Origin of the sequence: Flavobacterium sp. FlaQc-28 (assembly GCF_044007415.1) — a bacterium.
GTDB lineage: Bacteria > Bacteroidota > Bacteroidia > Flavobacteriales > Flavobacteriaceae > Flavobacterium.
This window is the reverse complement of record NZ_JBIPCM010000004.1, coordinates 346,028-403,698: the sequence shown is the minus strand read 5'-3', so window position 1 is coordinate 403,698 and position 57,671 is coordinate 346,028. Positions and strand designations below refer to the sequence as shown.

General features: G+C 32.6%; 48 protein-coding genes and 1 other RNA gene (2 of these 49 running past the window's edge). 19 read left to right on the top strand and 30 right to left on the bottom strand.

Annotated elements, in window-relative coordinates; genetic code table 11:
- From ACHRVL_RS13675 to pyrR, 4 genes are all read right to left on the bottom strand, one after another.
- On the bottom strand, positions 1 to 887 hold the 5' portion of the coding sequence (locus tag ACHRVL_RS13675) for a ribonuclease Z (protein ID WP_395413637.1). It extends 19 nt beyond the left edge of the window; only the first 887 of its 906 coding nucleotides appear in the window; its start codon is at positions 885 to 887; its stop codon lies beyond the left edge, outside the window.
- Positions 888 to 990: 103 nt separating this feature from the next.
- Positions 991 to 1,323: a ribonuclease Z gene (locus tag ACHRVL_RS13670; RefSeq protein ID WP_395413635.1), complete on the bottom strand. Its 333-nt coding sequence runs from the start codon at positions 1,321 to 1,323 to the stop codon at positions 991 to 993.
- 105 nt (positions 1,324 to 1,428) lie between these two features.
- Positions 1,429 to 2,355 carry an aspartate carbamoyltransferase catalytic subunit gene (locus ACHRVL_RS13665; RefSeq protein WP_029273654.1) on the bottom strand — a complete coding sequence of 309 codons (927 nt, stop codon included), beginning with the start codon at positions 2,353 to 2,355 and terminating at the stop codon, positions 1,429 to 1,431.
- 155 nt (positions 2,356 to 2,510) lie between these two features.
- The gene (gene pyrR / locus ACHRVL_RS13660) at positions 2,511 to 3,050 is read right to left on the bottom strand and encodes a bifunctional pyr operon transcriptional regulator/uracil phosphoribosyltransferase PyrR (RefSeq protein WP_089052841.1); all 540 of its coding nucleotides are present in this window, start codon (positions 3,048 to 3,050) and stop codon (positions 2,511 to 2,513) included.
- Positions 3,051 to 3,304: 254 nt separating this feature from the next.
- Here pyrR and ACHRVL_RS13655 point away from each other — a divergent pair, with 254 nt between their 5' ends.
- The 4 genes from ACHRVL_RS13655 to ACHRVL_RS13640 all read left to right on the top strand — a co-directional run bounded on the left by ACHRVL_RS13655 (position 3,305) and on the right by ACHRVL_RS13640 (position 5,786).
- Complete coding sequence (locus ACHRVL_RS13655; protein ID WP_395413633.1) at positions 3,305 to 3,979, top strand: hypothetical protein; 675 nt, start codon at positions 3,305 to 3,307, stop codon at positions 3,977 to 3,979.
- 352 nt (positions 3,980 to 4,331) lie between these two features.
- Positions 4,332 to 4,964: a class I SAM-dependent methyltransferase gene (locus tag ACHRVL_RS13650; protein ID WP_395413631.1), complete on the top strand. Its 633-nt coding sequence runs from the start codon at positions 4,332 to 4,334 to the stop codon at positions 4,962 to 4,964.
- A 21-nt stretch (positions 4,965 to 4,985) separates the two neighbouring features.
- Positions 4,986 to 5,384 carry a VOC family protein gene (locus ACHRVL_RS13645; RefSeq protein ID WP_395413629.1) on the top strand — a complete coding sequence of 133 codons (399 nt, stop codon included), beginning with the start codon at positions 4,986 to 4,988 and terminating at the stop codon, positions 5,382 to 5,384.
- A 9-nt stretch (positions 5,385 to 5,393) separates the two neighbouring features.
- Entirely contained in the window at positions 5,394 to 5,786 is a 393-nt protein-coding gene (locus ACHRVL_RS13640) for a hypothetical protein (RefSeq protein ID WP_395413626.1), read from the top strand.
- A gap of 37 nt (positions 5,787 to 5,823) precedes the next feature.
- Here the strand turns inward: ACHRVL_RS13640 and ACHRVL_RS13635 are convergent, their stop codons facing one another.
- Complete coding sequence (locus tag ACHRVL_RS13635) at positions 5,824 to 7,011, bottom strand: glycoside hydrolase family 27 protein (RefSeq protein WP_395413624.1); 1,188 nt, start codon at positions 7,009 to 7,011, stop codon at positions 5,824 to 5,826.
- Positions 7,012 to 7,309: 298 nt separating this feature from the next.
- On the opposite strand from ACHRVL_RS13635, the gene ACHRVL_RS13630 reads away from it, so the two are divergent.
- Positions 7,310 to 7,483, top strand: a complete 174-nt coding sequence (locus tag ACHRVL_RS13630) for a hypothetical protein (protein ID WP_165765080.1) — start codon at positions 7,310 to 7,312, stop codon at positions 7,481 to 7,483.
- Between the two features lie 40 nt (positions 7,484 to 7,523).
- Here the strand turns inward: ACHRVL_RS13630 and ACHRVL_RS13625 are convergent, their stop codons facing one another.
- From ACHRVL_RS13625 to ACHRVL_RS13610, 4 genes are all read right to left on the bottom strand, one after another.
- A complete protein-coding gene (locus tag ACHRVL_RS13625) occupies positions 7,524 to 8,597 on the bottom strand; it encodes an energy transducer TonB (protein ID WP_395413622.1) in 1,074 nt (357 codons plus the stop codon).
- A gap of 151 nt (positions 8,598 to 8,748) precedes the next feature.
- Entirely contained in the window at positions 8,749 to 10,368 is a 1,620-nt protein-coding gene (locus ACHRVL_RS13620) for an ABC-F family ATP-binding cassette domain-containing protein (protein WP_089052836.1), read from the bottom strand.
- 304 nt (positions 10,369 to 10,672) lie between these two features.
- Positions 10,673 to 11,446, bottom strand: coding sequence for a TlpA family protein disulfide reductase (locus ACHRVL_RS13615; protein ID WP_395413619.1), 774 nt, complete (start codon positions 11,444 to 11,446; stop codon positions 10,673 to 10,675).
- An 89-nt stretch (positions 11,447 to 11,535) separates the two neighbouring features.
- Positions 11,536 to 12,234, bottom strand: a complete 699-nt coding sequence (locus ACHRVL_RS13610; RefSeq protein WP_395413616.1) for a DUF3592 domain-containing protein — start codon at positions 12,232 to 12,234, stop codon at positions 11,536 to 11,538.
- A 242-nt stretch (positions 12,235 to 12,476) separates the two neighbouring features.
- Here ACHRVL_RS13610 and ACHRVL_RS13605 point away from each other — a divergent pair, with 242 nt between their 5' ends.
- Genes ACHRVL_RS13605 through ACHRVL_RS13590 form a run of 4 tightly spaced genes read left to right on the top strand, consistent with a single transcriptional unit; the run spans position 12,477 to position 15,041 of the window.
- Positions 12,477 to 13,232, top strand: coding sequence for a prolipoprotein diacylglyceryl transferase (locus ACHRVL_RS13605; protein ID WP_395413614.1), 756 nt, complete (start codon positions 12,477 to 12,479; stop codon positions 13,230 to 13,232).
- A 16-nt stretch (positions 13,233 to 13,248) separates the two neighbouring features.
- Positions 13,249 to 14,637, top strand: coding sequence for a radical SAM protein (locus tag ACHRVL_RS13600; RefSeq protein WP_395413612.1), 1,389 nt, complete (start codon positions 13,249 to 13,251; stop codon positions 14,635 to 14,637).
- 19 nt (positions 14,638 to 14,656) lie between these two features.
- Complete coding sequence (locus ACHRVL_RS13595; RefSeq protein ID WP_395413610.1) at positions 14,657 to 14,830, top strand: hypothetical protein; 174 nt, start codon at positions 14,657 to 14,659, stop codon at positions 14,828 to 14,830.
- A 13-nt stretch (positions 14,831 to 14,843) separates the two neighbouring features.
- Complete coding sequence (locus tag ACHRVL_RS13590) at positions 14,844 to 15,041, top strand: hypothetical protein (protein WP_123872308.1); 198 nt, start codon at positions 14,844 to 14,846, stop codon at positions 15,039 to 15,041.
- Positions 15,042 to 15,335: 294 nt separating this feature from the next.
- On the opposite strand, the gene ACHRVL_RS13585 is transcribed toward ACHRVL_RS13590, so the two are convergent.
- The 6 genes from ACHRVL_RS13585 to ACHRVL_RS13560 all read right to left on the bottom strand — a co-directional run bounded on the left by ACHRVL_RS13585 (position 15,336) and on the right by ACHRVL_RS13560 (position 29,363).
- Entirely contained in the window at positions 15,336 to 17,402 is a 2,067-nt protein-coding gene (locus tag ACHRVL_RS13585) for a beta-N-acetylhexosaminidase (RefSeq protein WP_395413607.1), read from the bottom strand.
- Between the two features lie 153 nt (positions 17,403 to 17,555).
- Positions 17,556 to 19,493 (bottom strand): glucosamine-6-phosphate deaminase, encoded by a 1,938-nt coding sequence (gene nagB / locus ACHRVL_RS13580; protein WP_395413605.1) that lies wholly within the window; start codon positions 19,491 to 19,493, stop codon positions 17,556 to 17,558.
- Positions 19,494 to 19,601: 108 nt separating this feature from the next.
- Complete coding sequence (locus tag ACHRVL_RS13575; RefSeq protein WP_395413603.1) at positions 19,602 to 21,179, bottom strand: RagB/SusD family nutrient uptake outer membrane protein; 1,578 nt, start codon at positions 21,177 to 21,179, stop codon at positions 19,602 to 19,604.
- 11 nt (positions 21,180 to 21,190) lie between these two features.
- A complete protein-coding gene (locus ACHRVL_RS13570; protein ID WP_395413600.1) occupies positions 21,191 to 24,238 on the bottom strand; it encodes a SusC/RagA family TonB-linked outer membrane protein in 3,048 nt (1,015 codons plus the stop codon).
- A 400-nt stretch (positions 24,239 to 24,638) separates the two neighbouring features.
- The gene (locus ACHRVL_RS13565; RefSeq protein ID WP_395413598.1) at positions 24,639 to 26,162 is read right to left on the bottom strand and encodes a SusD/RagB family nutrient-binding outer membrane lipoprotein; all 1,524 of its coding nucleotides are present in this window, start codon (positions 26,160 to 26,162) and stop codon (positions 24,639 to 24,641) included.
- A 12-nt stretch (positions 26,163 to 26,174) separates the two neighbouring features.
- Entirely contained in the window at positions 26,175 to 29,363 is a 3,189-nt protein-coding gene (locus ACHRVL_RS13560) for a SusC/RagA family TonB-linked outer membrane protein (RefSeq protein ID WP_395413595.1), read from the bottom strand.
- 269 nt (positions 29,364 to 29,632) lie between these two features.
- On the opposite strand from ACHRVL_RS13560, the gene ACHRVL_RS13555 reads away from it, so the two are divergent.
- The 3 genes from ACHRVL_RS13555 (at position 29,633) to ACHRVL_RS13545 (ending at position 33,014) form a co-directional block, all read left to right on the top strand.
- On the top strand, positions 29,633 to 30,685 hold the full coding sequence (locus ACHRVL_RS13555; RefSeq protein WP_089052823.1) for a sensor histidine kinase: 1,053 nt from the start codon (positions 29,633 to 29,635) through the stop codon (positions 30,683 to 30,685).
- Complete coding sequence (locus ACHRVL_RS13550) at positions 30,675 to 31,376, top strand: LytTR family DNA-binding domain-containing protein (protein ID WP_089052822.1); 702 nt, start codon at positions 30,675 to 30,677, stop codon at positions 31,374 to 31,376. Before ACHRVL_RS13555 ends, ACHRVL_RS13550 begins: the two co-directional genes overlap by 11 nt.
- A gap of 168 nt (positions 31,377 to 31,544) precedes the next feature.
- Positions 31,545 to 33,014 (top strand): MFS transporter, encoded by a 1,470-nt coding sequence (locus tag ACHRVL_RS13545; protein WP_129024824.1) that lies wholly within the window; start codon positions 31,545 to 31,547, stop codon positions 33,012 to 33,014.
- Positions 33,015 to 33,132: 118 nt separating this feature from the next.
- Here the strand turns inward: ACHRVL_RS13545 and ACHRVL_RS13540 are convergent, their stop codons facing one another.
- From ACHRVL_RS13540 to ffs, 4 genes are all read right to left on the bottom strand, one after another.
- Positions 33,133 to 33,630: a hypothetical protein gene (locus tag ACHRVL_RS13540; protein WP_395413592.1), complete on the bottom strand. Its 498-nt coding sequence runs from the start codon at positions 33,628 to 33,630 to the stop codon at positions 33,133 to 33,135.
- A gap of 92 nt (positions 33,631 to 33,722) precedes the next feature.
- Entirely contained in the window at positions 33,723 to 34,379 is a 657-nt protein-coding gene (gene fsa / locus ACHRVL_RS13535) for a fructose-6-phosphate aldolase (protein WP_089052819.1), read from the bottom strand.
- Between the two features lie 132 nt (positions 34,380 to 34,511).
- Positions 34,512 to 35,315: an SDR family oxidoreductase gene (locus ACHRVL_RS13530; RefSeq protein ID WP_395413590.1), complete on the bottom strand. Its 804-nt coding sequence runs from the start codon at positions 35,313 to 35,315 to the stop codon at positions 34,512 to 34,514.
- Positions 35,316 to 35,505: 190 nt separating this feature from the next.
- Positions 35,506 to 35,603: signal recognition particle sRNA small type (gene ffs, locus ACHRVL_RS13525), an RNA gene on the bottom strand.
- A gap of 88 nt (positions 35,604 to 35,691) precedes the next feature.
- On the opposite strand from ffs, the gene ACHRVL_RS13520 reads away from it, so the two are divergent.
- A complete protein-coding gene (locus ACHRVL_RS13520) occupies positions 35,692 to 36,741 on the top strand; it encodes a glutaminyl-peptide cyclotransferase (protein ID WP_395413588.1) in 1,050 nt (349 codons plus the stop codon).
- A gap of 92 nt (positions 36,742 to 36,833) precedes the next feature.
- Positions 36,834 to 38,069, top strand: coding sequence for an imidazolonepropionase (hutI, locus tag ACHRVL_RS13515; protein WP_395413585.1), 1,236 nt, complete (start codon positions 36,834 to 36,836; stop codon positions 38,067 to 38,069).
- A 99-nt stretch (positions 38,070 to 38,168) separates the two neighbouring features.
- On the opposite strand, the gene ACHRVL_RS13510 is transcribed toward hutI, so the two are convergent.
- The gene (locus ACHRVL_RS13510; protein ID WP_089052815.1) at positions 38,169 to 39,047 is read right to left on the bottom strand and encodes a hypothetical protein; all 879 of its coding nucleotides are present in this window, start codon (positions 39,045 to 39,047) and stop codon (positions 38,169 to 38,171) included.
- Between the two features lie 97 nt (positions 39,048 to 39,144).
- On the opposite strand from ACHRVL_RS13510, the gene ACHRVL_RS13505 reads away from it, so the two are divergent.
- Positions 39,145 to 40,191, top strand: coding sequence for a formimidoylglutamase (locus ACHRVL_RS13505; protein WP_395413582.1), 1,047 nt, complete (start codon positions 39,145 to 39,147; stop codon positions 40,189 to 40,191).
- A gap of 123 nt (positions 40,192 to 40,314) precedes the next feature.
- Entirely contained in the window at positions 40,315 to 41,562 is a 1,248-nt protein-coding gene (locus tag ACHRVL_RS13500) for a DEAD/DEAH box helicase (RefSeq protein WP_089052813.1), read from the top strand.
- On the opposite strand, the gene ACHRVL_RS13495 is transcribed toward ACHRVL_RS13500, so the two are convergent.
- The 3 genes from ACHRVL_RS13495 to aroC form a co-directional block, all read right to left on the bottom strand.
- Positions 41,559 to 43,745, bottom strand: a complete 2,187-nt coding sequence (locus tag ACHRVL_RS13495; protein ID WP_395413579.1) for a response regulator — start codon at positions 43,743 to 43,745, stop codon at positions 41,559 to 41,561. The genes ACHRVL_RS13500 and ACHRVL_RS13495 overlap by 4 nt on opposite strands.
- Positions 43,746 to 43,863: 118 nt before the next feature.
- Entirely contained in the window at positions 43,864 to 45,144 is a 1,281-nt protein-coding gene (locus tag ACHRVL_RS13490) for a dicarboxylate/amino acid:cation symporter (RefSeq protein ID WP_395413577.1), read from the bottom strand.
- Positions 45,145 to 45,196: 52 nt separating this feature from the next.
- Entirely contained in the window at positions 45,197 to 46,255 is a 1,059-nt protein-coding gene (gene aroC, locus ACHRVL_RS13485) for a chorismate synthase (protein WP_029273121.1), read from the bottom strand.
- A 187-nt stretch (positions 46,256 to 46,442) separates the two neighbouring features.
- Between aroC and ACHRVL_RS13480 the strand changes: the two genes are divergently transcribed.
- Together ACHRVL_RS13480 and ACHRVL_RS13475 are read left to right on the top strand one after the other, a co-directional pair.
- Positions 46,443 to 47,264, top strand: a complete 822-nt coding sequence (locus tag ACHRVL_RS13480; RefSeq protein ID WP_395413574.1) for a UDP-2,3-diacylglucosamine diphosphatase — start codon at positions 46,443 to 46,445, stop codon at positions 47,262 to 47,264.
- A 146-nt stretch (positions 47,265 to 47,410) separates the two neighbouring features.
- Positions 47,411 to 47,908, top strand: a complete 498-nt coding sequence (locus ACHRVL_RS13475; protein ID WP_395413571.1) for a hypothetical protein — start codon at positions 47,411 to 47,413, stop codon at positions 47,906 to 47,908.
- Between the two features lie 121 nt (positions 47,909 to 48,029).
- Here the strand turns inward: ACHRVL_RS13475 and ACHRVL_RS13470 are convergent, their stop codons facing one another.
- From ACHRVL_RS13470 to ACHRVL_RS13440, 7 genes are all read right to left on the bottom strand, one after another.
- The gene (locus tag ACHRVL_RS13470; RefSeq protein WP_395413570.1) at positions 48,030 to 48,452 is read right to left on the bottom strand and encodes a protease complex subunit PrcB family protein; all 423 of its coding nucleotides are present in this window, start codon (positions 48,450 to 48,452) and stop codon (positions 48,030 to 48,032) included.
- A 25-nt stretch (positions 48,453 to 48,477) separates the two neighbouring features.
- On the bottom strand, positions 48,478 to 49,614 hold the full coding sequence (gene bshA, locus ACHRVL_RS13465) for an N-acetyl-alpha-D-glucosaminyl L-malate synthase BshA (RefSeq protein WP_395413568.1): 1,137 nt from the start codon (positions 49,612 to 49,614) through the stop codon (positions 48,478 to 48,480).
- A 432-nt stretch (positions 49,615 to 50,046) separates the two neighbouring features.
- The gene (locus ACHRVL_RS13460; RefSeq protein ID WP_089052805.1) at positions 50,047 to 50,529 is read right to left on the bottom strand and encodes an ABC transporter ATPase; all 483 of its coding nucleotides are present in this window, start codon (positions 50,527 to 50,529) and stop codon (positions 50,047 to 50,049) included.
- 85 nt (positions 50,530 to 50,614) lie between these two features.
- Positions 50,615 to 51,406, bottom strand: coding sequence for a (Fe-S)-binding protein (locus ACHRVL_RS13455; protein WP_089052852.1), 792 nt, complete (start codon positions 51,404 to 51,406; stop codon positions 50,615 to 50,617).
- A 104-nt stretch (positions 51,407 to 51,510) separates the two neighbouring features.
- Positions 51,511 to 52,848: a (Fe-S)-binding protein gene (locus tag ACHRVL_RS13450; protein ID WP_089052804.1), complete on the bottom strand. Its 1,338-nt coding sequence runs from the start codon at positions 52,846 to 52,848 to the stop codon at positions 51,511 to 51,513.
- 5 nt (positions 52,849 to 52,853) lie between these two features.
- Positions 52,854 to 53,819 (bottom strand): MlaD family protein, encoded by a 966-nt coding sequence (locus ACHRVL_RS13445; protein ID WP_395413565.1) that lies wholly within the window; start codon positions 53,817 to 53,819, stop codon positions 52,854 to 52,856.
- 50 nt (positions 53,820 to 53,869) lie between these two features.
- A complete protein-coding gene (locus tag ACHRVL_RS13440) occupies positions 53,870 to 54,997 on the bottom strand; it encodes an N-acetylmuramoyl-L-alanine amidase (RefSeq protein WP_395413563.1) in 1,128 nt (375 codons plus the stop codon).
- A gap of 49 nt (positions 54,998 to 55,046) precedes the next feature.
- On the opposite strand from ACHRVL_RS13440, the gene ACHRVL_RS13435 reads away from it, so the two are divergent.
- On the top strand, positions 55,047 to 57,671 hold the 5' portion of the coding sequence (locus ACHRVL_RS13435; protein WP_395413560.1) for a putative LPS assembly protein LptD. Its footprint extends 114 nt past the window's final position; 2,625 of the gene's 2,739 nt are visible here — the first part of the coding sequence; it begins with the start codon at positions 55,047 to 55,049; its stop codon lies off the right edge, out of view.

The window sequence follows — 57,671 nt, the reverse complement described above, 5'->3', positions numbered from 1 at the left end:
CCGTCATCTCCTAAAAGAACATTAGGAAAAACGGATTCCGCCTCTTGTTTAAAACGTTCAATTCCGTCGTATCGTGTAGAATAATGCCCTAAAACCAATTGTTTTACATTTGCCTTTAATGCAATTTGTGCCGCTTCTTTTGCAGTTGAATGAAGTGTTTTTAATGCCAAAGGAGCTTCAGATTCTAAAAAAGTAGATTCATGATATAAAACATCAACATTCTCAATAATAGGAATTATATCTTCGTTATAAACGGTATCAGAACAAAACGCATAGCTCATTGACGGAATTGGGTCAAACGATAATTTTTCGTTTCCTATTATAGTTCCGTCATCTAGCTTAACATCTCCTCCGTTTTTTATCTTTTGATAATAAGCAACATGGATATTATAGGTCTGAACTGCTTCTATATTTAATTTTCTTTCTCCCGGTTTCTCCTGAAACAAGAATCCATTAGTATAAACACGGTGTTTAAGCGGAATAGTTTTAACGATAACTTTAGCGTCTTCAAAAATTATTTCACTTTTCTTCGACTCCAATTCATGAAAAAATAAGCTATAAGTAGTCCAAGATTCTGTCAGCTTCAATTGAAGAAGAATTAATTCTCTAATTCCTTTTGGTCCGTAAATATGTAAATCGGTCGTTCTTCCTAAAAGAGAAAAAGTTGAGATCGTTCCAATTAATCCATAAAGATGATCTCCGTGAAGATGAGAAATAAAGATGTGATTAATTTTCGAGAATTTAATCTTGTTTTTTCGAAGCTGTACCTGAGTTCCTTCCCCGCAATCAATCAAAAATAAACGATTCTTGATTTCTAAAACCTGCGAAGTTGGGTTAGTAAGTGTTCTAGGAGTTGCGGCATAACAGCCAAGTATAGTTAACTTCAATTTAATGTTTATTCGTTTATTTCGTGAATCGTTTAATCGCGTTAAATTATAATCAAAAACTTATCGATTAAACAGTTAAACAAATCAACGATTAACCAATTCTTTAAAATCCTAAGTCTCTTTCAATTTCTTCCATTTCGATAATATCGTGCGCTTCTAAAAGCGAAGGCACAACCACTAATTTATCTGAAACAGCATTAAAATCAAGATCAGAAACTACAATTACAAATGATTTTTTTGCTTTTTTCTGAGATTTAGCAAGTGGTAAAAAAAGTTTCAAATCATTTTCTGAAAGTTCAGAGTCTGATAACAGATCGATTATAACATTATGCTTTTCAAAGGTTTTAAATTGCTGCGTTACTTTTTCTACAAAGCCATTAAAATCACCTTGTGTATTTTTTACTGTAACGGTATGTCCTTTTTGATCTACTTTCATTTTACTAAGGTACGAAGTTTTTTAATTTGTTTCAGGTTTCAAGTTTCAGGTTGTAAAACTGAACATTCCAACAACGTGAAACCTGAAACTTGAAACTAAATATTATTATTGAATTTTAGAAGCCAAAAGATAAATAACCGCCATTCTAATTGCAACACCATTTTCAACCTGATTCAAGATAACAGAATGGTCAGAATCTGCTACTTCAGATGTAATCTCTACTCCCCTATTGATTGGTCCCGGGTGCATGATTACGATTTCTTTTCCAAGCGAATCCAAAAGCGGTTTATCAACTCCGTATTGCTGTGCGTACTCACGTGTTGATGGGAAAAAATTCACATCCATACGTTCGTTTTGTACACGAAGCATATTCGCTACGTCGCACCATTCTAAAGCTTTACGCAAATTTGGTTCAACTGTAACACCAAGAGATTCAATATATCTTGGAATCAATGTTTTGGGTCCGCAAACTTTAACTTCTGCGCCTTGCATTTGCAAAGCATATATGTTGGATAAGGCAACTCTCGAATGCAGAATATCACCTACAATAACCACTTTTTTTCCAGCAACATCTCCCAGTTTTTCTCTGATAGAATAACTATCTAATAAAGCTTGAGTTGGATGCTCGTGTGCACCATCTCCAGCATTTACAATACTCGCTTTGACATTTTTAGATAAAAAATAAGCCGCTCCGGGATTAGAGTGGCGCATTACAACCATATCTACTTTCATCGAAAGGATATTATTTACAGTATCAATTAGAGTTTCTCCTTTTTTAACAGATGATTGAGCTGCAGAAAAACTGATGACATCAGCAGATAAACGTTTCTGCGCTAATTCAAAAGAGAGTTTGGTTCTGGTACTGTTTTCGAAGAAAATATTGGCAATGGTAATATCTCGTAATGAAGGAACTTTTTTAATTGGTCGATTAATGACTTCTTTAAAATGATCTGCCGTTTCAAAAATCAGGTTAATATCATTCTCGTTGATATATTTTATTCCTAATAAATGATTTACGCTTAATTCTTTCATGTTTAATGTTTAACTGTTTATTTGTTTAATCGTTTAATCGTTGTCTTTGCGATTAAACAGTTAACCGATTTAACGGTTTAACTTTTTTTAATTTCTTTAATCGTTTAATCTTTAGATTTTTCCGATTAAACAATTAACCGGTTAACCGATTAAACTTAATTCGTCACTAAGTGAACAACATCTTCACCATCATTTTCTTTCCAGCTTACTATCACTTTTTCGCCATTAATAGCATCTACCTGACGGCCTCTATAATCAGGTTGAATTGGTAAATGACGACTAAAACGTCTGTCAATTAAAACTAGTAATTCAATTTCTGAAGGCCTTCCAAAAGATTGAATTGCTGTTAAGGCAGAACGAATGCTTCGTCCAGTAAACAAAACGTCATCAATAAAAATGACTTTTTTATTTTCGACTATAAAATTGATTTGGGTTTTATTGGCTTCGAGTGGTTTATCAGTACGACGGAAATCATCTCTAAAAAAAGTGATATCCAGATATCCCAAAGAAATTTCAGGAACCTTATATTCGTTTTCTAATATTTGTTTTAAACGTTCCGCTAAAAAAACACCTCTTGGCTGAATTCCCACTAAAATAGTCTCTGAGAAATCAAGATGTTTTTCGATTAACTGACAAGCCAAACGATGGAGTATGATAGTAACTTCTTTTGAATTAAGTAATACTTTTTGGCTCATAAGTAATTGTAATGTTTGGTTGGGCAAATATACGAAATCAGAATTTATTTGTTGGGATGTTAAGGTGGGAAATATCATTTTTTGTAATGAATGAGATTTCAACTATACAATCAAATCTAAATAAACCATTATATTCCTTATTTCTGAAAACATAATCTTCTTTTTGAAAAATATTTTGTTTTAAAAACATATTTTAGCAAAGAAAAATAGAAAACGAAAAAAGAATAAAACTATAAGTAATTTTAAAATTTAATATGAAAAAAATCTTCTTTGTTTTAGTACAAATTCTACTAGTAAACCAAATAAATGCTCAGAAATTATCATCAGACTGGCAAAAAATGAGATTAAAAGGAACAATAAATAAAATCGTTGAAATACACGAAAGCTGCCCATCTGTAATGATGGAAGGAGGCACATTTTATTGCCCAAAAGACACTACTAGTTATGATTTTAATCAAAAGGGATATTTAACAAAATCTAGTTCTGAAGATAATAATAGAAAAAAATCAACTTTAAATGGATTGGAATATATTACTACTTATGAAAATGTTGAAGGTGTACAAAAGAAAAGCGCTGAAGATGTTTACAATGCAAAAAAACAATTAATCAAACAATCTATTTACTATGTTCATACTGCAAAAGAACAGATATTAAATCAATGGGAGTATTTTTACGATAATAATGGAAATAAAATCAAGGAAAAAACTACAGAATGGTGGAATGGAAATATAACCGTTAACTTAAGTGATTTTAATAAATATGGAGATACCACAAAAAGACAAACTTTGAGAAATGATAAAATTGTTAATGAAGAAGAGTTTGATTATAACTATACCAATGATAAATATGGCAACTGGATAAGTAAAACTTCATCGAGTGGTAATCATAGTGAAACCTGGACAAGAAAAATCTCTTATTATAAAAAATAAGGTTTATCTAAAAAAACAGAACAAGTTCAAAGTCGGGAGATTTAAAACTGTACGGCTTCACAAAGCATAATTTAAAATAAATTTAAAAAGAGTAAAAAAACATGAAAGCAAAAGTCATCTCAATTCCAGTTCTTAATCAAGAAACGGCTTTGCAATTTTACACTGAAAAATTAGGTTTTGTTAAAAAACACGATGTCCCTTTAGACGGAGATATATAGATGGCTGACGGTTGTTTCTAAAGAGGAACCAAATGGCGTTGAAATTTTATAAGAACCATCATCCAATCATTTTGAACCCGTTCTGCTAAGTCTGCTGACTTCGCAGCAAAAACAATAGAACAGAACTAAAATCAATGGATAAATACCAAGAAACTTTTGAGACTTGGAATAAAATTGCAAATCTCTATGAAGATAAGTTTATGAGTTTAAGTTTGTATAACGATACTTATGACTTCTTTTGCAACACCCTAACACAAGAACAAATAAACGTATTTGAAATTGGTTGTGGACCAGGAAACATTACAAAATATTTACGATCCAAAAATCCCAACCTAAAAATTACAGGTATTGACATTGCTCCAAAAATGATCGAATTAGCTAAAGCTAATAATCCTTCAGCCAACTTTGAAGTAATGGATACAAGAGAACTTAGTTCCTTAGATCAAAAATTTGATGCAATTATGTGCGGCTTTTGTTTGCCTTATTTATCCGAAGAAGATTGTTCTAAACTGATAATTGACTCTGCGAAAATACTTTTAAACAATGGGATTTTATATTTAAGTTTTGTTCCCGGAAAACCTTCCAAATCAGGTTTTATTTCGGGAAGTACTGGTGATCGCACTTATTTTTATTATCATACTTTAGAAGATATAAAAAATCAGCTTTTTATAAATAACTTTGAAATCATTAAATTATTCGAAGTCAAATATCCAAAAGGTGAAGATGTGGAAATTCATACTATAATAATTGCTAAGAAAAATGGATAAGCAATTTAAAACCCTAAAATCATGAAAGCAAAAGTCATCTTAATTCCAGTTCTTAATCAAGAAACGGCTTTGCAATTTTACACTGAAAAATTAGGTTTTGTTAAAAAACACGATGTCCCTTTGGGCGGAGATAATAGATGGCTGACGGTTGTTTCTAAAGAGGAACCAAATGGCGTTGAAATTCTGTTGGAACCATCACCCAATCATTTTGAGCCTGCTAAAACGTATCAAAAAGCGCTTTTTGATTCAGGAATTCCGTGCACGCAATTTAATGTGGACAATCTTGAGGAAGAATACAATCGTCTTGTAAATTTAGGCGTTGAATTCAAAACAAATCCAACAGAAATGGGAAATATAAAAATTGCCGTTTTAAACGATACTTGCGGTAATTATATTCAGCTTATTGAGATGTTATCCTAAATCATAAAAATGACAAAAAGTGTGCAACAGTTTATAACAAAACCAAGAAACATCTTTCTGCTGGATGGTTTTGGTGCTTTACTTACTGCTGTATTATTATTTTTTGTACTTAGAAATTTCAATGCTTTTTTTGGTTTATCAAAAACCATTTTAGAATATCTTTCTTTATTAGCATTGACTTTTTCAATTTATTCTATTCTCTGTTACTTTTTAATTAATACTAATTGGAAATCATTTCTAAAAACAATCTGCATTGCCAACATTCTATATTGTATTTTGACTTTTGGAATTGTTGTATACAACTGTAAAAGTATTTCTATTTTTGGTATGGCTTATTTTTTAGGAGAAATTATTATAATATTTGGACTTATATTTCTCGAGATAAAAACGATTAGAAAATAATAGTTTTTTCTCTTTTTCAAAAGAAATACGGGCTGTTTTATTCCGTACGCAAAACTACTATACCATGTTTAGGTATAACAAAGCTGACCTTCTTTCCTATTGCTCCTATCTTTTTACCGGACCATAAATCACGAATTTTCGCTGATTTCTCAAGATTTACTAAATCTGATTTTAAAACAAATTGGTTTGCTTCATCTCCGCGATTCAAAATAGCAATCGCTTTTCCATCTTTACCTTTTTCTCCCAGCAGTTTTTCCCAAACCTCAATATTTCCCTCTTTAAATATTCGTCTTGCTTGATAAAATCCTTTATCTTGATTTAAAGCAATTACTTCTTTATTGGTAAGAATACCAACAGTTTCTTTTGACATAGTTCTTAAATCATTGCCTGCCAATAGTGGAGAATTCAACATGCACCACATCGAAAAATGACTTTTATCTTCTTCATAAGTCATGCCTCTGCCAACCTGCAACATATCCATATCGTTATAATGCCCAGGAGATGAATATTTATACAAATCAACATTCAAATCTATAATCTTAAGTATAGATGAAAATTTATCATCAATATCATAGGAAATTCTCCAAGAATCCGCTTTACCGATTGCCCATTCACCAGGAAATTTCCATCGACAAACATTAAGAACAATTGCTTCATTCTTAGCTTTTACAGCCTTTAAAATTTTTAAGTATTCTGTTTTTTCATCGAGATTCATTTTCTCGCCGCCACACCAGTCCACTTTTAAAAAATCACAGCCCCAGTCTTCAAAAAAAGTTTTAGTATCTGCATCAAGATATCCATACATACCAACTCCAATACCTTTTTGATCATTATCATAAATAGAACCGCAAGTATTTCTTCCTGCATCGCTGTATATTCCTGCTTTAAGTTTTTTGCTGTGAATATAAGTCACCAAAGACTTCATTCCCGAAGGAAACTTTTGCTTATCAACAAAAAGATTACCTACTGAATCTCTTCCTCCAAAATAACCATCATCTATATTAACATATCTATAACCGGCATCGTATAATCCTGAAGCAATCATAGCATCAGCCTGTTCTCGAATCATTTTTTCATCGATATGCACTCTGAAATTATTCCAGCTGCTCCAACCCATTATTGGCGGTTTAGCTTCTTGAGCAAAAAGCAGCCCATTGATAAAAAAGACGAAAATTAGTTTGCTTATTATTTTTTTTGAGGCAGTCTTCATTTTGAATGATTTCATAATTGTTACGATATAAAAAGCCAGTTGAATTACTTTTAAAAATAGTATATTTCAGTTTAATAAATTAAAATAGTTCGAAATAAAAGTAATTTTAAAATACACAAACTCCAATATAAATACATTTATTGAAAATCTACAGTTATAAATAGAATACTCCTTTAGAAGCAGCGAACAAATACATTTTTTGGTATTAAAGAACTTAAAACATCAAATCCTAAAACATTTTCAAAAAATTCTATAACACATTTTCCTGATTCGTGAGGTAATTTTAATTTATAAAATTATAAAACTCAGAATCATGCAAAATAAAATACTAAGAATGTTAATGGTATTTGTAATACTGTTTTCATTTACAAGCTGCGAAGTTATTGGAGACATTTTTAAAGCTGGAATGGGATTTGGAATTTTCATCGTAATCTTTATTATTGCGATTATCATTTTCATTTTCGCAAAACTTTTTGGCAATAAATAGACATAAAAAAATCCCGTTATTCTCATAACGGGATTTTTGCTTATTTAATTGGAACTTTTAACACATAAACACATCTTACTTTTTTACCTCCTATCTTGGCTGGATTCCATTTTGGTGATAGTTTCAAAACCCGAATCGCTTCTGCTCCTGTTGCATATCCAATATCTTTAAAACAGCGAAAAGCTGACAAAGAACCGTCTTTTTCAACAATAAAATCTAAATATATTGTTCCTTGAAGCCCTTCTTGATTGGGCTTCACAAAATTTTTGTAGAAGAATTTATAGTACGAATCTATTCCTGCTGGATAGCTTGGTTTTAACTCAACTTCTTCTAATTTATATATTTTTTCATTATTAATTTTAGCACTTACATTGACCGTTTTTGAATTAGATGTCTTTTTATTTTTTATCAAAACGCCTGCTTCTGTATATTCTTTCAATTCTCCTTCAATAGATTGACTGTCTATGAATCTAGAACTTTTCAATTTTCCATTTGGATAATATTTCTTTTCTATTTTATAGCTTGTATTTTTCGGATGAATCAACTGGGCTTCTGTTATATCTCCGTTTGAATTCCAAATCTTATATTCATCAAAAATGATAATTTCAGAAACAAGTTTCTTATTTTCATAATTTGACGTTTTTATTTCTTTTTTATCCCAATTATAATCGATTTGTTCGACTAGTAAACCCAAAGAATTATACTTCTTTCTATTGAAAAATTGATGTCCGCTTTTGGCATCCTTTCCAACATTTAAACCCTCTATAGTTTTTCCATTAGAATCAAGCGCAGTCATACTTATTAGCGCGCCATTACTTAGTAATGTTTGTATTGCCAAAACTCCATTTGAATTATATTCTTTAAAAGTTCCATCGACATTTCCTTTTTCGTTAATGTAAAACTGCATTTTTCTCCCATCCATATTCATTTCATAAAACCCGTTTTTAAGTTTAGTTTTATTTACATTTTCTATACTTATAAAATTATTCGACAAGAAGCCATTGTTTAAATATGAAATGGACGACGAATTAATTTTTTTATACTCTTGCGCTATGCCTACATGGAATGTAGCCATCAATAATAGTACTTTTATGTATTTTTTTATATTCTTCATTATTCCGTTGCTTCTCTTTTAAAAACATTTTTTTTCAAATATAATAATTTATTATTGAATGAAAATTCATACAATAAATTATTGAGGCAAAAAAAATCCCAAATTCAAATTAAATAAGAATTTGGGGTTTTTAATATTATATTATAACAGATTAAAGATTATACATCTTTTTTCTTTGCTCTTGAATTTTTTCATCATCAAGATATTCGTCAAATGTCATGTAACGATCAATTACTCCGTTTGGTGTAATTTCAACTATTCTATTACCAACAGTTTGTGCAAATTCGTGGTCATGAGTTGTAAAAATCACTGAGCCTTTAAAGTTTTTCAATGAATTGTTAAAAGCCGTAATCGATTCCAAATCTAAGTGATTTGTTGGTTCGTCCAGCATTAAAATATTTGCACGTTCCATCATCATTCTAGAAAGCATACAACGTACTTTTTCTCCTCCAGATAAAACTCGGCTTGTTTTTAAAGCTTCTTCTCCAGAGAAAATCATTTTCCCTAAGAAACCTCTAATAAACACTTCATCACGCTCTTCTTCTGTTTTAGCATATTGACGTAACCAATCTACCAAAGTCAAATCGTTTTCGAAGAAATCGTGGTTTTCAGCTGGTAAATAAGCTTGATTTGTTGTAATTCCCCAGTCAAAAGTTCCAGAATCTGCTTTTTGTTCATTGTTTAAAATTTCATAAAAAGCAGTTGTTGCACGTGAATCTTTAGAGAAAAGAACGATTTTATCGCCTTTTGCCATATTCAAATCAACATCTTTAAATAAAACTTCTCCGTCTACAGAAGCAGATAAGTTTTCTACATTCAAAATCTGATCTCCAGCTTCACGATCTTGATCGAAAATAATTGCAGGATAACGACGGCTTGAAGGTTTGATTTCTGAAATATTCAATTTCGAAATCATTTTTTTACGAGAAGTTGCTTGTTTCGATTTCGCAACGTTTGCACTAAAACGACGAATAAATTCTTCAAGTTCTTGTTTCTTCTCTTCTGCTTTTTTGTTTTGCTGTGCACGTTGTTTTGCCGCTAATTGGCTAGACTCGTACCAGAAAGTATAGTTTCCTGAATAGTGATTGATTTTCCCGAAATCAATATCAGAAATATGTGTACAAACGGCATCTAAAAAGTGACGGTCGTGAGATACAACGATTACAGTATTTTCGTAGTTTGCTAAGAAATTTTCTAACCAAGCGATTGTTTCAAAATCCAAGTCGTTGGTAGGCTCATCCATAATCAATACATCAGGATTCCCGAAAAGTGCCTGCGCCAAAAGCACACGAACTTTCATTTTTCCTTCCATATCACTCATTAAAGTATAATGATGCTCTTCGTTAATTCCTAAGTTAGACAACATTGATGCTGCATCAGAATCTGCGTTCCATCCGTTCATTTCTTCAAACTGAACTTGAAGTTCCCCTATTCTATCAGCATTTTTATCGTTGTAGTCTAAATAAAGTTCATCCATTTCTTTTTTAACAGCATACAAAACTTTATTTCCCATTAAAACGGTTTCCAAAACAGTATGCTCATCGAACATGTTGTGATTTTGGTTTAAAACCGACATACGTTTTCCTGGTTCTAAATGAATGTGCCCGGAAGTTGGGTCCATATCGCCCGAAATAATTTTAAGAAATGTAGATTTTCCAGCACCATTGGCTCCAATAACGCCGTAAATATTTCCGTGAGTGAATGTGGTATTTACTTCGTCAAACAAAATTCGTTTGCCAAATTGAACTGATAAATTATTGACTGTTAACATGAATGTCTTTTTAATTAATTTGGTGCAAAAGTACGGAAAAAGGTTCAGAGTTGCAAAGATGCAAAGCGACTAAGTTTTTTTATTCTGGAGAGGGTTTCTCGCAGTCCCGACAGCGATCGGAAGCAAAGACGCAAAGTTTTATTTTTTCATAGATTATTACACGCAATCTTGTCATTTCGACTGAAAGGAGAAATCGCACTAGTTAATCGAAAAAGATTGGAAACATGCTTTGCGGAATTTCTTTTGTGATTTCTCCTTTCAGTCGAAATGACAAAAATGAGATTCCTTTGCAAAATTAATCCGATTACAACTTACTTTCTTTTGCCAGCGCAACTTCCAAACTTTCAAAATTTGGGAGTACTTTAGCAATCATTCCTTCTTTATTGAGAATAAAATGTGTTGGAAATGAATTGAGTTGTAAAGCTTCATTCATATATACTTTCATATCAGGAATTACAGCATACGAAAGAGGTTTTCTGATTAAGAATGCTTTTAATTGTTCTGCGGAATCTTCCGCAAGACTTATAAAAACAATATCATTTCGGTCTTTGTATTCTTCAACTAATTTATTGACTTGCGGAAACTCTCTGATGCAAGGCGTGCAGTGAATGTACCAGCATTTTATTACTATAATTTTTCCTTTCATAGATTCGTTTGTAACTAGATTTCCGTCTAGATCTTTAAACGAGAATTTAGGAAAAGCAGTCCTTTCCATCTGATAGTTTTTAAGAGCATCAAAACCTATTTGGTTAATTGTCGCTTTTATGCTTGTATCTGATTTTGGCAGAATTTTAAACAGCTTATAATTATAAACTGATTCTTCTGATTTTAATCGAATTGGAATATAATCTCCATTTGCTAATTGTTCTAAAAAGTTTTCTTTTGAAATTTCTTTAGATTGTAAATCAAGCGCTGTAAAATCTCTCGAAAGCATGATTTTTTTACTTTGATAAACGGACCAATCATTAAATGTTTTTTGAATTTGAATTGGATCAACTTCTGGTGTTCCATTTTTAATTTGGCTATAGCCAAAGGTAAAAACTAAAAATGCTGCTATAAAAAAAATTGATTTCGGCATGGGATTTTAATACAATATTTAAGTCTCAAAAATACTAAAATTGCCATTAAATATTAGGAACAGATTTATAAGGTTTCTAGAATATCTATTTAATTTTTAAGATTAGGTAAAAAAGAAATATCCATATAATATTTCTTTGGATTACTCGGATCGATCATTACTTTTATTATATTATCTTTTATAAACTCCGTTGGGTCAAACCAAATACTATCGCTTTCAAAAACATACATTTCGTTTGTTTGAGGATTAAGCCACTGACTGGATATTTGAAACGGATTTCTTCCATTTACAGCCATACCGTAATTTAAGTGCACTTGAACAAATTTTGTTTCAATACGTTTGCCATTATCTCGAAGATACTGCGTTTTTCTTTGCTTTAAAATACCGAATAGAATAATTCCGAAACCAATTAAAAAGAAAACTGTTCCTAAAATCCCAAAAATTAAAGGTCCGATCCATAATGAGGCAAATCCTTTAATACTGGCGTCTTTTGGGTCTGCAGGATCGTATAAAACTTCAACACTTTCGCCTTCACTATAACTTGGAGGATTACTGCTGACTGCTGATGTGAATTCTATTTTATTTCCTGCTTTTGTCGTAAAGCTAACCAATGGTGCATAAGTTGTAGAATTATCAGATCTTTTACTGATTAACTCTACAACAGTTCCTTGTACAGTTTCGGCTTTTTTCAAAAAGGTTTGTCTATCCTGATAAAAATAAAAAGCTCCTGCAAGCATAAGTGCTCCTATAGTTAGAAATACATATTTAATTATGGCTATTGTTTTCATATTTTATTCTATAAAATAAGGTTATGACTAAATTATATCAGCATTAAAAATACCATATTAGATCAAATTTTCTGTTTATTAAAAAGGCTGTAAATGTAATAATTTCATTACTAAACAAAACTGTTCCTCAGTTAAAAAACATATCACAAATCAGACTAATTTGTTGCAGTTTCTCAAAAGAAAAAAATTACAAAAACAATCCAATTAATTTAACTAAATTAGCAAAAAAATCTGACTAAAAAATGACGTTTCCATTTCAATTTAAGCTCTTTAACGAAACCTTTTATTGGCACGCTTTATTTGAAACATTAGCCTTTTTTATTGGAATCAGAACCTATTACTTTTTGAAAAAAAGAACAGTAGATCCTATTTCAGATATTAATCGTCTTATTATTTTAATTGGCGCAATGGTTGGTGCATTAATAGGCTCTAGAGTTATTGCAATGCTTGAAAATCCTGCTGAAATTACCAATCAGACTTTTCTAACTTTTTTTCAGAACAAAACTGTTGCTGGAGGATTTTTAGGCGGATTGCTTGGAGTAGAACTTTTCAAAAAAATAATTGGTGTTAAAATCTCTTCAGGTGATCTATATGTAATTCCGATAATTGTGGCTTTATTTATTGGACGTATTGGATGTTTCTCAATGGGTATTGCCGAACCTACTTACGGCATCGAAACTAGTTTTATTACCGGAATGGATCTGGGTGATGGGTTGTACAGACATCCTGTAGCTTTATATGAAATGTTTTTCATGCTTTTACTTTTTATCTTTTTTCAAAAAATAAAAAACAGAAATCTTGTTAGTGGTGACCGATTTAAACTATTCATGGTGCTATACTTTTTATTTCGTTTTTTAATTGAATTTATAAAACCATATAATCCTTTATTTCTTCATTTAAGCAGTATTCAATGGAGCTCCATTTTTATTTTTATTTACTACTCGAAATTTATTAATCGGGTTTTTAGTCGCTTAAGCAAAACTTTACTTTTACAATAACTATACTTTTATCCTAATGAAAACCCGCGATTATATATTCTACGATTATACCAAAAGTTTATGCCCAACTTGCTTAGATCTTGTTGATACTAAAATTGTATTTCAGGACAATAAAGTCATGATGCTGAAACATTGCAAAACACACGGCGAATTGAAATCGATGATTGCTGATGATGTTGATTATTACAAGCAGATTCGTAATTATAATAAACAATCTGAAATGCCCCTAAAGTTCAATACAAAAGTACACTATGGCTGTCCATATGATTGCGGATTGTGTACAGACCATGAACAACACTCTTGTTTAACGATTGTTGAAGTTACAGATCGCTGTAATCTAGCCTGCCCTACTTGTTATGCAAATTCGGCTCCAAACTATGGAAGACATCGCACTTTAGAAGAAATTGAAAAAATGTTTGACACTGTTGTCGCTAATGAAGGGGAACCAGATGTTGTTCAAATTTCTGGAGGTGAACCAACTGTGCATCCTGAATTTTTTAAAATTCTTGACATTGCTAAAAGCAAACCTATCAAGCATTTGATGCTAAATACGAATGGAATAAGAATTGCAAAAGACATTAAATTTGTTGAGACATTAGCCAGTTATATGCCTGATTTCGAAATCTACTTACAATTTGACAGCTTTAAACCTGAAGTATTAGAAAAACTTCGCGGAGAGGATTTAACTGAAGTTCGTAAAAAAGCAATCGAACATTTAAATCAATTTAACATTTCGACTACTTTGGTAATTACACTTCAAAAAGGAGAAAATGATGATGAAATTGGTCAGATAATTGAATACGCTTTGCAGCAAAAATGTGTTCGAGGTGTTACTTTTCAACCTACACAAGTTGCAGGTCGAAATGATAATTATGATGATCTTTCAGGCCGTATCACTTTAACTGAAGTACGCAGGAAAATTTATGAGCAATATCCTCTATTTACACCACAAGATTTAATTCCGGTTCCTTGTAATCCAGATGCTTTATGTATGGCTTATGCTTTAAAAATTGATGGAGAAGTTTTTCCGATGACTCACTTAATAAATCCAGAAGATTTACTAAACAACTCCAAAAACACTATTGTTTTTGAACATGATGAAAAACTAAAAACGCACATGCTGAATCTATTCAGCACTGGAATTTCTGTTGATTGTGCTGAAACCGAAATGAATGAATTAATGTGCTGCTTGCCAAGAGTGCAATCAGACACTTTAAACTATAATAATTTGTTCCGAATTTTGATAATGAATTTTATGGACGCGCATGATTTTGATGTTCGTGCTGTTAAAAAATCTTGTGTTCACATTGTAAGCGATAAGATGAAAATCATCCCTTTTGAAACCATGAATTTATTTTACAGAGATCATAAAATTGATAAGATTCGAGAAAAACTGAATGTTTAATTTACAAACTTTTTAAAATATGGAAGGATTACTATTTCTTGGGTTCATCCTCGCTGTGATGTTCTTAGTTGGATTGATTGGTTTAATTTCTGGAAAAGAAAACAAAAAATTCTTTTTAACAATTATGTTGATTCCAATAATCATTGTTGTAATAGGATTTGGCACCTGTGCCATAATTGTAAGTCAGCTTTAATTTAAAGTACATTATGAATAATCCTTTAGTAGCAATTGGCGGTATGGCAGCCTTTATAAGTGTAATTGCTTTTCTTGCTGGAATTTTACGTCTGATTTTTATCTCACGCGATAGAAAAACTTCATTGAAGATTATATTGTTCGCCATTATTGGTTTTGTAATTGGTTTTGGCACCTGTGCAGCAAACTTCAAACTGGGAAACATGCATTAATAAAAAAACCTGGTAATAAAATTACCAGGTTTTATAATGTTCGCATTTGGGTGAAAACCAAATAACAAATCACCCAAATTTGATCATTATTCTGAAATAAAATTTAGATTAAAAAATAAATAACCAAACTCAATTTTAACCGTTCCAATATTCTATTTCTGTTTATCGTAAAAGAGCTGTCTTCAGTAGATTTTTGCCCTAATTATCTCTGTCAGAAAACCTGACAGAGATAACAAAAATTACTAAATAATTCAGGCAACACAACTTACTAAGTACTAACTCAAACCAAACTCATTATATTAATTTTTTAAGACTTTCATAAACTGATAATTCAACATCAGCATGATCTTTACTATTGCATTGTTCAATTAAATTTTTAAGCTCATCAGCTTTTAATTGCGACTTATTATCTAACACAAGTACTAATTCTTTCGAGGCATCGCTTAAGCTTTTTGCCAAAGGTAAAAACGGCTGTACTAAAGGCGCATTTGCACTCAAATCCGTTAATTCTTTATGAAGCGCGATCCATCTGGTAAAGAATGCCGTTACTTTAGCTTTATTTTCTGGTGTCTTATTTGCTAAGTATTGACTTACTGCATCGTTAAAAGCTAATGAATCTTTTGCATCTGGTCCGCAAGCATCTGCAAAAAGTGTAAACGGAGAGTACATTTGATATTCTGTTCCTCCTTTGTTTCTTTTATATCCTTTTAATGGTTCACAAACATTCGAAAATTCTTCCAGCGCTTCTATATTTTGATTATTTGAAATATTTCTTAAAATAACCGCTTTGTTACGAATGTGTGTTAAGCCAAGTTCTTCTAATCTGAAAGAGACTACATCAAGACGTTTTCTCATACTAGTCATATCAGTAATATCTTCAGCAGACCAAAGTCTTTCTGCAATTGCCGCAGTTCTTGGCCAAAGTCTAGAATCGATCGTTGTAGGAGTTACAAGTTCTGTCCACATTGTTGCTTCTCCACCTAAAACTCTTGCTTTTTCTTCTGCTGATAAAACTGCACCTTTTGGCATCGGATCATTTAAGTAATGGCTTTCTATTGGGTACAATAAATCGACATAATATCCATTTGACATTACAGTCTTATACCCTTTTTTAACGGCATCAATCAACGACTGACCTGCAACAACACCTTCGTTTGGTCCTCTCCACGCATGAATAATAGCATCTTTTGACATGTTTTTTGTCAAAATCTCTTCCCAGCCCATTAATTGCTTACCGTGTTTTTTAAGCATCGGAACTAACTGCATGGTGAAATAAGTTTGCAATTCATGATTGGTTGTTAACTTATTTTTCTTTTTAAATTCTTGAATTTTTGGATTCTCATCCCAATCTTTTCCTTCGTTCTCATCTCCTCCGATATGAAAATAAGCTCCTGGAAATAATGGACAAACCTCATCAAAAAGTTCGCTTAATATTTGATATGTTTTAGGATTTGAAGGATCTAATGTTGGCGAAAAAATACCAGCATTTCTTTCAATTCCATAGGTAGCGATTGCTGTACCTTGAATATTTTTTTCAGAAGTTCCACCTGTCAATGTAATCACTTTACTGCCTATTTCTGGATATGCTGTAAGTATTGCAGATGCATGACCTGGAACATCTATTTCTGGAACTATCAAAATACCACGCTCATCAGCATATTTTACGATATTTTTAATTTCCTCTTGTGTGTAATACATTCCATCCGAAGCTAATTCTATTAGTTTTGGATGTTTTTTCATTTCGATTCTCCAACCCTGATCGTCAACTAAATGCCAATGAAACACATTCATTTTCATTGCTGCCAATCCATCTAGATTTCTTTTGATTACATCAACTGGCTGAAAGTGTCTTGAAGCATCTATCATTAAACCTCTCCATGTAAATCTTGGAAAATCTGAAATTTTTGATACTGGAAAATAAAATGAACTACTGTTATTTTGCAGCATTTGTAACAACGTTTCAAGTCCGTGTAAAGCACCTAAATCGCGTGTTGCGTTTATCGTAATTTTATTTTGTTTAATATCTAAGTGATAACTTTCATCTTCATATAAACCAATTTTACCACTTTTAGTACAATTAATCTGCAGTTCGGCATTTGGAACTTCATTTAATTTTGTGATAAAACCCTGCTGAAAAAAAATTCCTGTTCTACCATCTAAGCGACGTAAAAAACGAGTTACTCCACCAAAAATTCTTGGATTAGGGTTTCCGGTTATGTTTACTTTAAAGTTTTTGTTTAAAGCAAAATTCCCGTCGTTTAATACAACACTCTGAGGCCAAGGCATAAGATTTAACTGCTCTTTCTGAATTTGAGCGCTAGAGGTTACACCTGCTAATAGTAGGACAAATAAATATTTCATTTTTACTGTTTTTGAAAAGATGTTATCCTAAGACAACATTAATAAATAGATAAAAGAAACAAAACTCAGACAGAATCTTATTGAACCTCACTAATCGCTGCGAAATCAATCTGAATTTTGTAATTTGATTCGTTCTAACCGAATCTAAAATTTTTAGTAATCAAAACGTTTAAAGGCTTCGATTGCTTCATATTCTGCCAATCCTAATTCATCGTATAGAATAGCGGTATTTTTATTTCTGTCTTCGGCTCTAACCCAAAACTCTCTTGAATCATTTCCTTGAAACATTACACGGTCTTTTTGAGATTGGTGATACAAAATAGCATGACGTTTTAGCAATACTTCTGATGGAGAAAGGGGAACAGCCATATCGATTTCATTAATGTCCCATTCTTGCCAAGCTCCTCTGTAAAGCCACAACCAGCAATCATCCATATATTTTTCAGGTTTTAATTCACCCATTGCGGCAAAAATCGCATTCAAACAAACTTCATGCGTTCCGTGTGGATCTGCTAAATCTCCTGCTGCAAATACTTGATGTGGTTTTATTCTGGCAATGATTTCTTTTACAATAGCAATATCTTCAGCTCCTAACGGATTTTTCTTTACTTGTCCTGTTTCGTAAAACGGAAGATCTAAGAAATGAGTGTTTTCGTCTTTTAGCCCAATGTATCTTGTTGCGGCATACGATTCTCTTCTTCGTATTAATCCTTTTAGCTTTCGAACTTCTAGAGAATCAATTTGATTTTCAGATTTATTATTCAGAAAATCAATTACAGATTTGAAATTAATTTTAGTAGCAGCATCTGTAATAAAATCGCTGGAAACCTCAGCAAATTTCAATGCTTCATCATCTGTAACTGCAATATTTCCAGAGGTTTGATATACAACATGTACATCGTGACCTTGTTTTATCAATTTTGAAAAAGTTCCTCCCATAGAAATCACATCATCATCTGGATGCGGACTAAAAAGAATTACTCGTTTTTTTGCAGGATTTGCTCTTTCAGGACGATGTGAATCATCTGTATTAGGTTTTCCTCCCGGCCATCCTGTAATGGTATGCTGTAAAACATTAAACATGTTAATGTTCAAATCATAAGCAGAACCTTCTTGTGCCAATAGATCAGACATTCCGTTATTATTGTAATCTCTGTCTGTTAATTTCAAGATTGACTGTTTTGTTTTTTGGCACAACCAAACAATCGCTTTGCTTTTTAATTCCTGATTCCAAATACATTCTCCAACCAGCCAAGGAGTTTTAAAACGTGTCAATTCTGATGCAGCTGACTGATCTAAAACAAAAGTTGCATTAGGATGATTTTGTAAAAATGTAGCTGGAACTTCTGAGCTGATATCGCCTTGAGTAGTTCTTTTGATGATATCGGCTTTGTTTTGTCCCCAAGCCATAAGTACGATTCTTTTTGATCGCATAATAGTCGAAACTCCCATGGTAATGGCTCTTTTTGGCACATTATCAATTCCATTAAAATCTGATGAGGCATCAACTCTTGTAATATGATCCAGAGTAATAATTCTGGTGCCAGAATTAATATGCGAACCCGGTTCGTTGAAACCTACGTGGCCTGTACGACCAATTCCTAATAATTGAAAATCAAGACCTCCTGCATTTTTAATATTCATTTCATAATCGATACAGTATTGATTTAATTCATCAATTGCAACTGTACCGTCTGGAATATTTACATTCTCAGGGTTGATATCAATATGATTAAAAAGATGCTGATGCATGAAATAATGATAGCTTTGATTGTTCTCTTTACTCATTGGATAATATTCATCCAAATTAAAAGTAACTACATTGCTAAAACTTAAGCCTTCTTCTTTGTGCATTCTCACTAATTCCTCATACACTTTTATAGGAGAAGAACCTGTGGCTAAACCCAATACGCAGGTTTTATTTTTTTCCTGCTTAGATCTAATTAACTGCGCAATTTCCTGCGCTACAATTACAGAAGCTTCTGCAGAATTTTTGAAGATTTCGTTATGGATTTTCTCAAATCTTGTTTCTTCAAATTTTCCGGCGCTTTTATAGCTGATATCAGGTTTTATTTCTAAAGCACTTTTCATTTATTTTCTTTTTTTTTTGTATTTACAATTTTGGTTTTTGAAATGGTATAGACAACTTTCACTGCCTATACCATTCACTAACCAAACTTAAATTCTTATACTCTGTTTTTAGAAGTTAGCACCAGTAGTATCCCACCAAGTTCTAGTTCCTCCATTATCTGGACCTCCAAGTTTTGCAACACCAGTTTTAACTCCTTCTGGGTTTCCATCTCTTTCACTTTGAACAAAGTTTATTCTTCTTACACCAAATTGAGTAGTAACTACACCAGCACTTTGATTATTAAGAATTGGTAATAATTTAGGGTAACCTGTTCTACGGTGATCAGACCAAGCTTCTTGTCCGTCAGGGAAGTTAGCAATCCATTTTTGAGTAATAATTTTTTGAAGTTTCACTTCGTTACTTGCAGTATTATCCCAAGCAACAGTAACTTTATTTACCGCTAAACCACTATTGAATGGTGCAACTGGATCTACATAATCTTTTGCTGTATTCACATTATTAGCGATATATTCAGCAGCGCCTCCTGTAGCAAGCTGATCAAAAGATGCAGCAATACCTGCTTTATATAATGATTCAGCATCACCGCCCATGTTCCAGCCTCTTAAAGCACCTTCGGCTCTTAAGAAATACACTTCGGCAGCATTCATCCAAACTACTTGTTTGTCATCTTTTATTACTTTTCCGAAATTTGAAAATTTCATGTGTAATGTTTTATCTCCAAGTATTCCTCCTGTACGGATTCCTTTGTACTGATCAGGAAATTGTTCTGATGTTGCAAAGTAAACTTTCATTCTAGGATCATTATAACCTCCCATGATAGACTCCATATCTGCAGACATACGGCTGTCATTGTACTCATAAGCAGCTACTCTTAAAGGGTGTTGTGAAACATCTTTAGTTACCATAAAAGTATCAGTTGCAGCTGTCATTACACCAAATTTTTGGCTCATTGCTTTTTCAGCTTCTGCTTTAGCTAATGTTGGATTTACTTTTACAATACGCATTGCTAATCTTAAACGTAATGAATTGGCATATCTTACCCATTTTTCATAGCTTCCTGCATATGTTGAACGGTCTGTATTTACAAAAGAGCTTGGTTCTTTTGCGTCAATTCTTCTCGTTAATTCATTTACTGCAAAATCTAAGTCTTTAAACATTGCTGTATAAACATCTTGTTGAGAATCGTATGCGATTGTCGAATTAGTAGTTCCTAATTGAGAGTAAACAATTGGTCCCCAAGCATCGGCTACTTTATGTAAAGTTTCTACTTTAATAATTGTTGCAAGTGCATAAAACTGATCGTACTTTCCTTTAGATTCTTTTTCAACTTTCAAGAAATTTGCCATTACTAATGAATAAGCAGCTTCCCATCCTGCTCCATTCCATTTATCAGTAAGAGCGTAAGAAAGATTATTTGCTCCATCAAAACCTGGCGCTGTTGAATAACCTCCCCAAGTATTTGCTGACAAATCAATGGCAATTTGATATCTCCAACCTGGAGTATTTACCATTACATTCTCGAACATATTTTTAAAAGGACCTAAGATATGGTTAAAGTCCTGTGTTACTTCCTCTTGAGTAAAAGCATCAGGATTACTATTAATCTCATCGAAATTATCTGTACAACCAACTAAGGCTAAAAGACCGAAACAGATTAATGATTTTTTTATATTGTTTGTTTTCATGATATTTTAAATTAGAAAGTTACATTTAAATTAAGACCAATACTTCTTGTTGATGGCAAACCATAAATATCAACTCCTTGTAAACCTTGACCTGTACTTAAAGCAATGTTTGGATCAAAAGGTGCATCTTTATAAAAGAAGAATAAATTTCTTGCGATTAATGATAAAGTTGCTGTATTAACAAATGGCAATGTTTTTTTACTGAAAGTATAGCCAAGTGAAACCTCTCTTAAACTTACGTTTGTAGCATCATATACGTACTCAGCTGTAGCTCCGTTAAGTCCGCCAACTGCTTCGTAATATTTTTGAGCATCCATTGAAGTAACTTTAGTACCATTAGGCATAACTGCATTTACAGGAACACCACCAGCATTTCTTGCATCTCCACTTCTTTTTGATACTCCATAAAAATCATTCATAGATTCTGTAATACTCATTACATCACCTCCAAAACGTCCATCAATTAAGAAATTAGCTGTAAAAGCACCAAACTTAAATGTATTTGACCAACCTAGCATGAAATCAGGATTTGCATTACCAACTTCACGGAACGCTCCTTCAATTGCTAAGTTTCCTTTGTCATCTAAAACAATTTCTCCTTTATCGTTTTTAACGATACCTTTTCCTTCAATAACTCCAAATGGTCTTCCTTCTGTTAAAGCATATCTGTAGTTGATATTGTTTACAGGAGTTAAAGGAATTGTTCCTCCTAATTCTTCTGGAATTTCTTTAACCTTGTTTTTATTTTGAGAATAGTTTACTGTAGTATCCCATGAGAATTTATCTCCAGTGATGATTTTTCCAGTAAGAACAAGTTCGATACCATGATTTTCGATGCTACCAGCGTTAATTCCGTAAAAAGTATAACCATAAGGGTTTGTACTTGGCGCAGGAACTTGGATGTATTGATTTTTAGTTTCTGAATTGTAATAAGAAACCTCAAAACCAAATCTGTTATTAAACATTCTCCATTCTGTACCAAATTCGTATTCTGATTTCAACTCAGGTTTTAAAGATTCACCTGGTCTTGGTCCTACTGTTGGAGGAATAATGATACCACCTTGAACTGTTGATTTTGGAGAAGTTACGAAAGCTGAAACGTCGTTTCCTACTTCTGCATAAGTTCCTCTTACTTTTCCAAAGTTAATCCACTCTGGCAAAGTTGTCATTTCGCTAATAAGAGCAGTCACACCCACAGATGGGTAAAAGTATGATGGAGTATCTGTATTTACTAAAGTAGATGACCAGTCATTACGTCCTGTAACATCTAAATACAACATGTTTTTGTAACCAAAAGTAGCAGAAGCAAATATAGATTGAACTTCTCTAGCAGAACCTGTAGCTTGAAGATTTAAGTTATCTACACCTTTGTTACTTCCAAAATTCCCTAATGTAAATAAGTTAGCATTAATAAGCCCTGGAGTGATACCAGAATCTAAAGTAGTTGAATGATTTGCTAAAGTATTATTGATACTAGCACCTACTATAGCATTAAAGCTGAAATTTTCGTTGAAATTAGTATTGATTTTAGCAATTAAATCTCCATAACGTTGTGTACTTAATGTACCTACATTAATATATCTACCATTATATCCAGACAAAGAATTGTTTGTAGTAGCATAAATTCTCTTATCAAAATCATTTTCGATTCTGTTATAGCTGTATCTTGCACCAATGCTCAACCAATTGTTTGCTTTATAATCTAAAGCGATGTTTCCGTTAAAGAAATTATCTTTATCAACAGATTTGTTTCTATTGATTAACCAATAAGGGTTTTGAACGTAGATATCAGCATCCAATGGTGTGTAGAAATTTTGTCCGTAAAGGTTTCTAGAAGGAATAAATGATTCAAAATTATCTTTGTAAAAATTGAAGTCATTTGCTCTTTGAAACAAATAAACACCTGTAAGAGGATTTGAATAAAGTCCGTTTACTGGTCTGTTATCAATAGTTTGGCTTGTGTATTTTGCATCAGCAGAAACAGTTAATTTATTATTGAAAAATTTAGCTGTTTGACGGATTCCAAAATTGTTTTTCTTTAATCCATTACCTTCAATAATCCCTGAAGAAGAAGTATTAGCATAAGATAAAGTTGTAGAAGCAATATCTGATCCTGTTGTAAAAGATGCAGAAGTAATTTGCGTAACTCCTGTATTGAAAAAGTCTTTTACAAAATCATTTGAAGCTACTTTTCCTCCCCAAGATTTTTGTGCATTTAAAGTTCCATATTCATTTTGGAATTTTGGCAAAGAATGTACAGACTCAAAAGTAGTAACAGAAGAAACTGCTAAGTTTCCTTTGTTTTCTTTATTTTTCTTAGAAGAAAGCAAAATAACACCGTTTGCTCCTTGAGATCCGTATAATACAGATGCTGCTGCACCTTTAAGTACGGTCATTCCTTCATAATCGTCAGGGTTAATTAAAGAAACTGTATCTCCCCCGTCACGGTTACCTCCTGCAGTACTACCAAATGAATCATTTGGCTGATTTGAACTACCATTATACAAAGGAATACCATCAATTACGTAAAGCGGCTGGCTGTTTAATATAGAAGAGTTACCACGAATAACTACTTTTGTAGATCCTCCTGTACCTGCAGAACTTTTTGTTACTGCAACACCGGCAACTTTACCTGCAATTGTATTAATAACGTTGGCATCTTTTACACGAGTCAACTCTTCTCCTTTAAGTTCTTGAGCTGCGTAAGTAAGAGATTTTCTAGTTTTCTTAAGACCTAATGAAGTAACAACTACTTCGTTTAACGCATTTGATGCAGCTGGTACCATTTTAACATTAATTGTAGTAGCATCACCTACAACTATCGATTGTGTTTCAAGACCTACATAAGTAAAAACTAATGTTTGTCCTTTTGTAACTTCAATAGTGTACAATCCGTCAAAATCGGTAGTAGAACCTTTTTGACCTCCTTGCACAGCAACAGATGCACCCGGCAACGGCATCCCATCAGAATCTGTAATCACACCTTTAACATTTTTTACCTGAGCAAGCGAAACTTGCGCCGTAAAAACAATCATAAAGATTAAGAAAATTTTTTTCATGTTTATTTATTTTGTTAGTTATGATGTAAAATTATTCTTAAGGGATTGTTAAAAAAAATATATTATACAAACTGCCTGAAATTTTAAACAAACGACATAAATCGATCAATAATCCGTTGCACGAAAACGTTTTCCTATCTATAAAACGCAGTTTTTACCACATTTACGGAGATTTTATTCAACAATAGGTTAGTTTTATTAAAAATCATTTAACAAATCACAAATATTTGAAAATCTGTTATTTAAGATAAAAACTATCAAATTCTTTTAAATACTATTAAAAAAAAGAAGTAAATAAATGTTAAAAAAAATGCCTAATAAAATGTTATCATAATTTTAATTTCTAAGATTTAATTACAATAACACCTTATTAGGCAAAACTTTACGTAGGAATTTCTATTTAATTAGCATCCCACCAAACTTTATTCAACCAGTCATTTTTTCCTCCCATTCTAGCTAATGCATCTAAATAATTTGCTTCATTCTTCTGCATTTCATCATTTGGATAATACAAACGTGTTGGCGTAACTCCATTTGTCTGAGAATCTGGATTTGTAATAGGAACTAATTTTGGAAATCCGGTTCTTCTCCAGTTCGAATAAGCCTCAATACTATTAAAAATATAAGTTATCCAAAGCTGTGTTGCAATTTGTTCTTTTTCTTTCCCGGCAACTAATGGTTTCGCATTTAGGTAAGTATCAATTTTAGATTGACCAGCCGGCAGCGCTCCATAAATTTCTAATTGCTTAATACCTGCCTCAACTCCTTTTTTATAGTAATCAGCTGCAGAACCAGAAACCCAGCCTCTAAAAGCAGCTTCAGCCAGCAGCAATTGTGTTTCTGAATAACTAACATGTAAAAAAGGTGTCGTTTTTTTCTTGAAATAGTCTTGAATTCCTGATGTTGCATCTGTTCCACCTGGAGCTTGATATTGATACAAGCCTGGTTTTACTCCTTCGTATAAATTTTCACCTGGTCCTATTGGTGCGCCTTGCTTAACACTGCTGGTTTTTTTAGGAGTCGCAAGCATAGTTAATCTAGGATCTCCATTGTCTCTAAGATAATCTATGACCAAAGTTGTAAAGTGATCTCCATTTTCATTCCCTACAAAAGCATAAGCAAGTCCATTTCCTCTAAAATCAATAGATGCTGGATCATCATTAAAACTTGCATCTAAATGGCGCATGATACAATTATCTTCATTGCTGGCAAAAACCCCATTTTGTAAAGCCGCTTTAACTTGTTTCTCAGCTTCGACTGGTTTTATCTCAGAAATTCTCATTCCTAAACGCAAACGTAATGTGTTTGCCAGTTTTTTCCATTTTAGAATATCACCATTATAAAACAAATCGCCTTTTATGCTTCCGCCGCCAACTTTTAATTGATTATAAGCTTCATCTAATTCTTTAAAAAATGATGCGTAAATATCTTCTTGTTTATCATATTTAGGCGTTACAATTCCTTTTGAGTACCCCAAACCAGCTTCAGAATAAGGAATATCACCATAAATATCCGTCATACGCTGTGCTACCATTACTTTCATAATCTTACCAACAGCATTCATATTTGCTGCAGCAGGATCATTTTTTGTGTTTTCAAGAATATCTACTACATTCTTTAATTCATTAGAATATCCATTTCTCCATAAAGCTGTAGCATATCCGTCATCTTTATTAAATCTGCTTCCAAATGTAGTTACGTTCCATGCACCAGAATAATGCTGTACAAAACCACCAGAATAAATTAAGTTGGTTCTCCATTGATAAAACCCATCTCCTGACATACACAATTGTGTAAACGTAAGTTGTCCAGCTGGATTTGCAGTCAATGCCACAGGATCTTTCTCCAGCGCGTCAAAATTTTCAGTACAGCCTACTGCAGTAAATAATGCAAGTATGGCTATTATTATTTGTTTGAATTTCATAATATCTTTTTTTTAGAATGCAATTTTAATATTAAAACCATACGACTGTCTAAATGGTAATGAACCATATTCAAAACCTTGTCCGTTTCCAGATGTATACATAGACTCTGGATCAACATTTGGAAGATCTTTATTAAAAGTCAATAAGTTTCTTGCAAATGCCGAAACATAAATTGAGTTAATTTTAGCACCCGCAAAAACACTTTTTGGTATTTGATAACCTAAACTAACCTCTCTTAATTTTACATACGAAGCATCGTAAACAAATGGAGCTGGTGTATTATTAAATACTGTATTCCAATAATCCTGAGGATTTACAGGTTTTGTATTTTTTTCATACTTTGGGTTGTCTGTAGTTCCAACATTTACCACACCCTCAGCAACATAACCTCCTGTAGGAATCCATGTCGCTTGACTAAAATTAGGATCGCTTGCAATTGCTTGAGCTCTTGCTTGATTATAAGCATCTCTACCATCAGTAGTAACATCCAAAAGTCCTTTTTGAGCCGCAACAGAATTAGTCATAGAATACACATCCATTCCAAATTTCATATCGATTAAAAATTGAAGTGTTATTCCTTTATAGCTAAATCTATTTGTTAAACCTGCAGCCCAATCTGGAAGACCTTTTCCTAATGCTACTTTTTCATCTGTAAATAATGGCAGACCATTTGCGCCAACAACTTTTTGACCGGCATCATTTCTTAAAAAATCTCTTCCCATAATTGTTCCGTATTTACCTCCAACTTCTCCCACAATAGAAGCTCCTGCCCAGCGTGCTTCAGAAATGGTATAAGTTTGAATATCTGGATGTAAAGACAGAATTGAGTTTTTATTTTTTGAGAAGTTCAAATCAATTCCCCATTCAAAATCTTTAGTTCTAATAGGTGTACCAGACAAAAAGATCTCAATACCTTCGTTACGCAATTCTCCAGCATTAACCGAAATAAATTCATATCCAGAAGTTGCAGATGAAGGAAGATCTAGAGTTTGATCAGAAGTATCTTCACGATAAACAGTAATATCGGCTCTTAATCTATTTTTAAAGAAAGAAGTTTCAAGTCCAAACTCTACCCCTGTTTTAGATTGGTAAGTTAAATTAGGATTTGGCGCCGCACTATTTTTGATATTTACAACACTCTGACCATTGTAAGATGCAAACGTGGTATAGTTTAATGCATTTTTATATGCACCAGGAGCATTCGAAACTCTAGCCCAAGAAGCTCTAAATTTTCCATAGTTAAAAACTTCATTTTTAAAATCAAAAGCATCAGAGAATACAAAACCTAACGAAGCTGCAGGATAAAAAGCATCTTTATTAATTACACTGAACCAGTCATTTCTTCCTGTAAATTCCGCATACAAATATCCTTTGTAATCAAACTTTGCTGAACCATAAACTGAATTTGTTCTGGTTCTAGTTTCAACAGGAGCATTTTCTGTTTGATTCACAAAATTACTAATGTATTCAGTTCCCGGTTCTATAATTTTTGTTCCAAATCTTGAATTTTGCTCTCTTCTAAAATCTCTTCTTCCCGCTCCTAAAATTCCAGAGAAAGTAAAATCTTCAGCTAATTTTATATCACTAAAAGTTGCGATTAAGTCAGTATTCATCTCTGACACATTTATATTATTTAAACCCAGATAACCTTCATCTCTTCCCGGCCATGTACTTCCCGCAGCCATAAAATCTTTAGCACTAAAAGCATAAGTATCTAAACCAGATCTCAACGTTAATGCTGCCCATCTTTTTAATTGATAAGTTCCTGACACATTACCTATAAAACGATTTTTCTTAGATGAATTATGATTCTCGTCTATTGTAAAATATGGGTTTAATTGATAAATATTAGTATTCCATTCATATATCTTACCTGTTTCTGGATCCTTATAATTCTTTAACCAAGCTTGATCAATATTTGGAGCCAATCCGCTTAATGAATAACCAATATTGTTAGGAGAATCTCCCAAACCAGGTCTATTTTCAGTGTTTTCAGCAATATAATTTACATTAGCATCCAACGTAAATTTCTCTGATTTTAAAGTTGCATTTAAACTTGCATCATTTCGCTCTAAACCAGATCCTGGAATTACGTCATCGTTATTTAAATTATTATATCCAAAACGTACATAAGCATTATCACTACCTGCCGATAACGAAATTCCATTTGTAGTTGTAAATCCAGTTCTAAAAAAATCTTGAATATTATTATCGACTTTAGCATAAGGTCTTGTAGAGCCGTCAAATATTTTTACTTGTGCTCCTACAGATTGAGAGAACTTTGGTCCCCAAGCGCTGGTAGTGTAATTATAAAGTTCAGAAGGACCTCTGCTAGGATCTGGCAGTGCACCATTTGCACCAGTTCCATAATCACTTTGAAAATCCGAATATTTAGCATTTACATGATCAAAGCTTACACCGCTTGTCAATTCAACTTGAAGCTTTCCTTTGCTTCCCTTTTTAGTTGTAATTAAAATTACTCCGTTCAAAGCTCTTGAACCATACAATGCCGCAGCTGCTGCCCCTTTCAACACTGTTAAGCTTTCAATGTTATTAGGATTAATTCCTGAAATTCCATCTCCATTATCACGTCCATCAAACCATCTGCTTGCTGCAGCATTATCATTTGATAAACCAGAATTATCAATTGGAACTCCATCTACAATATAAAGCGGCTGGTTACTTTCACTTATACTTGAAATACCTCTAATAATAACTCTCGTACTACCTGCAATTCCTGTTGATGGTATTGACACGTCTACACCGGCAACTCTTCCAGATAAAGCTGAAGTTACATTTGTTGTGATCGCTTTATTTAATTGATCACCTTTTACATCTTGAACGGCATAACCCAGTTCTTTCTTTTGTCTTTTAATCCCAAGTGCCGTAACAACAACTTCATTTAAATTTTGTGCGTCTTCTTTAAGTACGACATTAATTGTAGGTGAAGAAGTCACCGTTACTGTTTGGGTTTTAATACCAATATACGAAAACGCAAGAACATCTCCTGCAGATGCTTGAATCGTATACTTTCCGTCATAATCACTTTGGGTAGCCGTTTTTGTACCTTGAATAATAATACTTACTCCAGGCAGCGGCAATCCGTTTTGATCGCTTACCAAACCTTTGATCGTTTTTACTTGTGCAAATGACATTTGCGAAGTAAAGATAATCGCAAGGATTAACATAATTTGTTTCATTTTTATCATGGTTTTGATTAGTTAAGTGATAAAAATATTGTTAAGGCACTGTTAAAAAAAATATATTATACAAACAGTACAGTTTTTTAAACAAACAACACGAAACATTCAACATTATGTTTTACGAAAACGTTATATCGTTGAAATACAGCATTTTTTAACATTTATTTTAAAATTTAATTCAAAAAAATTGTGTTTTTGACAGTAATTATGTAAAGTTGTACTGTATTTACAAGTCTTCCCTAAATAATAATAAAACGTTAAAAAAGTTGAACGAAATTCGAAAATTAAACTTTGACATAAAACTTCAAAATCATATTTGGTTCTGGGGCACTTATTTCACTCTCAACTTTTTGCGATGGGGCGCTTACTTTAATGATTATCCTTATTCTTTTAAATCAAATTTAATTGAGTTCTCACTGCACATTCCATTAGTATATTTTAATCTATTTATTTTAGTTCCAAAATATGTTCTAAAACAAAAATACATTACCTATACTTTTGCTTTATTAGCCAGTCTTTTTGGTATTTATCTTTTAAAAACTGCTCTTACCTTTTATATTATCTCGGAAAATATTTGGCCGGAAGCGAATCGCGAATATCATCCGTTTGAGATTAATCATATTGTAGCAGTATGTATTGGAGAATTGTATGTTCTAGCGATGGCTTCATCTGTTTACTTAACGCTGACTTGGCTTCGTGAACGTGAAAGAAACAGATCATTGCGAGAAAATCAGTTTAAAATCAAACTGAAATATCTAGAAAATCAAATTCAACCGCATTTCTTTTTTAATACTCTAAACAATCTTTATGCATTGTCATTAGAATCTTCAGACAAAGTTCCAGATGTAATTATTAAACTTTCGAACTTAATGGAGTATGTACTGTATGATGTAAAGGGAACTAAATTTGTTCCGCTGATTAAAGAAATAGATTATATTCAGAATTATGTTGAGATTGAAAAATTACGTTTTGAGAATGTAGAAGTTACTATTAACTTAGAATCGAACATCGAAGATATAATGGTTCCGCCGCTGATCTTTATCTCATTAGTAGAAAATGCCTTTAAACATGGCAGCATAAACAATACTAATTTAAAAATTAAAATCAACTGTAAGATTATTGATAACAAAATGTTAGATTTTGAAATCTTAAATAATTTTGTACTTTCACAAAATCTTAACTCAAAAGGCGGTATTGGTCTGGTTAATACAAAAAAGAGATTAAAACTGATTTACAAAAATCATTTTAGCTTAAAAGATACAACAAAACTGAATTACTATATAATACGTTTACAAATACCAATTGATAATGAAGATTAAATGTGTATTGATTGATGATGAACCTTTAGCTATAAAAGTACTGCAAAATTATTTTGCAAATTTTACAGACTTTGAAGTAATAGGAACATTCAATAATTCTCTAGAAGCGCTGGATTTTATAAACAGCACCTCTGTCGATGCCGTTTTTCTTGATATCAATATGCCTATGATGACTGGCTTTGAACTTATAAGCCTGATGGAAAACAAAACCAAAGTAATCATAACCACCGCATTTAGAGAATTTGCTGCCGAAAGTTACGATCTTGATGTTTTAGATTATTTAGTAAAACCCATTCCGCTTCCACGATTCATAAAATGCATTAATAAAATTACAACAGAGTATAATTTAAAAAACAATATTAAAGTCGATACCTCAAAAAGCGATTCGCATATTTTTATCAAAGTAGATAAAAAAATGATGAAGATTAATATTGAAGAAATTCTATTTATAGAAGGAATGAAAGAGTACATAAAAGTTGTTACTCCTGATAAAACTTATATCACTCACAGATCATTAACCTCATTATCTGAAGAACTGCCTGCTGAACGCTTTTTACGCATTCACAAATCGTATGTTATTGCTTTAAACAAAGTAAAATCAATAGAAGGAAACCGCATCCAGATTCAGTCCTACACGATTCCTATTGGAAGAAATTACAGTAAAGACGTCAAAAATAGAATTTTGGAGTAAAACTTTAACATTTCTAACTCTATATAAATTAACACATTGTTGAATAAATATTGTAGTTCGTTTAAATTTAACATTATTTTTAATCAATAATTTTTTTTTGATACACGTAACAAATATATTTACGGTCTTCAAAAAACAATTTTATTAAAAATTAACCTTATTACAATTATGAGTTCAGAAAATGTGCAAACCAAATGGGGGCAGTTTATCTCGTTGATAATAGTCTTCTTCTTTTGGGGTTTTGTTGGTTCCGCCAATGATATCCTTATTCCCGTATTCAAAAAAGTATTCACCTTATCTCAAGTTCAATCACAACTAGTAGCGTGGGCTTTTTATGCGGCGTATTTTGTAGGATCTTTGATTTTCTTTTTAGTTTCCTTAAAATTAGATGTTCTACAAAAATTTGGATACAAAAAAACCCTTTCAGCTGGTTTAGTACTTTCAGCTTTCGGTTCATTTTTATTCATTCCTGCAGCAACAATGGAAAGCTTTCCATTTTTCTTAACAGCCCTATTTACTGTAGGATTAGGTTTTTCTATCCAACAAATTGTTGCCAATCCATTAGCCATTAAAATGGGAAGCCCTCAAACCGGAGCTCACCGTTTAACACTTGCAGGAGGCATTAACTCTTTTGGAACAACAATTGGAGCAATTTTACTTGGAATTGCTTTATTTGGAATGGGAGACAACAAAAAAACAGCACTTTCTCTAGAAGATATTAAATTACCTTTTATCATCCTTGGTCTTGCATTTATTGCAGTTGCAATTTTTATGAATTTCTCTAAAATTGAAGACCCGGCAAAAGAAGAGGAAGAAGTAGTTAAAACAGCACACGAAAAGTTCAACATCCTTGATTATCCACAACTATATCTAGGAATGTTAGGAATCTTTATTTATGTTGGAACCGAAGTTACAATTATCAGCAACCTGCCTGCTTTACTTCATACTGCTGAATTTGGTAATGTATTAGAAGATGCAATCGCGCCATTTATTGCTCTATATTGGGGAAGTTTAATGATTGGCCGTTGGAATGGCGGTGTAAACGTTTTCAATACTTCAAACTTAGTAAATACAGCATTAAAATTCATTGTTCCTGCTGTTGCATTTGGAGTAATTATTGGAGCTAATATTTTTGCAGCACACGATGTTTCTTCATTCTACATCTACCCAATCTGGATTTTAGTATTTATTGGAGTAAGTTTTATAGGAGGAAAAAATGCTGGAAAAACACTGATGCTTTTCGGAATCTCTGGTTTATTAATGATGCTTGCAGGATTAGTTTGTCCAAGCCCGGAAATTGCTAAATTCTTCTTTATCTCTGGTGGATTATTCTTGTCTATCATGTGGCCATCAATCTTCGATTTAGCAATCGCTGGTTTAGGAAAAAACACTGGAAAAGCATCTTCATTCCTAATTATGATGATTCTTGGAGGAGGAATTATTCCTTTAGTACAAGGAAGTATCTGTGATTTTGACCTTACAAAACCTGAAGGAATCTTTGGTATTACATGGACACATTTCTCATATATTGTACCTCTTTTAGGCTTTGCCTATTTAGGATTCTACGGTTTCTACTGCCCTAAAATATTAAAAAAACAAGGAATCAGCCACGTTCAAAGCGAAGGCGGCGGTCACTAAATTCCAAAAATAATCAATAAAAAAATCCCAAATTCCAATTACTAAAATTAGAATTTGGGATTTTTTTTATTTACAAAACAAAACCTCTACTCCTGTGCATCTACATACCTTTGTAACTTTACTTTGCATTTATAACGTTCTTCAAATTTTCCTTAAAAACAGCTTTATTTTGCTCCGTTAAACTATAAACCACATCTTTATCTGCATGAACAATAACCTTATCTATATTGGCAGCTAAAAGAGCCTGAGGGTCTTTGATTTTTAATGTGCAGGCACCATCAAAAAAACCATCATCTTCAATAATCTTTTTAGCTTCGATAATTGTCCCATCACTTAATACCGCAGATATTGTCATTGTTTTGTTGAGTGTTTTTGAATAAAATCCATCCATAACCAACATCAATCGGTACGAATTTTTCAGCTCAGGCCCTTTAAATTCATGTCGGGTAATATTATAACGCAAACCTTTAGCCAATACCTGAAACTTAGCACTGCAGTCCAGCTCATAAGTAGCTACATCTCCAGCCTCATTAACACTTGTAAGAACCTTTGCAGCTTGAGCGTTTATGGATAAACTTGCAACAAAAAATGATATTAAGAATAGTACAATTTTCATAAGTAATTTGTTTTTAGGTTACTATAAAAGTAAAAAAAATCGTCTTTTCTCGTTAGAAAAAAGACGATTTTAATTTTATAAGTATCTAATAATTACTTATTTCCCTTCTCGAAGTCAGCTACGAATTGTGCTAAACCGATATCAGTTAGTGGGTGTTTCAATAATCCGTAAATTGCAGAAAGCGGTCCAGTCATTACATCAGCACCAATTTTTGCACAGTTTACAATATGCATTGTATGACGTACAGAAGCTGCTAAAATTTGAGTTTCATAACCATAGTTATCATAAATCTCTCTAATTTCTTGAATTAAATTTAAACCATCTGTAGAAACATCATCTAAACGACCAATAAACGGAGAAACATACGTTGCGCCCGCTTTTGCAGCCAATAATGCTTGCCCTGCAGAAAACACAAGAGTTACGTTTGTTTTAATTCCTTTATCAGAAAAATATTTTGCAGCCATTACACCCTCTTTAGTCATAGGCAATTTTACAACGATTTGATCATGTAACTCAGCTAACTCCTCACCTTCTTTCACCATTCCTTCAAAATCCAATGCATTTACTTCTGCACTTACATCACCTTCAACAAGATTGCAAATGTCAACATAATGCTTCAAGATATTGTTTTTTCCAGTAATTCCTTCTTTAGCCATCAAAGACGGGTTAGTTGTTACACCATCTAAAACACCTAAAGCTTGTGCTTCTTTAATCTGAGCTAAATTAGCAGTATCAATAAAAAATTTCATAATCTATTTATATTTAATTGTGTGTTAAAAAAATCGGTGCAAAATTACAAAATCATTAGCAATAACAATAGTAATTTCAAAAAACAAAATCAGTTTAAAGCCATATCCATGAAATAATCAACTAATTTTCATTTACAAATTATAATGATTCATGAGCATTTTTTCATAAACCTTATCGGGCAATGCACGTTTCAATACAATCGAAAACTTCTGCATGAAAGCTCCAACTTTATAATGAACTTTTGGTTTATCTTGTTGAATAATTTTAAAAATAGCTTCAGCCATTTCATTTGGATTACTTCCTGCATCAACATGTTCATCCATCGTTGCAAGTGTCTCTCCATAAACTTTTTCATAAGCAGAACCTTGAATAACCGGCGCATGATAACGTCCTGATGCAATATTAGTAGCAAAATCTCCAGGAGCCACATTTGTTATTTCAATCCCAAACTGCTTCACTTCCATCCTCAAAGCCTCTGTGATCAATTCTAAAGCTCCTTTTGAAGCCGAATAAACACTTCTGTAAGGCAATCCCATATAACCCGCAATTGAAGTAATATTAATAATCAAACCCGATTTTTGTTCACGCATTTGTGGCAATACTGATTTCATTACTTCAATTGGCCCAAAGAAATTGGTTTCAAAATTATTTTTAATTTCCTCCATCGGAATTTCTTCCAAAGGTCCTGTAATTCCAACTCCAGCATTATTAATTACAATATCCAATCTCCCAGAAGCTGTAATAATTTTATTCACCGCCAGTTTAATTGATTCCGCATTTCGAACATCCAGAGCTACTAACGGAAAAATAGAATTCAATACTTTTTCAGGATTTCTGCTGGTTCCATATACAACGAATCCTTTTTTATGCAAAAATTCACCAATCGATTTTCCGATCCCTGAGGATGCACCAGTAATTAAAACAACTTTATTCATTTTTTGAGTTATGAGTTATGAATTGTGAGTTATGAATTTTACGAAAAAAGACAAACCTTTTCGTCTCTAATGCTTAACTCCAAACTTCACTAAGAACCAAAAATAAAAAAATCCTCCAGAAGGAAGACTACTTTTACATTAATTCTAAAAAAAAATCCCGAAACTTCGGGACAATAAAAAAAAAGAAAAAAAATGGCAAGCGACCTACATCGCACCGCTCAACCACGTACCCTTGCTATGTTCCCATCCTGGGGGAGTCTGCAGGAGCTGGTCGTGTAGGACTTGCCGGTGCAAATATACAATCTTTTTATATTTTTGCAAGAGCTTTGCCGCTATAAAAATATCGTTGTATATTGGCTTATTCAAATTTTAAACTATGAGAAAACATAACTTCCTAGCTGTCATTTTATTAGGAACTACATTAATTGGATGTGGAGATAAAAATAAAGGTGAAAATTCTTTATTTAATATTGACGATTCTGCTTTTCCTGCCCATTTTCTTCCACAAGAAGCTGTTTCAATCGGAATTTCGAACCCAAATTCGAAAGAAATCGACAGCGTTGCGTACTTTGTTAACGATAAAAAAGTGGGAAGTAAAAAAGGAAATGAAAAATTTAAATTTGAACTAAAAGATCAAAGGTTAGGCTATCAATATCTAAAAGCAACTGTTTATTATAGGGGAAACTCATCTGATGCTACTAAAAGAATTGAATTAGTTTCAAGTGTTGAACCAAAATTACTAAACTATAAAGTTATAAACACCTATCCGCACGATACCAAAGCTTTTACAGAAGGTTTAGAATTTTATGATGGCGTTTTATATGAAAGTACAGGACAAAAAGGAGATTCTTATTTTAGATCTGTAGATTATAAAACTGGAAAAGTGATTAAACAAGTAGATCTTCCGAAAGAGTATTTTGGTGAAGGAATTACTTTTATAAATGGAAAAGTTTTCCAATTAAGCTGGCAGGAAAAAACAGGCTTTATTTATGATGCTAAAACATTAAAACTTGAAAAAACATTTACCTACGACAAAGAAATTGAAGGCTGGGGAATGACAAATGACGGAAAATACATTTACCGTTCAGACGGAACTGAAAAAATTTGGAAAATGGATCCCGAAACTCAAAAACTTATTGATTACATCAATGTATATTCAGGAACTTCAAAAATTAAAGTTCTTAACGAATTGGAATACATTAACGGAAAGATCTATGCAAATGTTTGGCAAAAAGATGCTATTGCAGTTATAAATCCAACTTCTGGAGCTGTTGAAGGCATTTTAAACCTTTCTGATTTACGTAAATTCATCAAACATCCAGAAGCCGAAGTATTAAACGGAATCGCTTACAACCCACAAACCAAAACCATATTTGTTACTGGAAAATATTGGGAGAAAATGTTTGAAATAACCGTTTCAGAATAAAAAAACAAAACTAACAAGAACACAAATTTCACAGATTTCGCGAATTAGTTCGTGATAATTTGTGAAATTTGTGTTTTATAATAATAACAATAATGACAACATTAATAAAAAACATACAAGAACTGCTTCAAGTTCGCGAAATTTCAATATCAAAAGTTTCAGGAGCTGATATGGCAATACTTCCAACCCTTAAAAATGCATTTTTAGTAATAAAAGACAATCTAATTGCTGATTTTGGATTAATGGAAAATCTTCCTGAAATCGATGCAGACGAAATTGTTGACGCAACTGGTCGCGTAGTACTTCCATCTTGGTGCGACAGCCACACTCATATTGTTTACGCTGGTAATCGCGAACAGGAATTTGTTGACCGTATTAACGGATTTACTTACGAAGAAATTGCTAATCGCGGTGGCGGAATATTAAATTCGGCTAAAAAACTAAATGAAACCTCAGAAGAAGATATTTACGAACAATCTAAACTTCGTCTTGAAGAAGTAATGCATCTAGGAACCGGCGCTGTTGAAATAAAATCAGGTTACGGACTTACGATTGAAGGCGAACTAAAAATGCTTCGCGTAATTAAAAAACTAGCCGAAAATTATCCTATTTCAATAAAAGCTACATTTTTGGGAGCTCATGCTTTTCCAACACATTACAAAGAAAACAAAGCGGGTTATATTGAAGAAATCATAACACAAATGATTCCTGAAATTGCTCAAAATAAGCTTGCTGATTATATTGATGTTTTTTGCGAAAGCGGTTATTTTTCAGTTGAAGAAACCGAAAAAATAATGAATGCAGGAATAGAATCAGGCTTAACACCAAAAATACATGTAAACCAATTCAATTCTATTGGCGGAATACAGGCTGGCGTTAAATTTAAGGCGCTTTCTGTAGATCATCTTGAAATTATGAACCCAGAAGATATTGAAGCTTTAAAAGATACCGAAACCATGCCGGTTGCATTACCATCATGCTCTTATTTTTTAAGCATTCCTTATACTCCAGCCCGCGAAATGATCAAAGCTGGTTTACCGCTTGCATTAGCAACAGATTTCAACCCGGGCTCTACGCCGTCAGGAAATATGAATTTTGTAGTGGCAACGGCTTGTATCAAAATGAAAATGACCCCAGAAGAAGCTATAAATGCCGCCACAATTAACGGAGCTTACGCAATGGGACTTTCAGAAACGCACGGAAGTATTACAAAAGGAAAAAAAGCCAATCTTATACTGACGAAACCAATTTCTTCTTATTACCAAATACCTTACGCTTTTGGCAGTAATTTAATTGAAAGTGTTTTTATAGAAGGAAAGATTATATAACAGTTATATCTGTAAATAGTTTTATCAATAAAAAAAGGTCTGTGAAAAAATCACAGACCTTTAATATTTTAGTGGTATTATTACTTAAGCGACGTGGTATTATCTTAAACTGAAACTTGTTTTAGAAACCAACTCATCATTATCAAAAACATTGATAAAGTAAGTTCCTTTAGCAAAATCTTTACCTGGCAAATCTTCAGTAACATTTACACTTTTGTTCTCATATTGAACAGTAGTTTTAAAGCTGTATGTTAATGATTTATCACCAAAACTTTCAGTTTTCTTATCTCCTAAAACGTTATTTTTAGAATCAATCACTTGAACATAATACGTTTTATCACCAGACTTAGCGATTTGATTTTCAGCAATTGTAAAGCTTACTTTCAAAACATCAGCACGGCTTGCTTTATCCGTTTCAACTTGTTTTCCTGAGCTTTTCAATTTGTAAGCAGCAGTTTTAGTATTTAAAACAGATAATTTAGAACCTCTCTCTACAGTTTTAGCCAATTCTTCATTTTGACCAACTAGTACTTCGTTATACTTTTTAGATTCTCCCAATACTACAATAGTACTATCTCTTTGAGTAGTTAAAACACCATTTTGTTTTTTCAACTCATCATTTTCAGCAACTAAAGTTTTCATTTTACCTTGCATTGCTTGAACTTGAGATCTGAATTTAGAAACATCACCTTTAGATTTGTTCAAATCATCCATTAAAGCTACTACTTTATCTCTTTCTTGAATTAATTCATCAGACATTGAAGTATTCTCTGCAATTGCAGCATCATAAGTCGCTTTTAACTCTTGCAAATCTTTCATAACAGATTCTTTCTCTGTCATCGTTGTTGTAAGTTCAGTTTTAACCACTTCAGTATCAGAAGAAAGTTTAAAAATATACACTAAGCTACCAATTAGTAGGACTGCTAAAACTGCGATTATCGCCTTTAGACTTGAATTGTTGTTCTTTGGGTTTTCCATATTGAATAATTTTCTTTAAAAACAAATTTAAGAATTAATATATCGTAATAACGTAAGTTGACGCAATTATATTATTTTTGAAAAATATTTTTTTTTAATGGAAAAACTAATTCCTTTTACAGTCAATGATTTGGCAAAAGTCACAAATCATCGAAGCGGCGAAATAAAATTTGGAGAAAAAATGATTGTCATTCCTAAGGGAGCTGATAAAATCAAATTTTTACAAGAAAGCGAAGCAAAATATGTTCTTTTGGGAATCCCAGAAGATATAGGCGTGCGTGCTAACTATGGCAGACCCGGAGCTGCTTCTGCTTGGGATAGTGCCATAAAAAGTATTGCCAATATTCAGCATAATCGATTTTGCAAAGGCAGCCAGATTATAGTTTTAGGACAGCTTAATGTTGCCGAAGAAATGCGCAATGTTGAAAAGCTGGACTTTAATGACATTGACGACCGATCTAAATTAAGCCAATTAGTAGAAAAAATTGACAAAGAGGTTTCGCATATTATTTTTACTATAATTAAGTCTGGAAAAACTCCAATAATCATTGGCGGCGGTCATAATAATGCCTATGGAAACATTAAAGGTTCGGCTTTAGCCAAAGGAAAACCTGTTAATGCAATAAATTTTGATGCCCATTCTGATTTTAGAATTCTGGAAGGCCGTCATAGCGGAAATGGTTTCTCATATGCTTACGAAGAAGGTTTCCTAAAAAAATATTTCATTTTTGGATTGCATGAAAATTATACTTCAAAAAGTGTTTTAGACATTATTAAAAAACTTGAAGACCGTGTTCGCTACAATACTTATGACAGCGTCAATATTCGTAAAGAAAAAGACTTTGACAAAGAAATGGCTCTTGCACTCGAATTTATCAAAACCGATTCGTTTGGAATTGAAATTGACTTAGATGCAATTCCTAACATTGCCAGCAGCGCAATGACAATAAGCGGATTTTCGGTTGAAGAACTCAGACAATTTATTTCTTTTTTCGGACAGCATAAAAATGCAGCATATCTTCATATTTGTGAAGGTGCACCTGATTTAGCCGATTCTCCAAACAACAATTTAATTGGAAAATTAATTGGTTATTTGGTTACCGATTTTGTGAAAGCCAATAATGAAAAAGAAAAATCTCAATGAAGAACAACTACTTTAAAACCACACATTTCCCAAATAATACAAGAATCAAATAAACGATTGACCGAATAAACCTATCTTTGCACAGATTTTAGTACTTAAAACTAAAATCTTAATTACTAAGATATGTTATTCGAAGATTTATCACTTTCAAAAAGTATACAAAAAGCCGTATTTGAAGAAGGCTACTTAAATCCTACCCCAATTCAGGAAAAATCAATTCCGATTGTTTTGGCTGGACGAGATTTAATTGGCTGTGCGCAAACAGGTACGGGAAAAACTGCAGCATTTGCAATTCCTATCATACATCAATTACACCGAATTGTAGGTTCTTCAAAAAAAGCCAAACAAATTCGCGCTCTTGTAGTTACCCCTACTCGTGAACTAGCAGTACAAATTGGTCAAAGTTTTGACACTTATGCTAAATATACAAACCTGACACAGCTGACTATTTTTGGCGGTGTTTCACAAAACCCGCAGGTTGAAGCTTTAAAAAATGGTGTAGATATTTTAGTAGCTACTCCAGGCCGCCTGCTTGATTTACATAAACAAGGTTTTCTAGATTTTAATCATCTGCACACTTTAGTTCTTGATGAAGCGGATCAGATGCTTGATATGGGTTTTATAAATGATGTAAAGAAGATTGTAAAACTGACTCCAAAAAACAGACAAACTTTACTTTTCTCTGCTACAATGCCTTTAGCAATTCGCGAACTGGCTGAAATGTTTTTACAAGATCCAGAAAAAGTAGAAGTTTCTCCGGTTTCTTCAACTGCCGAAAATGTAGAACAGCGTATTTATTTTGTTGATAAAACAGAAAAAAGAAATTTACTATACCATTTGATAAAAAACGAAAACTTATCAAATGTCCTTGTTTTCTCTAGAACAAAACACGGAGCAGATAATGTTGTAAAGGCGCTTAGAAAAAAAGATATTCCTGCTGAAGCAATTCACGGAGATAAATCTCAAAATGCAAGACAACGTGTTTTAGATGCTTTTAAAAACAAAGAAGTTGGCGTACTTGTAGCTACTGATATCGCTGCAAGAGGAATTGACATTGAACAACTTCCTTATGTTATCAATTTTGATCTGCCAAATATTCCTGAAACTTACGTACACCGAATTGGACGTACCGGGCGCGCAGGAAATGGTGGTATTGCAATTTCATTTTGCGGAAAAGACGAACATCCATACTGGAAAGATATCCAGAAGTTAATAAAAGTAGATGTTCAAACTATTACAGATCATCCTTACCCTTGGCACGAAGGAAGTCCTGAAGCAGGAGAAAAACCTAAAAATTCAAACCGAAGCGGCGGAGCTCATAAATCGAGAAAATCAAATGCTTCTAAACAAAATAAAAAACGCTGGTATTAACCAGCGTTTTTTGCTTCATTTATTAAATAGTTTAAAATCTTAAACAATTTAACAGGCTCGAACGGTTTCACAATAATATCGTTTATTCCTGATGAAATTGCTTCATCTGTTATTTCATCTTTATCAAAAGCAGTCAAAGCAACTATTGGTGTTTTTATCCCTAAAAGACGAATTCTTTTTGTGGTTTCAAATCCATTCATTAAAGGCATATTAATATCCATTAAAATAAGATCAAACTCCTCGGTTTCTAATATCTTTAAAGCTCCAAATCCATCATCTACAACAGAACAGATATAGTTGTTTTTCTCGATAATCTTCTTCGTTACCAGCTGATTAATCAAATTGTCTTCAACAATTAAAATTTTATAGATTTCATTGGATGTTAAATCAACTTCAATCTCTTCTATAATCTTTTTAGTTTTCTGAGGATCATGCTCGAATGGAACTTTAAAAGAGAAAGCCGTTCCCTTACCGAGATCACTTTCTACACTGATTGTACTTCCAAATAGCCCCAATAGTCTTTTTACTATACTAAGCCCCAGACCGGTTCCTTGATAATCTTCCTCTTTTCTTCCCACTTGAACAAATTTTTCAAAAATTTTATTTTGATCAACAGCAGCTATACCAACTCCATTGTCTTTAATTAGAAAATCCAAAAAGTAAAACTTCCCCTCGATTCGGTCAAGTTTAACCACAATATCGACTTCACCATTTTTAGTAAATTTTAAAGCATTACTAACTAAGTTCATTAAAATTTGAGCCAAACGAAGTTTATCTCCAATTAAATACTCTGGAATCTTGTCGTCTATATCTATATTTATTTTATTATTATTTTTTTGAGATAAAAAAGAAAGAGAATTCTTGATTACAGTTATCTCATCAGAAATATTAAATGTTAAGTTCTCAAGCACCACCTTATTTTCTTCTATTTTATTGATTTGAAGAATATCATTGACAAGCGATAATAAATATCTGGCAGAGAATTTCAAGGCACTTAAATGCTCACTTCGTGATAATTCCTTATGTTCATCGAGTAGCATATTCGTTATACCAACCACACCATAAAGCGGTGTGCGTAATTCGTGGCTTATAGTCGAAATAAATTGAGTTTTCAGGAGCGAGGCTTCCTCTGCAATTTCTTTTGCTTTTAAAAGCTCTAAATTGTGTTTCTTCTTAAGTCTGATATTTTTAATTAAAGTAATAATCAGAAATAGCAAAATCAAAGAAATTAAAACAAACAGAATAACAATAATTTTTGATTTTTTAAGACTGTGATATTGTTCTATTTTTTCGTTCTCAACTTTATCAATCTGTCTTTTATATTCGTCTAATTCAAGATTAAAACCAGCAACGGTGGCTTTTTTTATTTTTTCATCATTGTACAACTCATCAGTAAGCTTGGTATAGATAGAAAGATTTTCATAAGCTTCTTTGAGTCTGTTTTTTTTAGTTAAAAATCTTGAATATTCTAAATGAGCAAACGCTAGATCAGATTTTTGAGTATTATCCTTCCCTGCTTTTATAGCTTTTATAAAAAAAACATCTGCCAAGTTATCCTCATTACGAAAATTGTGATAAATACCATTAAACATATTCACAACAATTTCCGTCAATTCATCTCCGTATTTATCCTTATTCTCATTTACATATTTAAGATACGGATAACCTTCATCGTATTTCTTAATATCAAAATAGGCCCAGACAATATTTACATTACTAAAATAAACCTGGCTTAAATCTTTAATTTTTAAACCATAAACAATCGATTTTTTATAATATTGAATTCCTTTTTCGAACTGTTTTTTTTCAAAACAGTACATATTTCCTAGATTATTATAAAGATTGTATTTAATAGAATCGTTTTTTGTTTTATTGGCATAATACAAACTTTTGTTGTAAAAAAAGATTGCCTTGTCAACTTCTAATAACTCATTATAGTTTGCGGCTATAATATTGTATGAACGAGAAATTAAGGTAGGATTCTTAGAATCAGTTGCAGCATTTAATGCCGCTCTAGAAGTAATTAATGATTTTTCGAAGTTTAACTCTCTAAAATCAGCTAATGCTTTTTTTATAAGTTTATCGATCTTTGCCTCTGATAAGGGTTCAGTTTGCCCGATCGCTGAATTGACAAAACAATTCAGAAATACAAGAAGAAATAAAAAAATCCGTTTTAGGGGCATTAATCGGCTAATTTTATCAAATATACATTTAAAAATTTAAAAAAAGAGCTGTATTTCAATTAAAAAATACAGCTCTTTATATGTATAAAATACGTTTATTTATTAAAAAAAGTATTCCTTAACTTTCAGATACAACTTCCGTTTCTTCATTACCCTCCCATTGTCCTACAACCGAAGTAGCTAATGCATTCCCTAAAACGTTTGTTGCACTTCTAAACATATCGCAAAAGTGATCAATAGGCAAGATCAAGGCAATCCCTTCTACTGGAATTTTAAACATTCCGCAAGTTGCAGCAACAACAACTAAACTAGCTCTTGGCACACCTGCAATTCCTTTACTGGTTAACATCAACACTAAAAGCATTGCCATTTGAGTTCCTAAATCTAGGTCAACTTTATAAAATTGAGCAATAAAAATACTCGCAAAAGTCATATACATCATACTCCCATCTAGATTAAACGAATAACCAAGAGGCAGCATAAATGAAACGATTCTGTCTTTTACACCAAAATTTTCTAATTCTTCAGTTAATTTAGGAAAAACAGCTTCACTGCTTGTCGTTCCAAAAGCAATCGCCAAAGGTCCAACAATACGTCTTAGCAACTCTGTCATTCTTCCTTTTAGGAAAATATAACCTACAGCAACTAAAACCACCCATAAAGTACCAATTCCAAGTAAGAAAGACCCAAAGAACTTAAAGTATGTAATAATTAATTCTTCAGCATCTCTAATTGCAAATACACCTGCAATAGCACCAAACACTCCAATTGGAGCAAAGTTCATTACATAATTCACCATTTTTAAAACGATGTGTGACATTTTATCTAAAGCTCCAATTACAGGCTTTACCGTATTTCCTAATGATGCAGCAGCTAATCCGAAAAAGATTGAAAATACAACGATTTGCAAAATTTCATTGGTAGCCATTGCTTCAACAATACTTTTAGGAACGATATGTTCAACAAAATTCTCGAAAGATAAATTTTGAGTTTTTCCTGTTACCTCTGTTGCCGATGCCATATCAACATGCCCTAAATTGATTCCAACTCCAGGCTCTAAAATATTAACATAAAATAGTCCAATTAATAAAGAAATAAATGAAGCTGTAAAAAACCAACCAAGTGCTTTTCCTCCAACTCTTCCAACCGTTTTTATATCACCTAATTTTGCAATTCCAACTACTAAAGTTGTAAAAACTAAAGGCGAAATAATCATTTGCACCAAACGAATAAAAATAGTTGCCAGCATTTTTATTTTGTTGCTGAAAGACAACGCAGCTTCTGGCGAAATATAATGGTGTAAAGTAATTCCTAGAGCTGCTCCAAGAACCATAGCAATTAAAATTTGCCCAGTTAGTCCTGAAAGAAATGATTTTTTTTTGGTTTCTGTAACTTGCATTAATTTGTTTTTTAATTATTAAAATATAAGACCCTCACTGTCTTAATTTTTATTAATATGTTTTGTTGATTAAATAAAAATCGGCCAAAACAATTGCGGCCATTGCTTCAACAATTGGCACAGCACGAGGTACAACGCACGGATCATGACGTCCTTTTCCGGTCATTGGTGTTATGTTTCCTTTATTATCAAGTGAATCTTGAGTTTGCATAATGGTGGCAACTGGTTTAAAAGCAACTCTAAAATAAATATCCATTCCGTTACTAATTCCGCCTTGAATTCCGCCTGAAAGATTTGTTTTTGTAGTTCCATCAGGATTATACAAATCGTTATGTTCGCTTCCTTTCATTTCAGATCCAGAAAATCCGCTTCCGTATTCAAAACCTTTAACTGCATTTATAGAAAGCATCGCTTTTCCTAATTCAGCATGTAATTTATCAAATACCGGCTCTCCTAAACCAACTGGAACATTTTGAATTACGCAAGACACAACACCTCCAACGGTATCTCCTTGTTTGCGAATATCACGAATATACTCTTCCATAATTGCTGCCGATTTTTCGTCTGGACAGCGAACTGGGTTGCTTTCGATTTTAGAAAAATCCAAATCCTGATAAGGTGTGTCTAAATGAATAGGCCCAACAGAAGAAACGTAAGCATTAATTTTAATTTCAGGCAGCATTTGTTTTGCAATTGCTCCTGCTACAACTCTGCTTGCTGTTTCACGTGCTGAACTTCTTCCGCCTCCGCGATAATCACGAAAACCATATTTTTGATCATACACATAATCAGCATGACTTGGTCTATAATTATCTTTTATATGTGAATAATCGTCTGATTTTTGGTTGGTGTTTGGAATAATAAAGCCTATTGGTGTTCCAGTAGTTTTACCTTCAAAAATTCCAGATAAAAACTGAACTGCGTCTGGTTCTTTACGTTGGGTAACAATTGCTGACTGTCCTGGTTTTCTGCGAGACATTTCAACTTCAATTGCTTCTAAATCAAGTTCAATTCCTGATGGACAACCGTCTATAATTCCGCCTAAAGCTTCACCATGAGATTCTCCAAATGTTGTAACTTTATATAGGGTGCCGTAGCTATTTCCTGCCATTGTTATTTGTTTTGAGCAAATGTAAGTTTTATGAATTAAATTAAAAAATTTAAAATTGTTATTGTTAATTAAAGATCAAACAAATAAAAATCACAATTTATTAAAACTGCAGCCAAATTAGTAACCTTTTGATAAAACCGTTTTGCCAAGAGATTCTTTTATTTGCTAAACTTCAAATTAATAAAAATTGAAAAAAAGAAATGTTGAATTGGTCATTATCTCAGATGTCCACTTAGGAACTTACGGAAGTCACGCCAAAGAATTAAACAACTATTTATCAAGCATTAAACCTAAAACTTTAATACTTAACGGGGATATAATTGATGCTTGGCAGTTTAGAAAATCTTACTTTCCTAAATCACATTTAAGAGTTATACAACGTATAATAGGAATGGCTTCTAAAGGAACAAAAGTCTATTATATTACTGGAAATCATGATGAAATTCTACGAAAATTCAGCGACATGAATCTAGGAAATTTTAGTTTGGTTGATAAATTAGTTTTAGAATTAGACGATAAAAAAGCTTGGATTTTTCACGGAGATGTATTTGATGCTTCGGTACAACACTCAAAATGGATTGCAAAACTAGGCGGTTTAGGATATGATTATTTAATTTTGAGTAATCGTTTTGCTAATTGGTGTTTGGCAAAACTAGGCAGAGAACCTTACTCCTTTTCAAAAAAAATAAAAGCCAGCGTAAAAAAGGCCGTTAAATTCATTTCAGATTTTGAAACTACTGCAACTGATCTGGCTATCGAAAAAAATTACGATTATGTAATCTGCGGGCATATTCACGAGCCCAAAATAGTAACAAAAGAAAACAAACACGGATCAACATTATACTTAAACTCCGGCGACTGGATCGAAAATTTGACAGCATTAGAATATCATAAAAAACGATGGAAATTATACTCTTACACAGAAAGTAATTTTTCAGAAGAAGAAAATCTTTTTGAAATAGAAGATATTCTTACCTCTCAATTAATCTCATCAATAATTCTTAAATAGTAAACATATAGCACACCAATACTTTTAGATTAATTTACAACGTTTCAAATGTTGCGAAATGTGAATTATATAACAATTTTCAAAAATTTTATACGTTCTTGAATTACGAGAACTATACATTTGAAAAAAATTAATTTAACCTTTATATGAAAAAGATTATTCTATCTGCCATTATGCTATTAGGATTAGCATTTACGGCTCAATCACAAGAAATTTCAAAAAACGCTCTTGGTATACGTTTAGGCGACAATAACGGTTTTGGAGGTGAAGTATCTTACCAACTGGGATTAAATCAAAAAAACAGACTTGAATTTGATTTAGGATGGAGAAACAGCAGTGATGTTGACGCCATTAAAGGTGTTGCTTTGTACCAATGGGTTTGGAATATTGACGGCGGTTTTAACTGGTATGCTGGTGTTGGTGGTGGTTTAGCCGCATGGGATCATGATTATTACAATAACAACTACAAATATAACGACAGCGGAACTTATGTTTTTGCAGCTGGAGATATTGGTATAGAATATAGATTCAGCGAAGTACCAATTACATTATCATTAGATGCTAGACCTGAAATTGGTTCTGGATATTATGATGACGATAACTTTGGATTTGATGTTGGTTTTGGTGTTAAATTTAGATTTTAATCCAAAAAAAAATCAATAACTAAAAAAAAAGAAAACCTGCCTTTTAAAATAGGGCAGGTTTTTTTATGATTTAAAAAAAACAAGAAATACTGGCTTAAAAATTCTAAATGCCTGCAGTGTATTATTTGATAATAATTTCTTTCTTAGAATATATTTTCACAACTGTGTAAGGATATGTAATAACCTGCATAACCATTGCGTCTTTAGCAGGGCTGTTTTCTTTTACAGTTATAATAATATTTTTATCTGTCTCCTCTACCTTATCAACTCCAATAGAATAACCTCCTGTATTTTTCTCTCCCATATTTAAAATAATATAGTTAGAATTACTAATATCAGTCTGTTTCATTTTATCAGCTAAAAGCGGATCATTTTCTAACATTTTGATTTCATTTGGCTCGGTCAAAATTTCATAAAACTTAATATTACCGCCGCCGTCAGACTGCTCCGTTAAAATCTCATACAACCCTTTTGAATCTGATGTTTTTTTAACACCGCAGGAAATCAAAACAAAAAGGACTAAAACTGAAATTACTTTTTTCATTTACGTTTATATTATTTAAAAACCTTTACTCTTTATAGTCATCTATTGCCTTTTGATACAAAGCTTCATACTTAGGCAAGATGTTTTTAATATCAAACTTTTTCGCAACCTCTAAGGCATTTAATTTAAACTCATTTAGAGTTTCATCGTCTTTTAAAATTTTAATAGCATTAGCTGCCATTTCATCAACATTTCCAACATTGCTTAAGTAACCCGACACTCCATCAAAATTAACTTCAGGCAAACCTCCAGAATTACTTGAAATAACAGGAACTCCGCAAGCCATTGCTTCTAATGCAGCAAGACCAAAACTTTCTGTTTCTGATGGAAGCAAAAACAAATCAGTAAAACATAAAATTTTATCGATCTCGTTGCTGTTTCCAAAGAAGATTACTTTATCATAAATCCCCAATTCCATACACAAAACCTCTGCCTTTTCTTTCTCAGGACCATCACCCACCATCATTAATTTAGCAGGCATTACTTTCTGAATATTATAAAAAATCTTAATGATATCCGGAATTCGTTTTACCTTTCTAAAATTACTAATGTGCGTTATAATTCGCTCATCTTCTTTTGCCATTACATAACGATGACATGGCACTGTTGGATCTTTCTTTACTTTATCCAATTCAATAAAATTCGGGATTACCTTAATTTTATTTTTGATTTTGAACAGCTTCAAAGTATCATCTTTCAAACTCTGTGAAACTGATGTCACATAATCTGATTTATTGATACTAAAAGTTACAGCAGGTTTATAAAACGGATGATTCCCTACCAGCGTAATATCTGTTCCATGAAGTGTTGTAATCATTGGCAGATTAATTCCTTCATTTTTCAGCATTTGTTTCGCCATATAACCCGCATAAGCGTGAGGGATTGCGTAATGCACATGAAGAACTTCGATTTTATACAATTTGACCATATCGACCAATTTGCTTGACAAGGCTAATTCATAAGGTTGATAATGAAAAAGTGGATATTCTGGAACGTTTACTTCGTGATAATGAACATTCGGATTTAAAAGTGCCAGCCTAACGGGCTGACTATAAGTTATAAAGTGTATTTCGTGTCCGCGTCTGGCTAGTTCAAGACCTAGTTCTGTAGCAACTACACCACTACCGCCAAATGTTGGATAACAAACTATTGCTATTTTCATGTATAAAATTTAATTCTACGAAAATACTCAAAAATACTGTTTAATTACCCTTTTCAATTGTTAGATTTTTGACAAAGTTAGATTAATTCTAACTAATCTAGTACTGTCTTGAAGCAGAACATCTTCAATCAAAAGACCACCAGTCCCGCTGTCTGCTATATCTTTTATGGCGAACCCCGCCATAAAAGGATACCGCTCTCATCGGGGCTACGCTAGACTTTTTTGTTTTCATAAGCCCTAATTATCAGCAACTTTGTCAAAGTTTAAAACTTTGACAAAGTTAAATCAGCACTAAGTTTGTCATTCCGAGGAACGAGGAATGAAAAATTTTGGCGAAACATATAACTTTAAACGTAAAACCTAAAACAATTAAACAAAAAAAAGGCACAAAACTTAAAATTTCATGCCTTTCAAATATTTTACAAATTACTCTTAGAAAAATCTGCTGTGCCAGCTGTCAGCAGCAGGAACTTCCCAAGATTCATTAAATTCTTCGATATTGTTTACCAAGTTATTGAAAACAATTGTATTCTCAGAAACTGATTTATCTTTTACCATTTTCTTGAAATCAATTAATGGTTTATGTGCAATATGTTCTCCAAGCTTAAAAGTAACATTCATTTTGTCCAACAAATCAACGTTGTATTTTTTCTCTAAGCCTTGAATAAACTCAACCGAACTATCAATCGAACAGCCTGTAGCAGCTTGCACTTCTTGATTTACAGCCAGTATTATAAAACGATTGTATTTAAGTAAAAATGAAGCTTCAAGACTTGTCCCGTGTGCGGCCCATTCTTCTACAAAAGCTTTCAAATCGGTTTCGATTTCAGAAAATTCTTCCTCAGAAAATTTTCTGTTCGATTGGTAAATCCAAACTCTAGATTCACCAGGTAAATTTTCAAAAGGTATATACATTTAATTTTAAATTTTAGATTGTTGATTTTAGATTTTTAAGATTTAACCTTAGAATCTTAGCATCTTAATAACTTAGAACCTCAGATTACAAATCCTGTGCATTAGCAATTAATTCTGCAATATCCAGCACTTTTACCTGCCCTTCTTTTTCTTGATGTTTAATACCATCTGTTAACATTGTATTACAAAAAGGACATCCTGCAGCAATAATATCTGGTTTCACTTCTAAAGCGTCTTCTGTACGCAATACGTTAACTTCTTTATTTCCTGGTTCAGCATCTTTAAACATTTGCGCACCGCCAGCTCCGCAGCATAATCCATTGGCTTTAGAACGCTTCATTTCGACTAACTCCACATCCAGCTTCTGAATTAAATCTCTTGGAGCTTCATAAACTTTATTGGCTCTTCCTAGGTAACAAGGATCGTGAAAAGTTATTCTTTTTCCTTTAAATTGACCTCCTTCTACAGTAAGTCTTCCATCATCTATTAATGACTTTAAGAACTCCGTATGATGAATAACTTCGTAGTTTCCGCCTAATTCAGGATACTCGTTTTTTAAAGTATTAAAACAGTGCGGACAAGCGGTAACAATTTTCTTTGCTTCATAGGCATTCAAAACCTCGATATTCATCATGGCTTGCATTTGAAACAAAAATTCATTTCCAGCACGTTTTGCAGGATCACCTGTACAGCTTTCCTCTGCACCCAAAACTGCAAATGAAACATTAGTACGGTTTAATATACGTACAAATGCTTTTGTGATTTTTTTTGCTCTATCATCAAAACTCCCAGCGCAACCTACCCAGAATAAAACTTCTGGCTGTATTCCCTGAGCTAGCATTTCAGCCATTGTTGGCACTACTAAATTTTCTGACATCTCTTTTTGTTTAATCGTTGATTTGTTTAATTGTTTAATCGGCAACTTGATCGAATCCTAAGAACGATTAAACGAATTGACGATTAACCGATTAAACTATATTTTTAATTTTCGTTTTTCCAATTTAAACGGTCCTGCTGGCTGTATTGCCAAGGAGCACCATTATTTTCAATATTAGTCATCATTGCATTCAATGACATTGGTGCAGCACTCTGCTCCATCACTAAATAACGACGCATATCCATAATTATAGACAACGGACTAATATTAACGGGACATTCTTCTACGCAGGCATTACATGAAGTACAAGCCCACAATTCTTCTGGTGTAATATAATCGTTTAATAATGTTTTATTATCTGGAACAAAAACACCTTTATTAGCGTCGATATTATTTCCTACTTCAGTCAAACGATCTCTTGTATCCATCATAATTTTACGTGGAGACAATTTTTTTCCTGTTTGATTTGCCGGACAAGATGACGTACAACGTCCACATTCTGTACAAGTATAAGCATTCAATAACTGAACCCAATTTAAATCTTGAACATCACTTGCTCCAAACTTACTTGGAGCTGCATTTTCATCAACAGGAGCTGCTGCAAATGGATCTGCATTTGGATCCATCATCAACTTCACTTCTTTTGTTACAGAAGCCAAATTATCAAACTGCCCTTCTGGATTTAAATTTGCAAAATAAGTATTAGGGAAAGCTAAAAGAATGTGTAAATGTTTTGAGAAGTATAAATAGTTCATAAAAACTAAAATACCCGCAATATGCAGCCACCAAAAAGCTTCAAACAATAATGAAACTAATTCGTTTGACATTCCATTAAAGATCGGAGCAATAAACTGACTTACTGGAAAACTTCCTGCTTTATGAAAATGAGAAAATCCTCCCGGAACATTCTGCAAATGTAAGTCAGAAGCATTCATCAATAAAAACAAAAGCATCAAAACGGTTTCAAAATACAAAATGTAATTAGCATCGCTTTTAGGAAATCCGTTTAAGTCAGGATTTATAAAACGCTTTAATCTAATAACATTTCTTCTAATCCAGAAAACTACAACAGCAAAAATTACAAGTATTGCCAGTATTTCGAAAGAAGCTATTAAAACATCATAAACCACACCTAAATAAGGCGCAAAAATTCTATGAGTTCCAAATAACCCATCTATAATAATTTCAAGTAACTCGATATTAATAATTATGAAACCTACATATACAAAAATATGAAGTATTCCAGCTACAGGGCGTCTCACCATTTTTGACTGCCCAAGAGCAATCATTGCCATATTTTTCCAGCGCGCTTTAGAATTATCCTTTCGATTTACATCTACTCCCAAGTTAATGTTTCGGATGATCTTTTTTACGCTCGCTGTAAAAAAACCAAAACCAACTATAAGAAGTATGGCGAACAAAATATTATCTAAATAACTCATTGCAATTATTTTTTATCAGTTGAATTTACATCTTCAGCAGGAGCTACATAAGGCTTGTTTTTCTTTCCAAAAAGAGAAACATTTACGTAACGTGTTGGGTATAAACGAACGTCCTGTAATAACAATTCAAGTTCTTTTGAAGTTTTTGCAAGGTTATTATAAAGAGCTTCATCACTTAATAATTTACCCATAGTACCTTTTCCAGAATTTAAATTAGCCATAATACCATCAACTTTAGCCAAAGTTTGATTTAGGTTTCTAACTGTTTTTCCTAAATCGGCTTTGTTTAATGAATCTGATATTTTATTAAAGTTGCTTGACATTTTATTAAAGTTTGTCACAACTCCATTTATCTGACCTTTATTAGTATCTAAAATAGTATTGATACTTCCTGAAGCTTTATGAAACTGCTCCATTGTCTGACTTAACTCAGCCAAACTTTTCTTTAGATCGTCTTGCGTTTTTTTATCTAAAACATTGTTTAATCCAGTTACCAGATTGTCAATATTTAGAAGCATTTTATCTAACTTTTGCGTAATTGGATCAATTTTACCGCCTAACGAATCTGTTAATCCTAATTCAACAGCAGGCGCTAATTTCTGACCATCTTCTGCTGGATCTTTATCTGCAAGATTTGGTACAATTTTTATCTGTTTCCCTCCAATCAAACTTGGAGAATACAAGACAGCATTACTGGTTTTAGAAATTGGAAAATCTGTTTTTAATTGTAATTCAACCAATAATTTCCCAGTTATTTCATCAATTGTGATTTTATTTACTTTACCAATAGAAAGTCCATTAATGGTAACAGGTGCTGATGCTGACAAATCCTCTACATTGTCGTATTCGACATATAATGTTTTGTAATTTGTAAAAAGGTCTCTGCCTTTTAAAAAACTGTAGCCCCAAATAAATAATAAGATTGACGCGATGACTAAAATAGCCGTTTTAATTTCTCTTGTTAGTTTCAAAATTCTAAGTGTTTGTACAAAAATAATATAAATATTCGAACTAGGGCTTATTATTTAATGGCGTCTTGAATGCTGATTTTTTCACCATCACGATTCGCAATTAAAAATGCAGCTCCATATCCCTTACTCTTAGCTTCTTGCAAATATTTCTTTGCAGTTTCATAATCTGAAGTTTCTTGATAGAAATATTTATAAATATTGTTTTCGTATAACATGGTTACATTATTCAATCCTTTAAAATTTTTAGCTTCTAAAGGTGTTTTTTTAATGCTGGCAATTAACTGTACTTTAAAAAAAGTGCCTTTTGGGACATTTTTTTTCACTGCAGCAGATTCTACAACTTTATTCTTTGCCGGAGTAGACGTATCTCTTACTGGTCGAGCCTCTATTGCCTCAGGAGTTCCTGAACCAAAATACTCTCTTTTATAACTCAAAATAGCCTCTGCAATTGCTTTGGCAATTTCATCTTGTCCTTCTTCCGAATTCAAAATATTTCCCTCGGTTGGATTAGAGATAAATCCTGTTTCAACTAAAACTCTTGGCATATAAGCTTTATGAAGCACCATAAATGGCGCCTGTTTTACTCCGCCTTGTCTTAATTTTTTTCCAAGTTTTTCAAAATTATCTTCGATTTTACTTGCAAGCGAAATACTGTTATCTAAATACTCTTCTTGCATTAAAGTCATGCCAATCATAGATTCTGGAGAGTTTGGATCGTAACCTTCATATTTACGTTTGTAATCTTTCTCTAAAGTAATTACAGAGTTCTCTTTTTTTGCAGCCTCTAAGTTTGATGCAACTTTACTCAAACCCATTACATACGTTTCTGTTCCGTCTGCCGCTGTATTTTTGTTAGCATTACAGTGTATAGAAACAAAAATATTTGAATTGGCTCTATTGGCAATATTAGCTCTTTCTACTAAATCAATAAAAACGTCAGTTTTTCGCGTATAAATAACATTAACATTAGGATTAAGCTCTAAAATTTTTCCAACTTTTAGAACAATTGCTAAGGCGATATTTTTTTCGATCCGTCCGCTGTAAACAGCGCCAAAATCATGATCTCCATGCCCTGCATCAAGTGTCACCTTAAAAACGTTAGCTTGACTGTAAGCACAAAAAGACATTATTGTTAGAAAAAAAGTAAAGATTACCTTAATTTTGCTCAATCTATTCATAAATCTAAAAGTTAATTTTAATAAAACGCAACTGCTATAATTTTTATAATTGATTATTTTTGCCAAAAAATTATATGTAAGTTTGACATGTCAAAAAACAAGCCATAATTTTACAAAAATAGCATTTAAACCTTTGCACACAAACTTATTTAATATCGTTTTATTATCATTTTTCCTATCTGCAGGATGTGGTAAATTATATTCACAAGAGATAAAATCCAAAAAAAAGCCTTTGCCTGCTGTAAAACAAACAGATAAGCCTCAAATTAAACCTATTGATACTATTAAAGTAGACAGCATTAAGCCAACGAAGACTTTTTTAGACGGGAAAGTAAAATACAAAGCAAAGGATTACGCCAAAATAGATCAGAAGAAAAAAATCATTACTCTTTATAATGAAGCTGAATTGTATTATAAAGATGTTGAACTAAAATCTGGTATAATTGTACTTAATTATGAAAAAGATGAAGTTTATGCAGGTCGAATAAAAGATTCTGCAGGTGTATTAACTCAATATCCAAACTTCAAACAAGGAGCAAGCGAGGTTCAACCCGATTCTATACGTTTTAATTTTAAAACAAAAAAAGCCTTAATTTACAACTCAAGAACAGAACAAGGCGAGTTTAAAATAAAAGCAGCTGTTACTAAAAAAGAGAATGACTCTGTTTACTTTTTAAGAGGTGCTCGCTTTACAACTGCTCAAGATATCGATAATCCTGAATACTATTTTCAAACGAATAAAGTAAAATTTATTCCAGGTAAAAAAGTTATTACTGGTTTAACCAATATGGTTATTGCAGATGTTCCTACACCTCTAGCTCTGCCTTTCGCCTACTTTCCGATGAGTCAGGAAAAAAGTGTTTCTGGTATTATTATACCAAGTTACAATGACTCAAATACTCGTGGATTCTCTTTACAAAACGGAGGTTACTATTTTGCTTTAAGCGACAATTACGACTTAACGGTTTTAGGAGATTATTATACAAACGGGAGTTACGCTATGCGATTTGAATCGGCCTATGCGACACGGTATAAATATCGAGGAAACGTTAATATTCGTTTTGAAAACCTTATAAACAGCGAAAGAGGATATCCAGATTATTCTAAACAAAACATCTACAACATTCAATGGTCGCACTCAAAGGATACAAAATCAAATCCTAATTCGAGTTTTTCTGCTTCTGTAAATATGGGTAGCAGTAAATACTTTAAGCGATCTATCAATCAGGCCAACATAGGATCTAACTTAAATAATACTTTAAGTTCGTCTATTTCATACAACAAAACATTTAATACAATTCCAGGTTCACGTATATCGTTGTCTGCTACGCATCAGCAAAATACTCAAACTGAGGACATCATCATGACACTGCCTAATCTTCAAGGTAGTATTGATCGTGTTTACCCTTTTGTTGGAAAAGACGGGGTAAAAAAAGGTTTTATAAAAAACATAAACTTACAATATAATGTAACTGGAAAAAACGAATTTAAAACAACAGATTCTTTATTCTTTAAACCGCAAATGTTTAAAGATGCGAAAATTGGTATGCAGCATTCTATTCCAATCAGTACCAATTTTAAAATATTCAAATACTTTAGTGCAGGAGCTTCTACAAATTACCAAGAAACTTGGGTTACCAAAACAATTGAAAAGAATTACGATGTAGATAAAAGTGCGGTTGTAGATAAGACTGTAAATGGTTTTGACTCTTATAGAACTTACAACTTCAGCACTAATTTAGGTACTACAATTTATGGTACGTTTAATTTTGGGGCCGATAAAAGAATTCAGTCTATTCGTCACGTTATGAGACCAAGTATTACTTACTCTTATACGCCGAGCTTCGAAAGATATTACGATCATTATACTGTTGATGCTGCAGGAAAAATTTCTACAGATGAATATTCTCGTTTTGCAAACGGTATTTACGGCGCACCTGGAAAAGACAATTCCAACATTGTTGGTTTTTCTTTAAGCAACACCTTTGAAGCTAAAGTAAGAGATCGTGACAGCACAAAAACAGAGCCTAAAAAAATAATGCTGTTAAACAATTTAAACTTCAGTACAAGTTATAATTTTAACGCAAACGGAAAAGAAACATTGGCTTTCCAGCCTATTCTTGTAAGCGGTGGAACACAGTTTTTCGAAAACAAAATGAATGTCAATTTTGGAGCTGTTTTAAACCCTTATGCAATCGATAATGCAGGAAATGTAATGAACATTTACAACATTGATAATGGTGGAAGTTTATTTAGAATGACCAGCGCAAATATTACAATGAACTACTCTTTTTCGAATAAGGGAGGAGATAATAAAGAAAAAAACAACCAAAGTCAGCGAAATGGTGGTCGTAATGATGATTTATTTGGTACAAATACAGACCTAAACGACAGTCGAAACAGCCAATTTGCAAACGAAAAAGATGACGATAAAGATGTAATTACGGAGTTCTTCAGCTCAAAATTACCTTGGGACATGACGCTTGCTTACTCATTGACATACTCGAATGCTAACAGAGAGAATAAAATAACCGGAAACTCAATCATGGTTTCTATGAACATGGATATCACACCTAAATGGAAAGGCGGGGTTTCGACTGGATTTGATTTTGTTCAAAAAGGGGTTACTTTTACGCAATTTCGTTTTGAAAGAGACTTGTTAAGCTGGAGAATG

Coding starts and splice junctions, on each gene's coding strand:
- ACHRVL_RS13500 (WP_089052813.1), top strand. CDS start 40,315: ATGTTATTCGAAGATTTATCACTTTCAAAAAGTATACAAAAAGCCGTA.
- ACHRVL_RS13605 (WP_395413614.1), top strand. CDS start 12,477: ATGACGTTTCCATTTCAATTTAAGCTCTTTAACGAAACCTTTTATTGG.
- ACHRVL_RS13610 (WP_395413616.1), bottom strand. CDS start 12,234: ATGAAAACAATAGCCATAATTAAATATGTATTTCTAACTATAGGAGCA.
- ACHRVL_RS13570 (WP_395413600.1), bottom strand. CDS start 24,238: ATGAAAAAAATTTTCTTAATCTTTATGATTGTTTTTACGGCGCAAGTT.
- ACHRVL_RS13620 (WP_089052836.1), bottom strand. CDS start 10,368: ATGTTAACAGTCAATAATTTATCAGTTCAATTTGGCAAACGAATTTTG.
- ACHRVL_RS13600 (WP_395413612.1), top strand. CDS start 13,249: ATGAAAACCCGCGATTATATATTCTACGATTATACCAAAAGTTTATGC.
- ACHRVL_RS13540 (WP_395413592.1), bottom strand. CDS start 33,630: ATGAAAATTGTACTATTCTTAATATCATTTTTTGTTGCAAGTTTATCC.
- ACHRVL_RS13650 (WP_395413631.1), top strand. CDS start 4,332: ATGGATAAATACCAAGAAACTTTTGAGACTTGGAATAAAATTGCAAAT.
- ACHRVL_RS13455 (WP_089052852.1), bottom strand. CDS start 51,406: ATGTCAGAAAATTTAGTAGTGCCAACAATGGCTGAAATGCTAGCTCAG.
- ACHRVL_RS13630 (WP_165765080.1), top strand. CDS start 7,310: ATGCAAAATAAAATACTAAGAATGTTAATGGTATTTGTAATACTGTTT.
- ACHRVL_RS13560 (WP_395413595.1), bottom strand. CDS start 29,363: ATGAAACAAATTATGTTAATCCTTGCGATTATCTTTACTTCGCAAATG.
- hutI (WP_395413585.1), top strand. CDS start 36,834: ATGACAACATTAATAAAAAACATACAAGAACTGCTTCAAGTTCGCGAA.
- ACHRVL_RS13640 (WP_395413626.1), top strand. CDS start 5,394: ATGACAAAAAGTGTGCAACAGTTTATAACAAAACCAAGAAACATCTTT.
- ACHRVL_RS13450 (WP_089052804.1), bottom strand. CDS start 52,848: ATGAGTTATTTAGATAATATTTTGTTCGCCATACTTCTTATAGTTGGT.
- aroC (WP_029273121.1), bottom strand. CDS start 46,255: ATGGCAGGAAATAGCTACGGCACCCTATATAAAGTTACAACATTTGGA.
- ACHRVL_RS13545 (WP_129024824.1), top strand. CDS start 31,545: ATGAGTTCAGAAAATGTGCAAACCAAATGGGGGCAGTTTATCTCGTTG.
- pyrR (WP_089052841.1), bottom strand. CDS start 3,050: ATGAGCCAAAAAGTATTACTTAATTCAAAAGAAGTTACTATCATACTC.
- bshA (WP_395413568.1), bottom strand. CDS start 49,614: ATGAAAATAGCAATAGTTTGTTATCCAACATTTGGCGGTAGTGGTGTA.
- fsa (WP_089052819.1), bottom strand. CDS start 34,379: ATGAAATTTTTTATTGATACTGCTAATTTAGCTCAGATTAAAGAAGCA.
- ACHRVL_RS13625 (WP_395413622.1), bottom strand. CDS start 8,597: ATGAAGAATATAAAAAAATACATAAAAGTACTATTATTGATGGCTACA.
- ACHRVL_RS13505 (WP_395413582.1), top strand. CDS start 39,145: ATGGAAAAACTAATTCCTTTTACAGTCAATGATTTGGCAAAAGTCACA.
- ACHRVL_RS13645 (WP_395413629.1), top strand. CDS start 4,986: ATGAAAGCAAAAGTCATCTTAATTCCAGTTCTTAATCAAGAAACGGCT.
- ACHRVL_RS13510 (WP_089052815.1), bottom strand. CDS start 39,047: ATGGAAAACCCAAAGAACAACAATTCAAGTCTAAAGGCGATAATCGCA.
- ACHRVL_RS13475 (WP_395413571.1), top strand. CDS start 47,411: ATGAAAAAGATTATTCTATCTGCCATTATGCTATTAGGATTAGCATTT.
- ACHRVL_RS13590 (WP_123872308.1), top strand. CDS start 14,844: ATGAATAATCCTTTAGTAGCAATTGGCGGTATGGCAGCCTTTATAAGT.
- ACHRVL_RS13585 (WP_395413607.1), bottom strand. CDS start 17,402: ATGAAATATTTATTTGTCCTACTATTAGCAGGTGTAACCTCTAGCGCT.
- ACHRVL_RS13595 (WP_395413610.1), top strand. CDS start 14,657: ATGGAAGGATTACTATTTCTTGGGTTCATCCTCGCTGTGATGTTCTTA.
- ACHRVL_RS13460 (WP_089052805.1), bottom strand. CDS start 50,529: ATGTATATACCTTTTGAAAATTTACCTGGTGAATCTAGAGTTTGGATT.
- nagB (WP_395413605.1), bottom strand. CDS start 19,493: ATGAAAAGTGCTTTAGAAATAAAACCTGATATCAGCTATAAAAGCGCC.
- ACHRVL_RS13670 (WP_395413635.1), bottom strand. CDS start 1,323: ATGAAAGTAGATCAAAAAGGACATACCGTTACAGTAAAAAATACACAA.
- ACHRVL_RS13655 (WP_395413633.1), top strand. CDS start 3,305: ATGAAAAAAATCTTCTTTGTTTTAGTACAAATTCTACTAGTAAACCAA.
- ACHRVL_RS13550 (WP_089052822.1), top strand. CDS start 30,675: ATGAAGATTAAATGTGTATTGATTGATGATGAACCTTTAGCTATAAAA.
- ACHRVL_RS13530 (WP_395413590.1), bottom strand. CDS start 35,315: ATGAATAAAGTTGTTTTAATTACTGGTGCATCCTCAGGGATCGGAAAA.
- ACHRVL_RS13575 (WP_395413603.1), bottom strand. CDS start 21,179: ATGAAAACAAACAATATAAAAAAATCATTAATCTGTTTCGGTCTTTTA.
- ACHRVL_RS13470 (WP_395413570.1), bottom strand. CDS start 48,452: ATGAAAAAAGTAATTTCAGTTTTAGTCCTTTTTGTTTTGATTTCCTGC.
- ACHRVL_RS13615 (WP_395413619.1), bottom strand. CDS start 11,446: ATGCCGAAATCAATTTTTTTTATAGCAGCATTTTTAGTTTTTACCTTT.
- ACHRVL_RS13665 (WP_029273654.1), bottom strand. CDS start 2,355: ATGAAAGAATTAAGCGTAAATCATTTATTAGGAATAAAATATATCAAC.
- ACHRVL_RS13495 (WP_395413579.1), bottom strand. CDS start 43,745: ATGCCCCTAAAACGGATTTTTTTATTTCTTCTTGTATTTCTGAATTGT.
- ACHRVL_RS13565 (WP_395413598.1), bottom strand. CDS start 26,162: ATGAAATTCAAACAAATAATAATAGCCATACTTGCATTATTTACTGCA.
- ACHRVL_RS13440 (WP_395413563.1), bottom strand. CDS start 54,997: ATGAATAGATTGAGCAAAATTAAGGTAATCTTTACTTTTTTTCTAACA.
- ACHRVL_RS13490 (WP_395413577.1), bottom strand. CDS start 45,144: ATGCAAGTTACAGAAACCAAAAAAAAATCATTTCTTTCAGGACTAACT.
- ACHRVL_RS13635 (WP_395413624.1), bottom strand. CDS start 7,011: ATGAAATCATTCAAAATGAAGACTGCCTCAAAAAAAATAATAAGCAAA.
- ACHRVL_RS13520 (WP_395413588.1), top strand. CDS start 35,692: ATGAGAAAACATAACTTCCTAGCTGTCATTTTATTAGGAACTACATTA.